Source organism: Enterococcus viikkiensis (assembly GCF_005405345.1).
Taxonomy (GTDB): Bacteria; Bacillota; Bacilli; order Lactobacillales; family Enterococcaceae; genus Enterococcus_A; species Enterococcus_A viikkiensis.
In genome coordinates, this window is the sequence record NZ_BJDW01000008.1 from 1 (window position 1) to 57,671 (window position 57,671).

The following is a 57,671-nucleotide window of genomic DNA, read 5'->3' on the forward strand; positions in this document are numbered from 1 at the left end:
GTACCAACCAGTTACTCGATACGTATGTTGATACAAATTTTTCGTTGAACTTCCGTTATTAAAATTGAAATCTTTCCAAATCGTCCAATTGTTTTTCGTAACGGTGATGTATTGATCGGTGCTGTTCCATTTTCCACCTGGGCTTGTTGTCTGTTGAATTGCTTTTGCCTCAATAATGCCAACTAACTGATTGGCGCTATTTTTAAGTAAATGAAATTTGGTTCCATTATAATGATTATAAAAGCCAACAATTTTTAAAGTTTGGTCATTTAATGCATCTGCTGTTCCCTTTTCTTGAAAGTCTGGAGTATATAATTTTGCATTGTTATATATTACATTCGCATAAGAACTGCCTTCTAAAAATAATTTACCTTTTTGGTCGTTAGTCTTTTCGGCACTCGTTGCTCTGATATATCCGAGATCCACAGCAGGCGTCGCTAAGAAATAATAATCTATTCCATCATTACCTATTACTTTTTCCGCGATAAATGTCTTTTGAAAATTCTCCTTTTGGTCATTTACGGTTGTCCCGTTCGGCTCTTTCAATAATGTATAATTTTTATCCGTGATAGAGACAAAAAATTTCTCGCTAACGGCTCTTTCTTTTACACTCGAATCCTGAGCTTCGGCAGTTGGCACTGTACTGCTTGTTGCTTGTTCCAGTGTATTTGTTGTTTCCGTTGTAGAAAAGCTGGATTCAGAATGCTCTATTGAACGGTCGATCGGCCTTTCTTTCTCACTTTCTGTCGTCGATATTGAACGCAATGCTGTCTGTGTGTCATTTGTTGTTGTTTCATTTTCAGGATATGTGAAACCAAACAGTGGGAAACATACCATCGTGACTGGCAACAACCGTATAAATATATTTCTCTTTTTCATAAATAAATATTGGATAATTTATTCTAATTATCCAATTCCTCCCAAAAAAAATGTTCTATTTTTACTATTGTAATTCTATCATATTCGCTAGATTTAAAACATGATTAGATTAATTGGACTTCTTGAGAATATGCTAGCCCTTCTCAAGCAATCACCGTGAGAACACTTCCATATTCTCGAAAAAGATCCCTTTAAGAATTCAACTAATCAATCAGGCTTTCGAATTATCCATTTTATTTATGTGGCGAAAACATCCAAAAAAATATCCACAAACTTTTTCCATTCAGGAAAAATTCAAGTTCTTGTATTGTTATTGATCAAAAACTATGAATTCGTTCTAAATAAAAATTTCTAATAGTCTAACAATAGGATTAAGTAATAAAATCAAACGGAGCATTGCTTAATTCGCCCAATCTTTATAAATTTCACGTATGTATTTATTTACCATAGGAATTCGCGTTGTACGCTAAAAAAAGGGGAGACAAATCACGGTTGCCCTCCATTATTTATGAATAAACGGTGCACCGCAGGTAGGCTCTTGGGAAATAAACTAATATTCCAGAAAAATTCAAGAAATATTGCCCGAAGATTCTTTCTTATTTCTATTGATAAAATCAATGTCAGTTAGTGAGGCCTTCACAGAGCAGTTCGCGTGTGCGACCGCTTCTTTGACATCACACCAGGAGAGTAGCTGATCGAGGAATTCAATAATAGGATAAAACTTCTGTGCAGCTTCATTCAACTAACATTTATTAAATCTTAACAAAAGATATTAATAGTCAAATTGGCGATAGTAGCGACGAATTTCTAATGGATGATAATTTAATTTCTCGACATGCGTATCCATCCGTCGAGTAGCACAAGAAATTAGTGAATGCGATAATACCTGCCCGCGATTTTTTGGAGCTGATTCCTTCAATAGAGTAATCTTTTGAATCAATAAAAGTATAGTTCCCTCAAAATCACGGCAATAAGTTTTGAACACGTTCTGCCAACGGCCGTTGCTCATCTTCTCCTAAAAAAAGAATAACTAGCGCCATTTTATTCGCGATTTCCAAAGTACTATGCAGAAATTCAGCAGCATGAATTAATTTAGAACGTAGCCAACGTTGTTCTTCCCAATAGCACATTGCGTAGGAATAAACCGCGCACCACTACTGATTGCCGGCACCAAGGAAATAATTTATATCATCATACTGGGTTTCTGCATATTATCGACCAAAATCATCCGACTGCTTTTCTACTTTCACTAAGCCTTTTAGTGCTAATCCAATTCTTAATAATAATCATATAATCTGGAAAGTCACCATTTTTTCTATTAGCCGATCTGCAACCATAAAGAACTTGATTTATTCTGTTCCCGGAGCTGAATAGGTGACCACGTAGTCGCAGCTTTTAGCCAAGTAAGTTTCAGCAGTATCGATGAAACCTTTTTTACTTCCACCAAAGATAATAAAAAAGGATAAAAAGGACCTTCAGGATTGTTTCCATGAAGGTCTTCTTGAATATTTTTTGAGTTTAAAACGACTGTTTTAAACCTCTTTATGTGCTTTTTCAGACTTCTTTCTGCAAGTATTAATTAAAAACAATTTCCCGCAATTGATTTTATTACCAAATAAATGAGAACAATCAAAAAGATCTTCCATAAAAAAAATTTTAATAATCTTTTTAAGTTAGATGAATCAAAATGATTATTTTTGACTTTCCAGCTCCACAACAGCTTGCTTACTATCTTTCGTTCGTATACTCAATGAGACAATCCCCGCTAAGACAAAAACAAGTGCGATAAAGCTGAAAGCTCCAACATAGGAACCGCTGGTTTGCACCAACCAGCCAATGATCATGGGAGCAAAAAATCCACCAGAGACGCCGATCGCGTTGATGATTGAATATTTCGTGGAGACTTCTCGTTCGGCGAATAATTTTACTGGTAAGCTCATCAATGTTGCAAATCCAATACTCGCAGCAGCGACAGCGATCGCTAAAAACAACATACTTAAAACTAATGAGTGACTCCGTGATAGTAAAAAGGCGACCACTCCGCCACTGATAGAAGCGACTAAAATCACTTGCTTTTCTCGATCTTTAAAATAGCGCCCCATCATCGAGCCGGCAAACATTGCACTAACCATCATCACTAAGCCAATCAATGCGCTCATCATTGCCATCGTATTCATCGTTAACTGAAATTCGTCCACCAAATAAGACGCAATCCAACCTGTCATGCCATAAACTGCAGCATTGATAAAAAAGGCCGCCAATACCATGATCCAAACATTCCGATCTTTGATGACTTCTGTAAACGAAATATTGGCTTGATTCGCAGTGACAAGTGGTTTGCCTTTAGACTTTGGAATTCCTTTGATCATCAGGAACCCAATCACTAAAACGATCCCACCGTAAATAAAATAGGTCATTTTCCAACCAACCAGTGTTAGAAGCGGAGCTACTAACAGCGGTCCCACGATCCCTGCAAATCCAGAAGAGGCAATCATGGAAGATTGCACCGATCCTCGTTTAGTCGGCTCCACTTCTTTTGTGACAAAGGCACTTACCGCTGAAGGGTAACCGGCATGGGCAAATGACCCCGCAGCAAAACGAATCACTAATAAATAAATCAATGAAAATCCTAACCCTAAAAAGATCATTAAGCAACCAATCAAAAGAATCGCAAAGGTCATGATCTTGCGACTACCGACCCGGTTGCCTAAGAAGCCGAAGGGAATTTGAAACAAAGTATAACCTAAGAAAAAGGCACTTAAAATCAACCCCTTCTGCCCCGCATCAATTCCTAAATCTTGCGCAATCGGAATGACGGACAAGCTGATAATGTTTTTATCTAAGTAAACACAGGTATAGCCTAAAAAAATCAAAATCAGTGAGCGATCTACTTTTTGTTTGCCCATCGGCTAATCCCTTTCTAAATAAGCAAGAGCAGTTTCAACATAGACCTTGGCCCCTAATTCCAAAATCTCTTCATCTAAGACAATTTTCGGATTATGGAGCATCAACTCTGTATCTGCTGCGGTGATGAATAGTGTCGTCGTCGGAATCTGATGACTGATTTCGCCAAAATCTTCACTTCCCATCAATGGTGGTGCCACGATTGTTTCTGATGCTTGATTCTCTGGAAAGACTTTCTCTAACCGCGCTTTGACCCTCTCTGTCACAGTCTGATCAATCTCATTGCTTCGGCAGCCATTGGTGAAATCAACTGTGACCTTCGCACCAAAAGCTTGACCGATGGATTCGGAGATTTCGACCATTCGTTTTTTGATTTGCTGACGAACTTCCTCTTTTAATGTTCGCAAGGTCCCTTTCATATAAGCGGAGTTAGGGATAACATTGGAGGAACCCGGTGTCCCACCGACAAATTCGCCAATCGTTAATACAAACCGCTCAGCCGAACTAATTTCTCGGGCCGAAAGCGTCTGCAACGCATCGTAAATTTTAGTCGCAACATTAATCGGATCAATCGAATATTCTGGCATGGAACCATGACTACCCACGCCCTCCACTTTGATCTCATACCAATCTGCACTAGCCATGAAGGTGCCAGCAGGAGCAGTAAAAATCTTCTTTGTCGGTTGATTTTTGAATGGAAAAACGTGCATCATCGCTCCAGCATCGACTTTTGGATTTTCCAATAATCCATCAGCTAGACAGTCTTTGGCTCCTTGTAAAATCTCCTCACCAGGTTGGAAAAGCAATTTGACAACACCAGTCAGTTCAGCTTCTTGCGCCTTTAACAATTTAGCAGCTCCCAGCAACATGGTTGTGTGCATATCGTGCCCACAAGCGTGCATAGCTCCATTTTCCGAGCGAAATGCCAAGTCTGTATCTTCAGTCAATGGAAGCGCATCCATATCTCCGCGTAATAAAAAGACTTTTTCACCTTGACCCACAGTGCAGGTGATTCCCATTGAACCACAGGCCTGCGGTTCATAGCCGTATTCTACTAGCTTATCCCATACAAATTTTTTTGTCGCTGGTAATTCCATGCCTACCTCAGGATTTTGGTGCAAATGCCGGCGAATTGCTACCAGCTCTTCTTGTAATGTTCTTTCTTTGATCATTTCCATTCTGATTCCTCCTTTTAAAAAAGAATAGCACAACTAGAAATATAAAGTTTTTTATTTTTCGAACTAAAAAATATAAAAATTGAAAAAATATCAAATTCATATTATTATAACATCAAAAAAGAACGAGGAATCAGCTCATATAGAGCTGATTCCTCGTTCTTCTAAAAAAATTATATTCAATGTTTCGTTATTATTTAACCTTCAAACTGGCTAATTGATCCTCGATCATTTTTTCATCTGCATCTGCTGCTAACAAGGCACAAGCGGTGTAGGCACTTTCAACAAAAGCAGTATCGAATAAAGTAACTTTCTTATCGGTCATTTCCATTGCCATCTCAAGATTCATTTTGGCACTCCCAAGATCATAAAAAGCCAAAAGTTCATCGGCAGTATTTTCTTCAATCGCTTTTGAGATACGTTCCATTGAAGTACCGATACCGCCATCTTCTAAGCCTCCTGCAGTCGTAACTGGTACGTCCTTCGCCACTTCGCTGATCAAACGTTTTAATCCTTCAGGCATTTCTTTGGTGTGTGATACTAAAATTACGCCTCTAGCCATTGACCACACCTGCCTCTAATAACGATTCAAAGAAATAAGCGGACGACATCGCACCTGGATCAATGTGTCCAATCGAGCGATCTCCGACATAAGATGCCCGGCCTTTTGTCGCTTTGATATCTTTGGTTTTTTCAACTAAAATTTCGATCGTTGTTGGATTTAATGTCCCATTATTTAAATTTTCCACCGCTGGAATCCAGAGATCCAACATCGTTTTTTCACCTTCTGTTGAATTTCCCCGCTTCTTAATCCCTTCAATCGCTGCCTTCAGCAAAATCTCAGGATCATTCGATTCTTTACTCGCTTTCATCATTTCCATCATTGCGGTACCATAAAGTGGACCTGATGCGCCACCAACTTTGCTAATTAAAGCCATTGCCGTTGCCTTGAAAATATCCGGTAAGTCTCCAGAGAGGTCTGTCGCCATTACAGCATCCATGCCACGGGCCATATTATTCCCGTGGTCGCCGTCACCAATTGGTGTATCTAATTCACTTAGATAGTCTTTCTTGTCTTGAATTTTTTGGTTAAATAGTTCTAAGGTCTTTCGTAAATTATCTGGTGTAAACATAGTGCTCCTCCTTGAATACTTTTTTGACAAACGAGTGCTTAGCAGTGAACTATTTGATCATAAAATAGTCTACCAAGCAATCGTATGAACAGGTTCGTTTAATAAACGCAACCGTTCGTCGTCTAGTTTAATCATCGTGATGGATGCTCCTGCCATTTCAAGCGAAGTCATATAGTTACCGACTTTACTGAAGGTTATTTCGACCCCTTCATCAGCTAAAATCTTTTTCGCGTCATTATAATAGATAAACAACTCCATTAATGGAGTCGCTCCCATACCGTTAACAAACAACCCGTATTTATCACCAGCTTGCCAGTTAAATTCACCTTTCAGCTTAGCGATAATTTCTTTAGCAATTTCTGCTGACGGCTTGATTTTTTCCCGACGATAACCGGGTTCACCGTGGATACCGACACCAAACTCCATTTCATCGTCTGCCAATGTAAATCCTGGTTTACCAACTTCCGGTACGGTTGCACCTGATAAAGCAATCCCCACTGTCTTGATATCTTCTACTAATGACTTGCCGTAGCTTGCCAATTCGGAAACGGATTTCCCTTCACGAGCCATACCGCCTAAAATCTTGTGGACTAAAACTGTTCCCGCTACTCCGCGGCGACCTTGCGTATAGGTACTATCTTCGACTGCGATATCGTCATCTACTAATACAGAATCCACTTCAATGTCGTCCATTGATGCCAAATCCTTCGCCATATCAAAGTTCATCACGTCACCAGAATAGTTTTTGACGATCATTAACGTTCCTTTGCCTTTGTTCGTCGCTTTGATGGCTTCGTAGATTTGATCTGGTGTTGGTGAAGTAAAGACTTGTCCGCAAACTGCTGCACTCAACATCCCATCTCCGACAAATCCTGCATGAGAAGGCTCGTGTCCGCTACCACCTCCGCTGACTAAAGCCACTTGATCATAATCATCATTTCGTGCCACTACGAGTGTTTCGGGAACTTGCTTCACATAGTCTGGGTAAGCACTGACCAATCCACTGACCATTTCTTCTACGACATTTTTTGGATCATTGATAATTTTTTTCACTTATTCTTCCTCCCACCACGTTTTTCTAAAAAATATATGAGGATAATGGAAGCCTCCATTATCCTAAAAGGTTTAGATAGGCAATACCATGAATAATAACGCTGCGATGATCCCCCCAATAATTGGACCCACTACTGGCACCCAAGAATAGCCCCAGTCGGAATCCCCTTTACCAGGGATTGGAAGGAAGGCATGAGCGATCCGTGGTCCCAAGTCCCGAGCCGGGTTGATCGCATATCCGGTTGTACCACCAAGAGACAACCCGATAACTAAAATCAAGATACCTACTGCCATTGGGTTCAAGCCATCGCCAAATTTACTCATACCGAAAGTCAATAACGCGAAAACTAATACAAAGGTTCCAATAATTTCACTGATTAAGTTAGCTCCTAAGCTACGAATTGCAGGCCCTGTAGAGAATACGCCTAGAATCGCTGCTTGATCTTTGGTTTCTTTCCAATGTGGATAATAATGAATAAAAACTAAAATTGCTCCAATGATTGCACCAATCATTTGGCCTAAAATATATGGAACTACCATGTCCCAACTAAATTTGCCAGCAATTGCCATACCGATCGTTACTGCTGGATTCAAATGAGCAAATGACATATAGCCTGCTGCATAGGCACCAATCGTTACTGCCGCGCCCCAGCCTAACGTGATTGCGATCCAGCCAGCGCCTTCTGCCTTGGTTTTCCGTAAACTAACGCCTGCAACGACCCCATCCCCTAATAGAACTAAGACCATCGTACCAATAATTTCTCCCACTACTTGAGTCATCATGCTTGTCTCCATTGACTTCTCCTCCTGTATTCTTTTTATTGTATGTCAGTAAGTACAGTAAATAACTGCTTGAGATTTACTGTACCACTGACCGTCTCTACTTTTTCTGCGCAATCATGGATAATCGTTTAAATCTAGGCGTTCACTTATTCTTTTTCTTTGGGTTGGTGTTTGTATTGCATCGTTGCTTGGACAGCTTCTTGCCAACCAGCATAAAGATCTTCAGTAGTGGCTTTATCCATTTCTGGATCGAAGCGTTGCCCATCTGCAGCGAATTTTTTGATCTCGTCAATGTCTTTCCAGTAACCGACAGCTAAACCAGCAAGATAAGCTGCACCCAGAGCAGTTGTCTCTAAGTATGGTGCTCGTTCAACCGGGGTTTGCAAAATATCCGCTTGGAATTGCATCAACAAATCATTTTTTGAAGCGCCGCCGTCTACTCTCAATAATTTGATTTCTGTGTCAGAATCTTTCACCATCGTTTTAACAACATCGGCTGTTTGATAAGCCAGGGATTCTAAGGTTGCCCGAATGAAATGTTCTTTGGTCGTTCCACGGGTCAAGCCAAAGATTGCGCCGCGTGCTTCTTGATCCCAATAAGGTGCACCTAAGCCAGTAAAGGCTGGGACCATATAAACGTTTTCGGTGCTATCGACCCGTTTTGCATAATTTTCTGAATCTGGGGCGTTTTTAAACATCCGCAACCCGTCACGTAGCCATTGAATTGCAGAACCTGCTACGAAAATACTTCCTTCTAATGCGTAAGTTACTTTTCCATCAATACCATAGCCGATCGTCGTCAATAACCCATTTTCGGAAAGAATTGGTTTTTCACCAGTATTCATCACAATAAAGGCCCCGGTTCCATAGGTATTTTTAACCATCCCTTTGTCAAAGGCTAATTGTCCGACTAATGCAGCCTGCTGGTCCCCAGCCATGCCGGCAATTGGCACATTGTTTCCATAGAAGTGATAATCTTCCGTTTTACCATAAACCTCGGAATTTGATTTTACTTCTGGTAAAATTTCTTTTGGAATATCTAATAAGTCCAGAATTTCTTGATCCCATTCCAAATCATAAATATTGAACATCATCGTCCGACTAGCGTTAGTATAATCCGTCACGTGAACCTTACCGCCAGTTAATTTCCAAACTAACCATGTATCGATCGTTCCAAATAATAGCTCACCTTTTTTAGCTTTTTCACGAGATCCTTCCACTTTATCCAAGATCCATTTCACTTTCGTCGCTGAGAAATAGGAATCAATCAGTAGACCGGTTTTTTTCTGGATCATGTCTTGATGACCTTGTTTTTTCAAGTCATTGGCAATATCGTTGGTTTGTTTCGATTGCCAGACAATCGCATTATAGATTGGGTGACCTGATTCTTTTTCCCATATGACGGTCGTTTCACGTTGATTCGTAATCCCGATCCCTTCGATTTGGCTAGGTTTCAATCCACTTTCAATCAAAGCACCTGCAATAACCGATTGAACGGAATTCCAAATTTCATTGGCATCGTGTTCGACCCAGCCTGGTTTTGGAAAGTGCTGTGTAAATTCCTTTTGCGATGAGCTGACTTCTTTGCCGGCTTTGTTAAAGATAATCGCCCTTGATGAAGTCGTTCCTTGATCGATTGACATGATGTATGATTCCATGTTTCCACTCCCTTTATTCATCTATTTTTTTTGCTGCTCTTTTAAATCCGTTAATTGGGTTTCACGAATCTGTTGATCTAATTCTTTTTGATAGTGAGCTTTTAATGAATCTTCCCAGTCTAGGAACTTCGCCATTGCTTCTACCACTGCATCTTTGATTTCCATCAAACGATGGCTGATAAACAACATGTAATTCGTCCGACGCAATAAGTAATCCACTGGCGTCAAGGTCATTTCATCTTCCATTGCATAGCGCAGTGACATAGATTCTGCTAATGACAAGCCCTCAAAGCTGCCTTGATCTTTCAAATCAAAAACTTTTTCCGCATTTGAGCCATAAAGTTCTGCAATAAAGTTTGCATCGGCTTGATTTAATCCGATCTCCTGTCCCTTTTTCGCAATTTTTTCCAATTCGCTTTCGACATTGGCTGGATCGAGCTTACCACCAGAGACGGCGTAATGTTTAGAATCTACCAGCTCTACATCACGGTCTAGCAGAGAAGCAATTTTTTTCATAGCTTCCGCCGACATCAAACGATAATCCGTCAGCTTACCACCGGATAAAATCAACAAACCATCTTCGGCCACGGTTAGATCACTACCACGAGAGACGGCAGAAGGATTGTCCTTTGGTTCTTCTTTAGCTGCCTGAGTAATGGTCTTTTCTACGGCTGGGCGTGATTGCTTGCCATTCTTATAATCATTTGCCGCCCGAATAATTTTCTCAAAGTTTTCATCGCTAATTTTTTCTTTTTTCGTTCCATTATAATCACCGGAAGCATCACTAATTAATGGACGCAAGCCTGCCCAAGAAGCTTCAATATCGTCAATCGTCAAGTCCACCTCAGGATACCGATGATTGACCACTTTCAATAAGTAGTCGACATCTGCTTGTTCTACTTTCGGATGATCAAAATCACCTTGATAATCAGTGTCGGTCGTTCCAAAGTACGTTTTACTTTCCCGTGGAATCACAAAAATCATCCGGCCATCTTGTTCACCAGTATCAAAATAAGTCGGTTGCGGAACTTTTAGTTTTTCACCATTTACTACTAAATGTACGCCTTTAGTCGGGCGCATATGCGGTTTATGGTCGATTTTTTTGTCTAATTTTTTGACGATATCCGACCACGGTCCCGCTGTATTAATGACTAATTGACTATCGATTGAAAAACTTTCTTCAGACAAAAGATCCTTTGCTCTGACGCCGGAAACGTTTCCTTGATCATCATGTAAAATCTCTTCTACTTTGATGCGGCTGACCGCCATTGCGCCATCCTCTACTGCTTGTTTGATATTTTCAATCACTAACCGCGCATCATTGTTGCGATAATCCAAATAAACTCCGCCGCCTAGTAATCCTTGTGCTGCTAATTGTGGCTCCCGCTCCAAGATTTCTTCCTTACTTAACATGTAATTCGCATACTTTCCAGTCACATTAGCTAAATGATCGTAAAGATCCATCGCCACTTTGACTGAGAACATATTAAATGTCGAACCAGGCTCATCATAAATCGGTAAGATCATCGGGTCTGCTTTGGGAATATGTGGGGCAATACCTTGAATAATTGCTCGTTCACTGACAGTATCTGACACCACTTCTACATCGAAAGTTTTCAGATAACGAATGCCGCCGTGAACCAATTTGGTTGAACGTGAGGACGTTCCTTCAGCAAAATCTTGTATTTCCAATAACGCAACGGAAAGCCCTGAAGCTGCCGCCTGTAACGCTACACCAGCCCCTGTGATTCCGCCACCGATGATTACTAAATCAAATGAATTATTGCTTAACTTTTCAATCATTTTGGATCGTTCTTTAAAAGAAAACACTTTTACGCACCTCGCTTTTTTACTTTAAAGGGTTCCTAAAACATTTAAATAAAAATTTTAAACGAACGCTTCTAATTAAAACTTCCTCCTTCTTTCTAAACTTGTGATTATTTTTAAAGAGTACAGAACAAGTGTATCACAACAAAAAACGCTTTCAAACGATTTGGATTTAAAATATAAATTACTTATTTTGACGAAATGTTTTCGTTTTACATGTGAAAAAAATTCTTAATCGCTCCATTTTTTATTCCTTCCACATTTTTTAATACAGACTAATAATTCGCTGTTTTTGAATAATCTGTTCGCCTTTCTTCTTCAATTTAACCTATCTAAGGAAGAGTTTTAATAAAGACATCACATTTGACTACACAGCTTATTCCTTAAAGCTCTCATAAAATATTACAGAGTCAACGCATACAATCGTTGACAGTAAAAGGACAACATTTTTAAATTGTTGTCCTTAGCTTAATCTTTTTTAAATTAACGATCCTTTCTCGCCCGTAACGCCGATAAAATTGAGACGGTATCAATGACTTCTTGCAGTGCGGCACCAAGTAACGCAGGAATCACTCCTGTACTGGCAATCAACATTAGAACGACACAAATCACGATACCTATCAAAACAGATTGCTGCGCAATTCGCATGGTGTCTTGTGATAAACGAACAGCCGTAGAAACTCGGCTTAGATCATCCTTTAAAATCACGGCATCGGCACTTTCACTGGCCGCCGATGACCCGTGGGCTCCCATTGCAATGCCAATATCTGCCACAGCCAACGCTGGCGCATCATTGACTCCGTCACCCACCATGATTACCGGACGATCGACTTCTTTCAGTTCATTCAAGACTTGAATTTTTTCTTCCGGCAAACATTCTCCATGGACTTCTGAGATACCCACCTCTTTGGCAATTGTATTTGCAATAGAGGCATGATCACCGGTCAGCATGATTGTTTTTTGAATTCCCAGCGTGTTCAGTTCTTTAATCGTCGCAGCTGACTCTTTCCGCACAATGTCAACGAAAGTAATCGAACCAATGTAGTGATGATCAATAGCAACATACACAGCGGTCTGTTTAGTCCCTAACTCATTGGCTGCTCCGGCAAAAGTTGCTTTACCGACACGAACATTTTTCCCATTGACCTGCGCTTCAATTCCTTGGCCAGTAACTTCTTCCAAGTTCGTCACCGGATACAACGAAAATTCTTGTTTTTTTGCATAGCTAACTAACGACCGAGCCAAAATATGACTTGATTCTTGTTCGCCACTAGCCGCATACTTAATTAGTTCTTCTTCAGAATAATGAGAAGCTATGACTTGAATTTTTTCAACGGAAAGCTTACCTTCAGTCAATGTCCCCGTCTTATCAAAGGCGATACTTTTCGCTCGTGCCAGCTTCTCAATTGTCGTGCCCGTTTTTACCACGATCCCATTCCGACTTGAACGACTCATTCCTGCAACCAATGCGACCGGAGCAGCTAAAATCAAAGGACAAGGAGACGCTACGACTAATACTTCAGCGAATCGAACGGGATCCTTTGAAACAAACCAAGCGACTCCGCCAATCACATACGCAATCGCTGTAAATGGGACTGCGTAACGATCAGCCAGCCGAACAAAATGGGCTGGTTTCGCTTCTGATTCTTTGACTAATTTCACCAATGTCTGATACTGACTGTCCTTTGCGGCTTTGATTACTTTTAGTCGCAATGCGCCATCACCATTGACAGAGCCCGACATAATCTCGTCATTACGCTTCTTTTCGATTGGTCGCGATTCTCCTGTCAGTGAGGATTCATCCACCAAAGATTCCCCAGCAATCACCCGACCATCCACCGGAACTAATTCTCCGGGTTTTACTAAAATGAGATCACCCACCTGAACCGCATCTACTTCAAGATCCTTAATCGTCTCCTGATCAATGCGGTGCGCGATTTGCGGTGAATGATCCAAAAGAGATCGTAATTCACGACTGGCTTGATGACTGGCATAATCTTCCAGACTATCTCCACCGGTTAACATGATCAAAACCATCAAGCTCGCCCAATACTCTCCCACTAACAAGGTCGCGACAATCGCTGTGATAGCTAATATATCTACTCCATATTTTCCAGAACGTAAGGTTTTTACCATTCCCACCAGCATGGTGATCGTCATGATTCCACCCACGATTGCGACTAGCCAATAAGCCAGACGATTTTGATGGAAGCCAAATTCCAAAATCAACGCCACCAACCCGATTATCATAGTTAACAAAAATTTTTTTACATTACTCATTTCAACGCCTCCATCTCGCTTCAAACTTAGCGTAGCACTGGAATTCTTTTAATGAAAATAAGAAGCTTCAAACGAGAAAGAGAATCATTAACGAAGCCATAATAAGCTATTTAGCCTCTTGAATGAATTATATAGTGAACGATTCTGCTTAATGAAAACTTTCGAGTTCTAATAAAAAGACTATAGTTGTTTTTTTAGAGAAACAAGTATAAAATCATTTAGGTAACCGGTTTCCAAATTTAATCTGACGTATCTAATTGGAGGAATCTATATGTATCAAGCAAATGAACACCGCTATGAAAAAATGAGTTATCGCAGAGTCGCCGATACTGGCTTGGTTCTCCCCGCTGTTTCTTTAGGTTTGTGGCGCGGATTTGGTGATGAACGTCCCTTAAGTAATACCCGAAAAGTTCTTTTAGATGCTTTTGATAGCGGTATCAATCATTTTGATTTAGCGAATAATTATGGTCCTAAGCCTGGTAGTGCCGAATCTTCTTTTGGAGCAGTCTTTCAATCAGATTTGAAACCTTATCGCGATGAATTGATTGTCTCTTCCAAAGCAGGCTTTGATATGTGGCAAGGCCCTTATGGTTCCATGAGTTCAAAAAAACATTTAGTCGCTAGCATGGATCAAAGTCTAAAGCGCACCGGCTTGGATTATTTCGATATTTTTTATACCCACCGTCCCGATGAACAGACCAGTTTTGAAGAAACCGCGGATACTCTTGATTTATTCGTAAAACAGGGAAAAGCGTTGTACATCGGTATCTCAAACTATTCAAAAGAACAAACAGAAAAAATGATTAGACTCTTCAAGGAACGTCATACGCCTTTTGTTATTCACCAAGTTTCTTACAACATGCTAAACCGAGAGGCTGAAGAAGGATTATTAGATGTTTTACAGGACAATAAATTAGGCGCGATCGCTTATGGCCCGCTGGCGGAAGGCCTTTTGACCGATCGTAGTAGTCAAGAAATTCCTGCTGATTTCCCTGCCCATCGGACAAACAGCAGCCTGCTTGCTCCAGAAAATCTCGCTTCAACCCAACAGAAATTACGTTCGTTAAAAAAAATCGCGGATACACGTGAACAAACACTTTCGCAACTAGCCTTAGCCTGGTTATTAAAAGACCCAACCGTTGCAAGTGTCGTCATTGGTTCAACAAATATCGATCACGTTCACGACAATTTAGCGGCATTACAGCATTTAGATTTTAGTCAAAGTGAATTAACCGAAATCAAAACCATTCTGCATAGTTAAACAGCAAAAAGGTGTACTGATAAAAAAATTTCAGTACACCTTTTTTGCTAGTCGATTATTTCGTTCGTTTCAATAATAGAATGGCTCCTAATAAGCTAATCAATCCACCCGCAATCATGAATAAGCTACTCTCACTTTCCCCGGTCTTTGGCAGGAAACTATAACTGGATTCTTTAGTTTGTGAGCGCCCATTTTTTGACGTATTTATTGAAGAAGGCGCCGGTCTTGGCTGATTTTCAGATCGTTTGGGTGTAACATCCGAAGAGCTTTTAGAATCATTTCTGAAGTGAGCATTTGAATTTTCTCCGGTATTGCTACTTGGCTCTGTACTTGGATCTGTACTTGGATCTGTACTTGGCTCTGTACTTGGCTCTGTACTTGGCTCTGTACTTGGCTCTGTACTTGGTTCTGTACTTGGTTCTGTACTTGGATCTGTACTTGGCTCTGTACTTGGCTCTGTACTTGGATCTGTACTTGGTTCTGTACTTGGTTCTGTACTTGGTTCTGTACTTGGCTCTGTACTTGGCTCTGTACTTGGCTCTGTACTTGGTTCTGTACTTGGTTCTGTACTTGGTTCTGTACTTGGTTCTGTACTTGGTTCTGTACTTGGTTCTGTACTTGGTGATTCGCCATCGTCTCCTTGAATAACGGTTTGGCGTTGACTGTACGGAGTCAAGTGATTTTGATCTGACGTATTTCCGTCAGAAACTTTTACTGTAAATAAACGTGAGGCCCCTGTTGGAATAGGCGCTACTAAAGTAATCGTGAATTTGAAGTGCGCCTGTTTTAAGTCTGGATCGAAATAAATAGTATTGTCGTAATCAATCTGAATTCCTTGATCGACATTCTCGAAGCTTACGACTGCTTGTTGAATAGCAGCAGTATCACCAGAAAACGAGATAGTACTTGATACCTCGACAGGTGTTCCTACAGTCAACTTCGCTACGCCTGAATTAAACTGCGAGAATTCATCGGTGAAGTGAATGTTGTTTACGTTCCCCCAGCTGGCTTCATTTGCAATGACAGAAGGGTGGTTGATCGCATTTGCCTCAATCATACGGTAAGAAATTGGCGTGACAGACAGCAGTAAAGAGGCGGCAAATAAATGTGATACTTTCAAAATGATTCTCCTTTTCATCCATAATCGTTTCAAGGATAACTCAAATACCCGACACTACATTATGGTTTTCTTGTGGAAAATGACTGTGTTTTAAATAATTGGGAAGCATGTTTCCTTCTCAAAATTGCTTTCCTTCCTTATACTAAACAGTGAAATAGATTGGTTAGGAGAATTTTGATGCAGACAAAGGAAGCAATCAAAACTTATTTATTAAGTCAAAAGGTTGGTAATAAGCTGGCGGTATTCCATTATTTATTGAACTATCCGGATTACCTTAATCACAGCTATTTAGTTAAAAATTGTCATATATCTGAGAATACGCTGATCCTTTATTTAAAAGAATTAAATCAAGATCTACAGCAAAAAGTTGCTCCTACGATAAGAGTTACTAGCCGGCATCAATTTGCCGCCCTTGATTTGGCTGGAATGGACAGTGCTGAATGCTATTACAAACTTTTAGGGGCTTATTGTAAAGAAGCAACGAATTATCGAATCGTGACTTCACTACTTAATCGCAAAGTGAATTCAATTATCGCACTCAGCCACGAAACCAATTACAGTGTTCCGTATCTTTATTCACGTATGAAGGAAATTGATCAATTTTTAGCACTCTTCGGGCTGGCGATTTCTTTTACTAAATCTGGGGAACGAAAGATTGTTGGAACAGAAATTCAGATTCAGTATTGTTTAATCGATGTTTACTGGCGGATTTTTGCAAATACCGAACTGCCGTTTAGAGAAAAGGACACATTGAATACTTTTCAGTTCGTTGACCACTACCTTGATTTTCATTTAGCCGATCGCTTAACCAGTGGCCAGTTAGGTAAAGTCGCCTTGGTGTTGATGCTATGTACGGATAATTTTCCTTTCACGTCCTTTGAGGCCGTAAAAAAAGATATCGCAAAATACCCAAGCAATCGTATTTTTCTTCAGCCAAAGCTTGATTTCTTAAAACCTGATTTAGACCTTTGCGACGAACAACGCATTATTTTAAATATTCTTCTGCGTTTAACTACCGCAAAAGTTGGGACTGATGAAGAAAATTATCAACATTACATCCTCTTTCAGGAGAATCACTCGCCCTTCTTTGATACCGCAAAAGCGCTAGTCGCTGCTTTAATCAAGGAATTCGATTTAGCGATTCCAGAAAACAAACAAGTCTTAGCAATTTTGAATATTTGCAGAAATCGTTTATTCAATACCTACCTACCTCCAGCCGACTCAACCAAATCTAGTTTTACCTAGTGTATCGATGCAACAAGATAATCCCGCCTTTTCCGTGTTTATGAAGCGGCTACGAAAATTCTATCAAGTATTTAACCAAGAAAACCCTCAATACTCAACCGATTTAGAAAAGGAAAATGTCGATTGGATCCTGGAAGACTTATTCCATCTTTATGACTGTTATCGTCAAGTTGAGCCCTTACGGATCGGTGTTAACTGTACTAGTAACTACTATGTCAGTGATGATATTATTGGAAAGATCAAACAAGTATTTACAGATAATCTACAGCTGCAGACAAGTCAGATGGCGAAGTGTGACATCGTCATCAGTGATTGTCCTTTGCCTGATCTTGCTCCTGAGATCAAAAAAATCTACTTCATCGATGGTCTAGCAAATCGTGATAGTTTGCCCCTGTTGATGGAAAGACTTGCTCACGAAATCTTCACTTTGAAAAATCAGCTTTCTACTGAAGCAACATAAAAAACCGTTTGAAGCACTAGGGCTTAAACGGTTTTTCTTGCATCCTCAACGATTTCATCCTGATTTTCTTTGAAAAAGATAATTGGTCTTTTTCTTTTTACAAACGAAGCTTTCAGGAAATTCAGTCAATTCTGCGTACTTCTCATAATATTTCTTCGTTGGGGAAGTGAATTCTTTACTCCAGGGCTTGATATGGCCAGAGTAGTGAATAATTTTCGGTTGTTTTCGGGTTTCAACATAGGTCCGTTCCCCTTCTGGACGAGGATTTTTGACTTCCTTTTGCATAATATAGCTTTGAGCATTCCATTTTGGATGAATCGGTAGCCATTGATCATGTAAAATCGCGTTTAACGCATCCTGATCATGGAAACGTAATTTTTCAGGGTTGTCTTGAATGAATTTCAAGACACGGTTCGTCACGTCTTGCTCCAGCCATTTGTTCACATCAATTAGCATAAAACCAGAATTGAAGTAACGATAGGATTCGGTTTTAATTTTCATTTTTTCCAAACGGTGATGGAATCCGGCATCTTCTACCGCAGCTAAAATATTTCCCTTTAAATCCAGTTGCCATAATTTAGAAACATCCGTCAAGGCAATCATGTCACAATCTAAATACAACAAACGCTCGACACCTTTACCGCGAAATAACTGCGGAATCGCAATCCGAAAATAAGCTGTTTGTGGGATTCGATCACTCTCGACAACATTTTCAAAATATTTTTTATCGATCGTCAAGAAATGCACTGAGGAATCAAAATCCTGTAGCGTCTCTCGCATCAATTTTTTATTAACCATACTAATTTCATCATCGATCACATAAAAATCGTACTGGCCTGTATGCGTTGCTCCATTTTCTAAAATCGATACAAACAGGGCTGACACGTGAGGGGCGAATCCATCATTACAGCTAGAGACGATGGTCATTTTATCTTGTTTACTCATCGTACATTCACCACTTTCTCGAAAACACTCTCTTGCAACACTTTCATATAGGCATCTTGGAAAGGATGCCCAGTCAGTGTGTTCCACGGTTTATCGTGGCCGGTAAAATGAACGATTGCCGGATTTGCTCGGCCTTCTGCGTATAATTTTTTATGATAAAGCGTTGGAGCAGGATGCTTATCGGTAATCAATGAGCTTTGCATACTCCAACGTGGATGGATTTGTGTCCAATCTTCGTATAATACGGCATTTAATGCATCTTGATCATGATAAATAATTTTATCACGATTATTTTTTAAATAATCAATGGTCTTTTCTGTAATGTTTCGCTGATTCCAACGTTTAATATCAATGACCATCACGCCGGAATTGAAATAATAATCTTTCGAGTCAATTCCTAATCGAGCCAAGGCTTTCGTTTGGCCAGGATCAATGATCGCTCCTATTGTTTTATTTTCCAAATCCGTTTGATAAAGTTTTGTGACGTCATCTAAAATAAATGTATCGGCATCAATGTAGAGGATTTTTTCATAACCGGAATTTTTGAACGTTTTCGGTAACGAAATGCGATAATAGGCGGTCGTCGTGATGTGGTCGCTCACTAAAAAGTCTTTGTAAGTTTCTTTGTTGACGGTCATGAATTCAATGGCCGCTTTAGTCGAATATAGTTGCACCGTTTGTTTCAATTTTCTTTTACTTTCCATGGATAAGTCATCATCAATGATATAAAAATGAATTGGAGTCATTCTGTTGGTGTGCTCTAGCAAGGTTCGGATCATTACGCTTAAGAAAGGAGCATAATTCTCATCAGATGCTGTCACGATTGGTAACTCTTTTTGGTTAGAAAACATACTATCTGCACTCCCTTATTTAGTTTTGTTCGTTTTCTTACTGTTTCTGAGACCAACATACGCCCCTGATTATGGATTTCCAAAGAAATTGCTTAAAGGTCTCGATATTTTTTAATAAAAATGATTAAAAAGCTTGATGTTCTTAACTTTATTTGATAAATTCCGTTTTTTTCTCTTAAACGGAAAAAATTGATACTGTCTTGTCACCTGCTTTTTCTAAGCGTATTAGTTTAAAAAGAACCTCTTTTGTTCTATGGTTAATTAGACTACTTAATAAAGGAAGGGTTTCAATGAAACTGGCAACAATTGATTTAGATGGAACATTGTTAAACGCGCAAGGAGAAATCCCAGAGGAAAATCTAGAAGCATTACGGAGATTTGACGCTCAAGGTGGAATCGTTGTATTAGCCACCGGACGTTCGATCCATTCAGCCACTGAAGCCTTTGCCAAACTCGCTATTAATGGCTACACGCTAGCCTCTAATGGCGCTTATGCCGCTCGAATCGAGCAAGGCGAGATTGCTGAAGTATTGAACGGTTTTACGATTCCTTCAGCAGTTGTCGAAACAACATTCGCCTTAGCAAAAGAAAAACAGGTTACTGTCGTTGCTAGTCGAGCAGAACAGGACGACCGGATCGTCTTTGATCCTGCGAGCGCCGAGGTCAACAGCCCTTACTATGCGCAATTCAAGCTAGCCGATACTTCTCCTAAAGAACTGATTGGACATTTGAAGAATACGGGCATCCGTTATTTCAAACTGGCTTTTAATAGTCCCGATACCACAAAGTTAGCTGCCTTACGTTCAGCTTTCAACGTCAAAAAAATCACCAGCACTTACTCCGCCAAATATTGGTTGGAAGTCATGGCTGATGACGTGAATAAAGGCACGGCATTGAACTTTTTATTAGACTATTTAAAAATCTCCCAATCTGAGAGTATCGCTTTCGGTGATCAGGAGAATGATTTGGAAATGCTGCAGTTTGCCGGTACTAGCGTCGCCATGGAAAATGCCATCCCTTTGATTAAACAAACCGCCGCACAAACCACCAGCAGCAATGATGAAGCCGGAGTGGCGGCAGTTATCAATACGTATCTTTAGTCGTGAAAACGAAAAACAGGAGTTGGGCAAAGTTTTGCCCAACTCCTGTTTTACTTAACCTAATTCTAAACCCGCTTTAGTCGAAGCTTCTTCCACGACTTTCATGACTGCCAAGCTATGATCCAGCCGTTCTGCGGCAAAAGCACGATCCTTTTCGCGGATCACCGCTTCAAATTTTTTAAACTCATCATACATCCGGTGATGTGTTGATTTTTCAGAGATGCTTTGCTCACTATCTTTATGTTGCAGCACTGTTTCAATAATGGTGCTGCTTGGGCTTTTCACAATAATCGTGCCATCTTCCCCTTGAATTGTCGCATGACTTTCTGTGAAGGAATCTTTGGCTCCAATACATGCAGCTTTGAAAGAGCCATAATCCAACATCAAGATACCGGAAGTATCGACCCCTTTTTGAATATTCCCGTAATACTCGACACCTTTTGGTAGACCGAATAGTCCTAAAACAAAATGAATATTGTAAATATTAATGTCCATCAACGCACCGCCGCCAAATTTTGGATTGAAGGCGGGTAAGATCTCACCTTTACGAAACGCATCGTATCGAGAAGAATATTGAGAATAGTTGCATTCGATCAAACGAACTTGCCCGATTTCCGATAACGCTTCTTTGATTTTTTGATAATTCGGTAAATATTGATTGGTAACAGCTTCGATCAATATTAATTGTTTTTCCTCGGCTATTTCTTTCAATTCAGCCAGTTCACGGTATTTTAAAGTAAAGGGCTTCTCACAGATCACATGTTTTCCGGCCAGTAGCGCTTGTTTGGCAAAGCCATAATGCAAATGGTTCGGCACGGCGACATAAACCGTATCGATCTCCGATTTTAAAAAGTCTTCCGCCTTTGAAAAAGTCGCGCCGATCTTGTATTCCTCTTGCAATTTTTCAGCCTTTGGCACACTTCGTTCAGTGGATAAAATCGCTGATAGCTGGATCTCCGGAAGCTCCGTGGTCATTTTTAAAAATTCATTAATGATCATGCCTGTTCCAATAATCCCTAATTTCATCATTTTCCCTCCATTATTTCGCTTCTAATGTAGCAATTCCCGTTTCTAAAATCTGCAGCTGTAAAATCGTTTCTTCGTCCTTGACGATTTTTTCCTGTCCATTGACAATGGCATCATGAACCCCTTGATAGATGCGGCTGTAATCGCCCACTTCGGATACCACTTTTTCCTCATGATAGCCCGCCTCATCGACATAGGTCAAGAGCCCATAATGCTCAGGCAAATCAATCCCGAAATCTGCATGGTTCGGTAAATAAAACAACTTCAAATGTTCTTCCTGCCGGTCTTTCGTCTGTTTCGTGAAAACACCTTTTTTGCCATACACAACAAAGCTTGGCCGTTCTTTCAGACGGAAATAGCTGGATTTCACCGAAACCTTTAGCTTGCCATAATAAAAATCTAAGTCAAAATAATCATTCATTCGATCCTCACCAAGTAATTGTCGGACATCATAACGAATCTCGTCCGGCTCACCAAAATAACTCAAGACCTGGTCAATCGTATGACACCCGTGCCCATACAAATAGCTATCTTCTTTCGAAAAATGGGTCACATTTTCTGGTACTTCTGGGCGAAAATAATCATAGTGCATTTCGATCTCGATTAAATCCCCAAGTTTGCCACTTTCGATAATTTTTTGAACAGTAAGAAAATCCGAGTCAAAGCGACGATTCTGATAACATTGTAGAAACAATCCTTTGCTTTTGGCCGATTCGAAGAGTTCGATAGCTTCTTTAGACGTTTCAGTGAAGGGCTTTTCTACTAAGACATGTTTCCCTGCTTCCAACACTTTTTTGGTATACTCATAATGAAACTTTAAAGGGGTAGTGATCACCACTAAGTCGATCGCTGGATCATCCAGGATATCAGCTAGCTCTGTTGTATATTGAACTGCTGGTAAAGGAGCCCAATTTTGCCGGCCAGATGGCGAATAGATCGTTTTAATCTTGAGCTTATCTGCCAGTTTAGTAGAAAATGGGATGTGGTAGCGATTGGTACTTTTGCCGTTGCCTAAATATGCGATAGTTAACATGAATTCGCCTGCTTTCTTTCTATTTAATAGCTTCATTATAGCGAGAAAAACTGGCGCAAATAGTTATTTCAACAATTAAAAAAATAATGTTTACAAAAAAGGCCGCTACTCTTCTTTTCGTAAACATCATGTTCAGGAGGAAGCCATGCTCATCGAAAAACTCACACAACAAGACAACTTCAGCCTCGCTGAAAAACGGATTGCCGACTATATTTTGGCGCATCTTACAACGATTCCCACGATTTTTATTCAAGAATTAGCGGAAAAAACTTTTTCCTCCCATTCTACAATTATTCGTTTATGTAAAAAAATCGGCTGCACCGGCTTCCGCGAATTCAAAGAAACGATTGCCGAAATCGTCTACACCCAGCGTCGCAGCAGCGAAGCGGTCAATGTAAATTTCCCTTTTGAATCCTCAGATACCGCCAGTGAAATTGCGCAAAAAATGGCGGACCTGACCATCAACACGATCCAAAAAGCTAGCCGCCAAATTGACGCGGACCTTTTGGATCAAGTCGCCGATCAGCTGCTACAGGCTGAACGAATTTTTCTCTTTGCCCAAGGAGACACTCAGCTTAGAGCCCGTAGTTTTCAAAACAAATTGATTAAAATCAATAAATTCGCGATCCTTGCCGAAGAATACGTCGATACCCAATGGAACGCAGTAAATCTGACAGATAAAGACTGCGCCCTTTTTATTTCCTACGGCGGTAGCAATCCCGGTTACGAAAAAATCATGCGCTATCTATCCGAAAAAAACGTGCCACTGATCCTGCTAACCGGAAATCCCAATTCTGCCCTTGTTCCTTTAGTCACCAAAACACTATTAACAATTCAAGAGGAATATGATTTCGCTAAGATTGCAACCTTTTCTTCCCAAACCGCCTTTGAATATATTTTAAACAGTCTTTTTTCCGTGATGTATACCCGTGATTACGAAAAAAACATCCGTACACTACGAGAAAATCAGATCGCTATGCAAGACGGATTGCTGGCAGACGAAGAACAATAAAAAACAATGCTCGGAATTCGAGCATTGTTTTTTTTATTGTTCTTCAATCGGATGATAAGTGACCGCCAAACCTCTTTTTACCGCTGGTCTTTCCGCGATTTTCTGCGACCAGGCCATTAAATGAGGGTACTCCTGGACACTTAAGAATTCAGCTGAACCAGGATAGCTTCTGTCCAACATGATTTGGCCATACCAAGACCAGATTGCAATATCCGCAATCGTGTAGTCGTCACCTGCGATGTAGGCACGTTTCGCTAAAGTTTGATCCAACAAATCCAATTGCCGCTTCGTTTCCATCGTATAGCGATTGATCGGATATTCCATCGGTTCCGGCGCATATTCGAAAAAGTGACCGAAGCCACCGCCCACAAATGGTGCCGCGCCCACTTGCCAGAACAACCAATTCAACGTTTCTGTCCGGGCGTGAAATTCTGTAGGGAGTAATTGCCCGAATTTTTCCGCTAAATAAAGTAAGATTGCACCGGATTCAAAAACAGTCACTTGTAGACTTTGATCCACTAGTGCTGGGATCTTCCCATTCGGATTGATGGCGGTAAAATCCGAACCGAATTGATCGCCTTGACTTATATCGATTTTGTACAGATCATAGTTTGCATCAGCTACGCCTACTTCTTTCAGCTCTTCAAACATGATTGGAATCTTGATCCCATTCGGTGTACCTAGTGAATACAGCTGAAAAGGTGCCGCTCCAACCGGTAACGTTTGTTCAAACCGGCTTCCAGCAGTGGGACGGTTGCCACTGGCTGAATCATTTTCATCCTGCCATTGCCAGATCTTTGGTAATTCATAGTTAGACATTTGTTCGCTCCTTCTAGAAAAATTCTTTCTCTTTTATTTTACCCTTTCTAATGAGTAATTCTAACTATTCGGCTTGAAGGGCATTTTTCAGTTATCTATTATTGCCGTAAAAATTATTTATCTGCGGTACTCTATTCTGTCCGATGGTCCCGAAGTCGATAACCAACACCGATTTCGGTGATTAAATACTCTGGCTTCAACGTATTGCTTTCGATTTTTTTACGGATATTCGACATATTCACTCGCAATGTCTGAGAATCGTCACTGTATGGACCCCACACTTCCGTCAGCAATGATTGATACGTCACGACCTTCCCTAACTGTTTAAACATCAACGCTAAGATACGATACTCATTTTTGGTGAGATGAATCTCATGGCCTTCTTTATATACCAGTTGCTTGTCAAAATCGATCTTCAAGTCCTTATTTTCAATCACCACTTGTTGATCAGTATTTGTGCCTTGATGACGTAACGCTGTGCGAATCCGAGCTAGCAACTCACCGGTGCCAAAGGGCTTGGTGACATAATCGTCTGCTCCAAGGTCCAAGGCCTTCACCTTCTCATTTTCATTTTTACGAGCCGAAATAATAATGATCGGCAGTTTCATTCGCTTGCGCAAAATTTTCAATAGATCGATCCCATCAATATCCGGCAGCCCTAAGTCCAGCAACGCCAGATCAAAGGAGTTGGTTTGAAAGGCATTTAACGCCGCCATTCCGCTGTCCACAATCGTTAACTGATACCGCTCCTGCTGTAAAACAACCTCCATGAAGTCAGTGATATTCGGATCATCCTCAATTAATAAAATCGTTTTTTCCATCCGTCTCCTCCACTTTTTCAATTACTTCAAATACAATTTTGCAAGCGTACGACCGTTCGTGACGAGCATTTCCATTTTTCCATTATGAGCGTGAATAATCGTTTTAACAATACTCAAGCCAATACCTAATCCATTTTTCGAGTCCACCGGTACTTCACTGGTACTGGACAAATTATTTTGAATTTTTTGGAACTGCTTTAACGGGATCTCGCCCTGATTCTCCACTTGGAAAACCGTTTGCCCTGCCTCTTGATACACGCTCAATGACACCGGCTGGTCTTGTTGACCATGACGCAACGCGTTTTCTACTAAATTAAACAGCGCCTGTTCAATCAAAATGGGATCCACTTGAATGAAAATCATCTCCTTTGGCAGCGCCACCTCAACCTGTCGATCAGGATACACCTTTTTCAAATGGTCATAGACCGCCTCTAGGATCTCTTCCACCGGTTCTGCGCTTTTATTTACCTTCATCGTATCCATATTGATTCGAGTGATCGACAATAAATTCTCTACCATCCGAATTAGCCATTGCGCTTCACTTTGGATATCTTTCAGTAATTTTTTTTGGGTGGTTTTTTTCAGATCAACAGTGTCCTCTAATGTCTCTGCAATGCCAGAGATCGCGGTCAATGGACTGCGCAGATCATGTGAGACTGCTCGCAGTAAATTACTGCGGACCTTTTCTCGTTCATTCTCCAGTTCGATCTTTTCCTTTTCACTTTTTAAGTCCGTTTGTTCCAAGATCGCCGCCATTTGGGTCAAGACCAACTTCAAATAATTCAACTGATCGTTTTCCAGCTCACGCTGCTTGCTGCGCTGAATCCCCAACACCGCTAACGTTTTCCCGCTGGCAATCACTGGCAGATAGAAGCCTTTCGCGCCAACTAATGTATCCGTCCCGTTGCCTGCCTCCGTCTGATTTTTGGCAGTCCAAAAAGCCACTGCCGCTTCTTCTTTACTGCTGAGGCAAGTGCTTTGACCAGTCGGAAAATGGACGCTTTTAACCTGTCCTTTGGAATCAAACAGCACCACCTCCCGCTCTAGCAGTCGAGCAAGATACGTAGAACTAATCTCAAAAATTTGTTGACGATTCTCGGCCAGAACATATTGCTTATTCAATTCATGGAGAATCTCCATTTGATGTTCCTTTTCCATTGCCGTCTCTGCTTGTTTTTTTAGTCGAACCATCAAATTGCTGATCATGATCGCGACGACGCACATCAGCACGAGCGTAAAGGGATAGCCCTGTTTGTAAACAGTCAAAGAATACAGTGGTTCGACGAAAAACCAGTTAAAAGACAAGACACTTAAAATCGACGCCAACGCGCTCCAAAAGTAACCTGAAGTCACGCGGGCCACCAACAAAATGAAAAAAATATACATCAGCATCAGATTTTGATCGCCGACATGTAAGTATTGCATCAATTCTGCCACAATCGTTGCTAAAAACACGCCCCCTAAAGCAATAAACAGATCCTTTCCGCCGCCTTCGATTACTTTACGGGTTCTAAACCAGCAAGATGTCTTCACTTCTTGGAAAGGAATCAGATGCAGTTCGGTATCCGCCAACCGTTTCAACAATCGATCCTCTAAGTCTTCTGCGAAAATTTTTTCATACCACGGTTGCTGTAAATTTTTTCCCATGATAATATCCGTGACACCGGTCATTTTGGCATACTCCACGATAGTTTCGAAGCTGCCATCTTCTTCAATACTGATCACCTCCGCCCCAAGCTTCTCAGCCAAAGGAATCTTCGTCATCGACGATTCTTGAGAACGAATTTGGATCACTACCCATTCCGTACCTAAGCCTTGTGCTAGTCGGGCGGTCCAACGGAGACATTTTTCCGTCATTCTAGGAAACCCATTATCTACGATCGTCAGCAGCTTACTTTGAATTCGAAGCGTCTTCCCACTGAAACGATTGATATGGTCAGAAGCTCGTTGAATCGCTAAGCCCCGCAACTGATCCAATTTTTGTGGGATGAAAAAATTCTGTAAAGCCCGCTGCGCGTTGACATCTGAATAAATTTTCCCTTGCTCTAAGCGAGAAATCAATTCATCCGGTTCGACATCAATCACTTTCAGGGTCGCCTGCTGAAAAAAAGTATCGGGAACCGTCTCTCTCACCTCGATACCGGTAACTTCTTCCACGATGTCATTCAAGCTTTCAATGTGCTGAACATTGACGGTAGTAAAAACATCGATTCCCGCATGAAGCAGCTCCTCTATGTCCTGATACCTTTTTCGATTTCGAGAGCCTTCCGCGTTCGTATGGGCCAGCTCATCAATCAAAACGATCTCAGGAGCTTGACGAATGATTTCATCGATATCGGGTTCGGTTAATACAATCTGCTTATACGGAATTTTTTTAGGCGGAATCTGAGGTAAACCTGCTAGCAACCGATTCGTCTCTGGTCGATCGTGAGGCTCGATATAGCCTACCACGACGTTTTTTCCCATTAATAAAAGCTCATGGGCTTCTACCAGCATCCCGTACGTTTTTCCTACTCCCGCTGCAAAGCCGAAAAAGACCCGCAGCTTGCCGCGAGCGCCGTCACCAGCTGGCGCGCAGTCCGCCTGTTCTGGCTGGTGTTGCTTTCCATCCATCCTGCTGATCCCCCTTTTCTTTTTTCTAGCGATATAGAACAATTCTCTAACCATTACTGACTAGAGAATCGTAGAAAGCTATTTTATTGGTATTATGCGGTCCAAAGCCAAATTCAAAGACAAGACATTCACGAAACGCCGCTGTGAAAGCCAATCCTTCTGGCTATTTTTTTCTATTATAACATGGATCTTAGCAGGATTCGTCTGACGCTCTTTGGCGACCCGATCGACTTGGAACTTCGCTGCTGCTACGCTGATATCAGGATCGACGCCACTGGCTGACGCCGTGACTAAATCATTTGGTACTTGTTTTTCAGTTGGATTTTCTTGCAATTGTTGCTTAGTCCGATTGGCAACTTTTTTCTCTTGTTCTGTGGAAAGCGGCGATAGCTGACTGACTTTTTCAGGTCTGCCAGAAAAATAACTCGGCTGATCAAAATTTTGACCAATCAGCTTTGACCCAACGGTTTGTCCTTTAACAATTACTTGACTGCCATTGGCTTGCTGAGAAAAAAATAATTGTCCTAAACCCGTAACCAATGCGGTATAAAGCCCTCCGAAAACCAATAAGCTTAACAACAGAAAACGCAAGCTACTGGCGATACTTTTTTTCATCGTCTAGTCCTCCTATAAAATAATCAGTGAAAGAAGCAGGTCGATCACTTTGATAAAGATAAAAGGTGCTACAATTCCACCTAACCCATAAATCAATAAATTGTGGCGTAAAATTTGGCTAGCGGGTTTTTCCTTATAGTCTACCCCTTTTAACGCTAAAGGAATCAATGCGACGATCACCAGCGCATTGTAGATCACGGCTGAAAGAATCGCGGTCAATGGGCTCCCTAACGCCATAATGTTCAACCGCTCTAGTTGGGGATAGATACCGTAAAACAATACTGGAATGACCGCGAAATATTTCGCGATATCATTGGCGATACTAAAGGTCGTCAACGCCCCCCGGGTCATCAACAGCTGCTTTCCGATACGAACAACTTGCAATAATTTCGTTGGACTTGAATCCAGATCAATCATATTGCCTGCTTCTTTTGCTGCTTGAGTTCCCGTATTCATTGCCATTGCTACATCAGCCTGAGCCAATGCGGGAGCATCATTGGTCCCATCACCAGTCATCGCAACCAAGTGACCCTTTTCTTGGTATTGGCGAATCAGATCCATTTTATTTTCTGGTGTCGCTTCAGCTAGAAAATCATCGACCCCCGCTTCAGCGGCGATCGCCGCAGCAGTCAGAGGATTATCCCCGGTGATCATAATTGTTTTGATGCCCATTTCTCGCATATCTGAGAATTTTTCTTTGACGCCGTTTTTCACGATATCTTTCAAATAGACCACCCCCATTACCTGCTGATTCTTAATAACCACCAAGGGAGTCCCTCCGGCACGAGCGATTTTTGCGACTATTTCGTCACACTCTGCCGGATAATTTCCGGCTTGACTGAGTACATATTTTTTAATGGTATCCGCGGCGCCTTTACGTATTTCATCGCCCCGGTAGTCGATCCCACTCATGCGGGTCTTTGCGCTAAAATCAATAAATTTAACTTCCGACTGTTGAAATTCTCGTTCCCGCAAATCAAATCGTTCCTTCGCTAAAATCACGATACTACGCCCTTCCGCCGTTTCATCTGCCAATGACGATAATTGTGCGGCATCGGCTAGTGCTTTTTCACTGACACCATTTATGGGTAAAAATTCGCTGGCTCGGCGATTCCCCAAAGTAATGGTTCCTGTTTTGTCTAGTAAAAGCACATCCACGTCGCCGGCTGCTTCGATCGCTCGGCCGCTCATGGCGATAACATTCTCCTTTGTCAAACGACTCATGCCAGCAATCCCGATAGACGAGATCAATGCTCCAATCGTTGTCGGCGCCAAACAAATCAACAGTGCGATCACGATTATCAATGACAGCGCACCGCCTTTTCCAGAAAGCTGACTGCTGAACTCGGTAAAGGCGACAAGCGTGATAGCGACCGTAAGAAAAATAATCGTCAAGGTAATCAGAAAAATCTGTAATCCAATTTCATTAGGTGTTTTCTTCCGTTGGGTTCCTTCGACCATCGCGATCATTTTATCTAAAAAGGAATGCCCATTCTCCGAAGTGACACGAATCACCAAATAGTCAGAAACAACCGTCGTTCCGCCTGTAACAGCACTGCGATCCCCTCCAGATTCTCGGATCACTGGCGCAGATTCCCCTGTAATGGCACTTTCATCCACGGAAGCTGCACCTTCAATCACGTCACCATCAGCGGGAATCTGTTCTCCAGAACGAACGTAGACTAGGTCCCCGCGCTTCAAATCTGAAGAACGCAGCTCTATGAAATTTTCCTCTTTAATGTCAGAAAGATTCATGATCTTATAGGTCATAACTTCCTTCTTCGCTTGCTTCAAACTGTCCGCCTGAGCTTTTCCTCGGCCTTCTGCCACCGCCTCCGCAAAGTTCGCAAATAACAGCGTCAGCCATAAAAAGACGGTGACCGATAGGCTGAACCATAGAGGCACGCCCGTCTGGTAAAAACATAAGATCGTTGTCACGATCGCACCTAGATAGACGATGAACATGACGGGATTTCTAATTTGTTGACGCGGATCTAATTTTCTAAACGCCTGTTTCGCTGCCCACAAATATATTTTTTTCATTTCTACTCGCTCCCTTTACTTAAATGTAAAAAATTCGGCAATTGGTCCCAACGCCATCGCTGGTAAAAAGCTCAAGGCACCGATCACTAAAATCACAATGATCAGCATCGACACAAAAGTCGGACTAACAGTCGACAAGGTACCAGAACTTAGTGCTGCTCGTTTCTTCCCACCCATATTCTCCGCCAATAATAAAATAGCAACGATGGGTACAAATCTTGAAACCCACATCATGAGACTACCGATTAGATTCAGATAAGTTGTGTCTGCCAATAAACCGCCAAAGGCACTGCCGTTATTATTTCCCAATGACGTCGCTCCATAAAGCAACTCACTAAAAGCATGAGGTCCACGATTAGTCAGCCAGCTTAAAACTTCCGGATGCAGTACCAGAGCCATTGTGCCAAATAATGTTAGCATCAAGGGCGTCAAAATAACTAAGCTCGCCATTTTGATGTCAAAGGCATCGATTTTTTTACCCAAATACTCCGGTGTCCGACCGACTAACAATCCTGCGATAAAAACGGCCAATAAAATAAATGCCAACATGCCATATAGTCCGCTACCGACTCCACCAAATATAATCTCTCCCAGCTGCATCAAAAACATTGGGATCGCTCCGCCAAAAGGTGTGAAGCTATCCAACATGGCGTTAACCGAGCCATTGGAAGCGGCAGTCGTCCCGATCGCCCACAAACTGGACCAGCCCACTCCAAAGCGGACTTCCTTTCCTTCCAAGTTCGTTGATCCCAACACATGAGCAAATTGCGGACCATAATATTCGCTAAAGGCTACTCCAATGAAAGCCAGCGACACAAAAAATACTGACACGATCAAAATTGTACGGCCTTGTTTCCACTCCTTCACCCAAAAGCCAAAAGTAAAAATTAAAGCCACCGGAATTAAGAGGATCGCTAAGTTTTCTAAAAAGTTCGTCATAAGCGTTGGATTTTCAAAAGGGTACGCCGAATTGGCACCGAAAAAGCCACCGCCATTCGTTCCTAATTGCTTGATTGCCACTTGACTAGCTACCGGACCAAGATACAGCCAGAGATTTTTTCCTTCTAAACTCTGATAGGTCTGCCCTGTTTGAAACGTCTGGACTGTCCCTTGAGAAATCAATACCAGGGCTAAAATAAGGGAAAGCGGCAATAAAATATAGACCAAGCTACGGGTTACGTCTTGCCAAAAATTTCCCAGCAAACGTTTCTTTGTTTGCACGAGTCCCCGCAGAAATGCGGATAATACCGCAATTCCTACTGCTGCGGAAACAAAATTTTGTACCGTCAGCCCAAACATTTGCGCCGTATTAGACAGTGTAGTCTCGCCGGCATAAGCCTGCCAATTCGTATTCGTCACGAAGCTCACTGCGGTATTTAATGCTAAAGGCAGTGACAAATTTTTTACTTCACTGCCGCCTGGTAGCCAATGCTGTGTCATTAAGATCACTATCAGCAGGATCAAAGAAAAAACACTCAGCAGGATCACGTTTAAAATATAGCGCCCCGCAGTCATCTCTTTTTGACTAAGTGGGCCGATTATTTTATAAAAGAACCGTTCCAGCGGCTGAAGAACACGAGCGCCTCGTGGAGGGGTGCCTTGCATTACTTTTTTGATGTACCAACCTAATGGCGCTGCCAAAATTATTAGAATTGCTAAGAAAAATAAACCTTGATAGATAACACTACTCATAAGCTTTCCCCCTAAACAAGCACCAAAAAAGATAGACCATTAATAAAAAACCAATCATCCCTAAAATAATCATCATATGACTCCTCTTCCTTTCCCAATGAAGCTCTTTCTTACAACCAAAGCATAAAAAAAAAGACCTAAAGATAGTGTGAAACTTGAAGCAATTTCTTTACACGATCTTTATAGGTCTTGAATGTTGAAAAACAACCGCCAAGCCCTGATTCATCTGCGGCTTAACGGTTGTTTTTTTTAAGGCATCTTCATCCAAACTGGCTCAAACTGATTACCGTCAGGATCCACGACTTCTAAACTAAACATTTGATCTTCTTGCATCCCCATTTCAACAGAATGATAACTGCCACCATTAGCTTTCGCAGCTTCCGCGATTTTTTTTACCACTGCTGGACTTTCTACTGAAAAAGCTGTTAGGGTTCCGCTTTGTGTCTGTGTGTCTGCGATCTTCTTCCCTTTCAAAAATAAATTATAAAAATCGTACTCTAACAACATAATCCAAAAATTATCGTCCCAAACCATGGAGCTAGAGCGCTCATTGGAAAACTCTTCGTTTTTCTTAAATCCTAGCTTTTCATAAAATTCTGTGGAGGCCTGCACATCTTTCACGGGGTAATTAACAAATACCATTGTTGTCATCTTTTTCACTCCAATCAAATTTTCGTTTAGTATGAACTGCTCCCGCAAAAAAGGCAACGAAAACGATTGCATAAAAGTGAATGGCCGATTTATGAGGCGGAAAAAAATACTTCTGCTTGGCTTAGCCCTCTTTATGGCGGGATCATTCGTCCATCGACGCACTACTGGCAAGCTGGCTTTCACTATTTTCTGCTACTTCCAAAAAATTGACGGTGCGGGACAAGCAAGTGAACCGTTTAAGTTGAAAAAAAGATGGACCCCTTTAAGGGGTCCATCTTTTTTCTTATTCTGAACCTAACTCTGCGCCGTTGGTTGCAATGACTTTTTTATACCATTCAAAACTGTCTTTTTTGCTACGATTGAAAGTTCCATTGCCTTCATCGCCTTTATCGACATAAATGAAGCCATAGCGTTTCGACATTTCTCCGGTTCCGCCAGAAACGAGATCAATACAGCCCCACGGAGTATAGCCGATTAGATCCACCCCATCTTCGATTGCTTTGCTCATTTCCTCGATGTGGCGGCGGAAGTAATCCATTCGATATTCATCATGGATCGAACCATCTGCCTCGACTTTATCGACTGCTCCCAGACCATTTTCTACAATCATCAATGGAATTTCATACCGGTCATACAATTCATTCAGCGTGAAACGCAGTCCAATTGGGTCAATTTGCCACCCCCACTCGCTCGTTTCTAAGTATTCATTTTTCACACCGCCAAATAGATTTCCGCCAACACGATCATCGCTTTCGCCAATTGTTGCGGCCACACAGCTGGTCATGTAATAAGAAAAAGTATAATAATCCACCGTTCCTTCTTGCAAAATCTCTTCATCGCCGGCTTCAAAGTCCACTTGGATACCGTGCTTTTCAAAATAATTCTTCATGTAGTAAGGGTATTTCCCTTTGACTTGGACATCCCCACAAAACCAGTTCAGCTTTTTCACCAGCTCTTGACTAGCCAAAACATCCTCTGGTTTACAGGTCAAAGGATACATTGTGATATAGGCCAGCATACAGCCAATTTGGAAATCAGGATTGATCTCATGACCGATTTTTACTGCCTTGGCACTCGCAATAAACATATGATGCAAGGCTTGATAACGGCGTTGTTCGTCATCTTCACCTAAAATCCCTAATAAATTACGCCCACCCATCGGCAAGGTTCCGAAGTTAATCTCATTAAAGGTCAGCCAGTATTTGACTTTGTCTTTGTAACGTTTAAAAAGCGTTGTCGCAAAATTAACGAAGAAATCAATTGTCTTGCGATTCGCAAAACCACCATAGTTTTCTGCCAACGCATACGGCAGTTCAAAATGACTGATCGTGACTAGCGGTTCGATGCCGTACTTTTTACATTCATCAAAGACTTTATCATAAAAGGCCAAGCCGGCTTCATTGGGCTCCGTTTCATCGCCTTTTGGGAAAATCCGTGACCACGCGATACTTAGGCGGAAAACCTTAAAGCCCATCTCTGCAAACAAGGCAATATCTTCTTTGTAGTGATGATAAAAGTCGATCCCATCATGATTAGGATAATAGCCATCCGGCTCGATCGTTGGGGTCATTACGCGTCGTTTGTGCAATCCTCCAGCCCGCATATGATCAGGAATACTCTCGCCCTTTCCATCTACGTCCCAAGCCCCTTCACATTGATTAGCCGCAGTGGCTCCGCCCCATAAAAAATCTTTTGGAAATGTCATTTACTCTTCCTCACTTATCTTAAAATTTAGCGTTTTTGCATTCTAAACGTCAAAAACCTGCCAACAAATAAACGTTCTGAACGTTCCATTTGTTACCAGGTTTAGCTTGCTAAATGCAATCACTATCCATTTTCTTTCTACAAAAATTATAGCACTTTGTCTGCAGCGAAAGCAACCGCTTTCCGCATCAAAAAAACAAACTATTCGGTGTTTCATATAGTTATTTAATTCATGCTATAGGAACCCCTATTTGTAAATCAATCGTTCCTAGTATCACCAAAAGTTCAGTCGACACTCCTCCCGTAATCAGGAGGAGTGTATTTTTTTATTTTATTAAAAAGATTTGGTTTGGACGTTTCCCGATTTTAACAGGCTATCTATAAGGCTTTTCTTTAATTAGCATTTAATCTTCCCTTTTTAAATTTTGATGCGCTTTCATTTTTTATTTGCTAGTATTGAGTTAATGAATCCACGGAGGACAAAAATGAAGAAAAAATTATTTTTAATGCGTCATGGAGAAACGTTGTTTAATCAATTAAAAAAAGTTCAAGGAGCTTGTGATTCCCCTTTAACCGAAAAAGGAATTCAGCAAGCAAGACGGGCGAAGGATTATTTCAAAGAGAACAACATCGCTTTCGATCACCTTTACTCATCTACCCAAGAACGAGCCAGCGATACTTTGGAAATCGTTTCTGACAGTCAAAATTATCAGCGGCTCAAAGCGTTGAAAGAGATGGGCTTTGGTTCTTTTGAAGGCGAGCAGCAATTCTTACAGCCACAAGGGCAGGAATATTTTGACTCTTTTTATGTACAATTTGGCGGCGAATCGATGGTTCAGGTGCAAACAAGAATGACCAAAGCCCTTCACCAAATCATGAAGCAAGACGATCATCACATAGTACTAGCGGTCTCTCATAACGGTGCTTGTATTAGCTTCTTACAGACGATTTGGCAAAAGGAGAAGCCTAAATTAATCCGCTCATTTCCTAATTGTACGATTTTCACTTTGACTTACGAAGATCAGCAATTTCAACTGGAAGATATCATTGATCCAGCGACAAATTTAAGTATTCTATAGAAAAAGCAGTGCTCGTACCCCTTCGATACTAACGATCATTTTCGTTTTTACCTGTTGGTTTCCTGACGCCTTATGGGTAGCCTTCAAATTAAAATGAATGCCAAATAAAGCAATCAATGTCATTGAAAATGAAACTATTTTTCCCAATGCTGCCAAGTGTTTCTTAGAGCATCTATTGGCAACGCCTCAATAAGAAATTCCTTCTAGTCCATTGACCACTGGCTGGAAAGGGGTTTCACTTCCAAGACAAATTCTTCGTACTTTTGATTGCTTCGCTGTACAATAAATGTATTACATTCAAAGGAGTGTCACCTATGACAAGTTATGAAAAACGAACCGATGATCATTTACTTTCTCCAGAGAATACCGTATTGACGGTAATTGATTATCAACCCACCCAAATCAATTCCATCAATTCCATGAACCGTTCTGAGTTGATCCGCAACACCGAGATCGTGATTGAGTTAGCCAAACTCTACAATATCCCGATTGTGCTTTCTACAGTAAATGTCGAAAAAGGTTGGAACACCGATACGATCCCCGTCTTAAAAAAAGCAGTCGGCGAAGATGCACCCTCGTATGACCGCAGCTCCATCAACGCTTGGGAAGATAAAGAATACAACGAAGCGATTAAAGCCACTGGACGGAAGAAAATTTTGATCCTAGCTTTATGGACCGAAGCCTGCTTAACCTTCCCAACCTTAGATGCATTAAAAGAAGGTTACGAAGTTTATCCCATCGTCGATGCTGTTGGTGGTACATCAACGATTGCTCACGAAACTGCCTTACGTCGAGTCGAACAAGCCGGCGCGCAATTAACGTCAATCGCCCAACTCGCTTGCGAATTACAACGCGATTGGAACCGCGAAGAAACGGTCCCAGGCTTTGACGAACTGTTAACGAAGTTTGGTGCATTTTCAAATTTGAGATAATTAAAAACTCATCTTACTGAACCGATCCCCAAAAGTTAGACCAAAATCTGAGCTTTGGAGGTCGGTATTTTTATGACGAAATGTAACTTTGAACCAAAGCTGAAAATCATTTGTGAGTATTTAGAAGACAAGTGGGTTGCCAATACCTGGCAAAAAACTATTTTGTTAAAAGCAAGAAACAAGTGGGCGATCGGATCAATACCCATCAATCATTCGGTTTCGCAATGTCATATCAGATACTGACAAGTTATCCATAATATCACTTACACGAATGGTTCCATTTATTTCTAACAAAGACATGATTGCTTAAAATCGCTCGTTTTTAACATTCAATATCCTCTATTCTCTTTATGGTATCCATTTTTGTTGAAATGTTCTAGCTTTAGTTTCGTTATTTGATCATTATTAAACAAAAAAAACTTGAGCAAGAAAATCCTACGAGATCTTCTTGCTCAAGTAATTTAGCTAACTTTAATCACCGCCAGCAAAAATTTCTTCCCGATTGTAGATTGGTGTATGATCTTTCAAATCTTCGATCGTGCCAATTTGTTTTCCTTTTGAATAGTAGCCGTCTAATAGACCTAATGATTGAAAAATCGTTTGCTTATAGGCAATTTCTGCATTCCACTCTGTTGTATCAAGAATCTGCAATGCCTTGTGAATCGCTTCGATTCCTGTTTCACCAGGAGCACTGATTAAAACGCCATGACTATTTAATAGTAACATGTTTGGAATTGCTAACTGCTCTTTTTCCATATAAGTAGAAACCAATTCAGCTAATTCCGTCGAACAGTTTGGTTCAAAATCAAGCACTGGCACATAGCCAATTTTTTGAGTCGCTTCCGTTAAGTTGGGCATATCCAATCCGGAAGTTGCCCAAAACATCGCGTTTGGGGCATGGGCATGTAGTACCGCTTTAATTTCTGGGTTTGTATCATAGACCGCTTCGTGCAAATTAATTTCCCGTGTTAATTGTCCTACTCCGTCGATCACTTTGCGAGTGTGTGGTTCTACTACTAAAATCTGAGCTGGCGAAACCTCACCTAAATAAGCCTCTGACATCATTGTAGGGGTCATAATAATATATTCTTTTCCATAATCATCTGTTGTTTTGAAAGAAAAATTTCCTCCCGCAACATTCGTATTCTTTCGTGCGAAGATCAACTTCACAATCCGTGCTAAATCTTCTCTTTCTCTCTCAAAAATCATCCGTCCGTCTGACATAGTCGAGACCACCTTTTCTATTTTTTGAAAAATTTTTTACTAGTAATCGCAGTTTGAGCCGCTTTTCTGACTTCCATCGCTTCTTTGTACTTTTGCTTTCTGCGGCCATCGTATTCTTTAAATAAGATCGGATTGCCATACTTGTATACACAGATTGCCAAAATAATGGCGATAAAATTAAAGATCAGCTGCTGGGTCATGAAGGCTAAGAGAAAACTAATAATCGCAAGAAAGAGAACTACTAACCATTTCGCTTTTTCTTTATTTTCTTTATTGTTTGTCATTCGATTTTCCTACCCTTCAATGGTTTGAATTAACCAGCGACTTTCACGCCACTAACTTTTTTATCTACTGTTGCTTCGTACCTTTGGCTTGGAACCTTGACTTTATTCATGTATTTGTACAACCAAACAAACATGGCAATAAAGACGATCGCACCAACGATTCCTAAAATATTTCCTTTAAAAGCTTCAGCAAATAAAATTCGAAACTCTGGCCCTTCAATTGATGACCACGTGATCTGCTGACCTTTTTTAATTCCGTCTACCGCTCCGGTTTTATCTGCTAAACCAGTTAAAATCGGAGTTAAATAAGTTGCTGCGTATAGATAGATTGGCATTGAAATAACACCCATGATCAGCATTCTGACAAGATTCCCACCAGTTAATAGCAACCCGCCGACTGCGATAGAATAGTTAATAATCCCAGCTAGGGGTAAAACTGCGTTGCCTGGCAAAATAATTGCGTAGCCAATAAAGACCGGTACTAAAAGAATCGCTGTTACCCAAATTTCTGAACGACCAGCCAATACAGGCCAGTCCAAACCAATATAGACTTCGCGATCTTTGAAACGTTTCTTCATCATTTCAGACATCGCATCTGCTAATGGAGAAAGTGATTGCATGAACATTTTAGAGATCATTGGGAACAATGCCATCGCTGTAGCGATTTGGATAGCCAAGTTCAATGAACCTGATACACCGTATGCCGCAGCTAATCCTAGGCCCAATCCGATGATGAAGCCCATTACTGAGTTTTCTGAGAAAATCCCGATTTTTTTCTTTAAAGCTTTAGTATCTGCCTGTTTGTTAAAGAAAGGAATTTTATCCATAATAATATTGATTGGCAACAAAAGTACCGCTGAAATATTCATTAAGTGAGTAACCGTTACCAATGGAATGCCTGTTAAATCTTCGATATGGCGTTGGAACATATCCCCCATCTTCAATTCTAAAATTACTTGCGCGATTGCTGTAGCAAAACCAGCTAATAAACTGCCGCTGATAAAATACACTAGATATGCCGTCAACGCTTTGCCCCAAACGTTCCACATATCAACGTTGAGTGTCTTCGTCCAATTCAAAACCAACATGACAAAGTTAACTCCTAAGACAACTGCGAAAAAGACAAATGCGTAAGACCATGACCAAGTAATACTCGCAGCTCCAGTCCATCCCAAGTCCAGGGCCGGAAGATTTAAACCGGTATTTTTAGCTAATGCTTCTGAAGCCGGGCTAACTGCGTTGGACATAAAACCGATTACCATCGACATTCCGGTAAAAGCGATCCCTAAAGTAATCGCTGACATAAATGCTTTCTTTAATTTCATTCCGGCAACTAATCCTAAAATCAAGATGATCAATGGAACAAAAATCGCCGAACCCAATCCTAAGATATAATTAATAATGTCTTGAAATATTTGCACTTTTCCCACTTCTTTCTATAGTAAGTTTTTTTATTCGACTAACGCTTTGATATCATCATAAATCTGCTCTGAGCCCATCCCCGTCAAGAAAGGAATTCCTGGGAAAACCTTAACACCAAGTTCATCAGCTTTTTCTAAGACTTCATCATCTGGCTGCGCAACGTATACATAAATACCAGTTGAGGGTAATTCGGTTTGAATCGATTTATAATCAACCGCATCAACCGGGAAATCAATTCCGTCATCTTCTAACAAACTAGCGATCTTACTCGCGATTGTTTGGCTTGTTGCTACGCCACTTCCACATGCTACAATCAGTCTTCTTTTCATCATAAATTCCTCCTAAACTTCTCTATTAAATATTGTTAGTAAACAATTGATAGGTTTTATTGATATCTTTTTCGTTAATAAATTCAGTGACAAACTCTTCTTTCATGAATAATTCCATAAAAGCTTGCAGTAAACCAACTTGACTTTTCGGATCTTTAATACCCAAGAAAAATAAATTTTTCACCTTCATTTCTTGGCTATCACCCATTTGTTTGACTTTTACCTCATCTTTAAGGCGAGCAATGTACACAAATGGCCTCTCAATATACTCTGGATCAGAATGCGGTAGTGCAATATTGACATGCTGGGTAATCAATCCGGTAGGAAATTTTTCTTCCCTAGCGATGATCCCGTTTAAGTAACCCTCGTTTACGAATCCGAGCTCCTTTAAGTGTTCCGCAACCTGCCGAAAAACTTCGACCTCATTTTCTCCCTTCAACTCAAGGCTAATCAGTTCTTGATCGAACATCTCCTTGTAATTCATCATTTCGCTCCTTTCTGATAAACGTTGAAACGTTTTGTTAATATTTGTTAAATTTTGTTTTACAATGTAAATATAAACCGCTGGTTTTCATTTGTCAACGCTTTCTTTATTTTTTTTAATCAAAAAAGCACATTTATTTTCAAAAATATTCTGATTTATTTAACAAACATTAACACAACTTAACAGTTTTTGCTTGCATTTTTCCTTTTCTAATGCTATTAATTGTATATAAGAATTCTAGCTTGACTGACTATTTTGTAAGAGCTTACTTATTAAGGAGTGTTTTCTATGTTGAAAAAGGAGCGGCAAGAAAAAATTTTAACTTTGCTGCATAAGAACGATTACTTATCAATTCCAGAAATATCGACAAACTTAAATGTTTCAGATATGACGATCAGAAGAGATATCAATGAACTGGCAGATCAATCGCTATTAGTAAAAATTTATGGTGGGGCTCAAAAGCTAGAGAAGATTGAGCAAGAATTATCGACCCAAGAAAAAATCGATACGAATGTGACCGAAAAACAATTTATCGGTAAAGTAATGAATAGTATTATTTCAGATAATGATACGATTTATATTGGAGCAGGAACAACTATGCTCCACGCCTTGCCCGAAATCAAAAAAGCAAACTTATTTGTCATCACAAATAGTTTGCTGGCCTTTAATTATTTAATTCATAACACGGATTATCGAGTCTTGCTGACCGGCGGAGAGTTTTCTCGAACAACGGAGGAATTTTATGGTGAAATCGCTGAAAAAAGCTTCGATAACATCAACATTGATCGAGCGTTTGCTGCTACTAATGGTGTTTTTGACAATAATGTAACCACTGCTAATCCTGTTGAAGGTTCAATTCAACGTGTTGCTTTTAAACACGCTAGAAAGAAATATGTCGTGGCTGATAGTTCAAAATTCAATCGGTCTGATGTCTATACCTTCTATTCGTTGTCAGATATCGATTGTTTGATTACAGATGATAAGTTAACCAATACAACTCGTGATTACTATAATACCTTTACTAAGATTTTGAAGGAGGAGCATGCATGATTTTGACAATTACCCTAAACCCATCGATGGATTATAATTACTTAGTTCCTTCGCTTACGCTAGATCAAGTCAATCGTGTAGAAAACCCTCATACTTCCATTGGCGGTAAAGGGATTAATGCGGGTCGAGTCATTGCACAGTCAGGTGGGAAGGTCATCTTAACTGGCATCCTTGGCGGCCCAGTTGGTCAAAATATCCTAGATACCTTAATAGGAGAAGATCGATATCAACTAGAGTTTTTGACCGTCGACGGCAATTCTCGTAATGCAATCACTATCATGCACGATGATGATATTCATACAGAGTTAGTAGAGCGTGGTCTTTATTTATCAAAAAAAGATGAAGCAAGGTTCTTCCAACATCTTGCTCTGCTCTTAAATAGATACCCCATCAAGGTGATTTGTGTTTCCGGTTCCGTCAATTCCGACGATCCCAATTTTCACGGCAAACTATTGCAGTTTCTACGGGAACGTTTAGGCAATGAATTCCCGATATTGATGGATATCTCCGGTGAGCAATTGGAACATTGTTTAGCAAATCCTGCTATTCGGCCTAGCTTTATTAAACCTAATACGCACGAATTAAGTGAATTGATTGGAAAAGAGATCGATTCATTAGAAGAAATCATCACCATCTTAGAAACAAAACTTTTTGCCGAGATTGAGACGATCATGATTTCCTGCGGCGGTAACGGCGCCATCGTCAAGCATAATGAAACGATTTACAACGTTCGGATTCCCCAGGTTTCAATCGTTAATACAACAGGTTGCGGAGATTCTACGGTTGGCGGTATGGCTTATGCCATTAGTCAGAATTTTTCAATTGAAGATGCCATTAAATATGCTATGGCCTGTGGCATCTCCAACGCTCAATTCGAAACAAACGGTACGATTGATAAGGTACAATTAAAGACTTTTATTCCGGATATTCATTTGGAAAAAATTGCGGCTGTAAGTTCAAAAAGTTAAATTCGACCAGCATAAAAAGACTAGGCAGATTCTTGAGTCTTAGAATCTGCCTAGTCTTTTAATTATTTGTCTTTTGATGCATTTACAACCTATGCTCCGTCCGCTCAATAATATCATCTTGTGTCGCCTTCGATAAGACATTGAAGAACGCCGAATAACCAGCCACACGAACAATTAAATCACGATGCTTTTCTGGGTGTTCTTGCGCATCAATCAAGGTTTCTCTTGAGACCACATTGTATTGGATATGATACCCATGCAGCTTATTGAAGAAAGCCCGCAGCAACATGATCAATTTTTGTTTATCTTCTTCTTTGGCAAGTGTTTGAGGATTGACCTTTTGATTCAGTAAAACACCACCAAGAATAGCTTCGGTCCGCAACTTCGACACAGATTTCAATACAGCTGTCGGTCCGTTTTTATCCATGTTATGAGAAGGGGAGCAGCCTTCTGCCAGCGGTACCCACGCATTTCGGCCGTCCGGTGTCGCCATGGTTGCTTTTCCTTGGCCCACATTCGCTGAGATCGATGACGTTCCTGAATAGCGGATTCCGCCGATTGGTCCTCTTCCATAGCGCATATTGGGGTATTTGGCAATTTCATCGATGTAGCTGTCATAGGCTGCTGTAATTAATTGATCGACACGATCGTCATCGTTTCCGTATTTTGGTACATCATTTAAGATCATTTGCTGGATTTCTTGGCTACGTTCACTTGCATAATCCGTCATCAAAGCTTCCCACAACTCTTTGGGTGTGACCTTTTCTTCATCAAAAACCAGCTGCTTGATGGCTGCTAATGAATCCGCCATATTAGCGATCCCGACTTGCAATCCAGAAATAAAATCATAGACCGCACCGCCTTCTTTTAAGGTCTTGCCGCGGCCGATACAATCTTCAGTTAATGCTGAGCATAAAATATCAGGCACATCCCGTTCTAATCCTAAATCAATCGCATTTTCTACAATCACACTCATGCGGGTCAGCTCACGCACCGTTTTGTCCCAAGCCATTTGAAGCTCCTCATAGGAATGCATCTCTTTGAAATGTCCATAGCCTTGAACAAAGCGTTTTCCTGAAACAGGGTCAATCCCATCATTCATAGCAATCATCAAAATTTTCGGGAAATTCATATAGCTCATACCGGTACAGCGATAACCCCATTTTCCCGGAACCGCCGTTTCCACACAACCGATCGCACTATAATCATAGGCATCCTCTTCCGTCACTCCTACCTTCATGAAGGAGGGAATAATGATCTCATCATTGTTGAACGCCGGCATGCCAAAACCTAGTTTCATCACTTCGATACACTCACTCATGAAACGATTGTCTAACCCCGCATGATAACGTACTGTCAAATTCGGTTGCGGCAATTTGGTTTGGGCAACACTACGTAAAACTAAGTACGATAACTGATTAACTGCATCTTTTTTATCGCGGGTTTGTCCGCCGATCGTGACATTTTGATAAAGCGGGCTACCTGCACTACTGAACGTATGGGCTTGGCTACGGACCTTATTGACTGTTAAGGTTTTGATCCAAAGATTCGTCAAAAGTTCCACCGCTTGATCTTCCGTAATCGTCCCTTTGTCCAAATCCGTTTTTAAATAAGGATAAATGTATTGGTCAAAACGTCCATAAGACAAGGAATGACCATTTGATTCAATTTGTAAAAGTAATTGAATGAACCATGTCGCTTGAACCGCTTCTTGAAACGTTTCAGCTGGTTCATAAGGAACCTTTCCACAGATCCGGCTAATTTCTAATAATTCCTCCCGCCGTTTAGGATTCGCTGTTTCCGCTTTTTCTTTAGCCAGCGCTGAGAAGCGTTCCGCAAAAGTCTTTACCGCGTCAATCATAATTAAGACTGCTTTGTAAAACTGATACTTATCCAAGCTTTCTGGAATCGTCAAATCTAGTGCGGCTTTTTCCTTTTTCGTTCGTTCTTCATACCCCTTCAACCCCACTCGCAGCATTTGTCCATAATCTACCGCCAAATGAGCGTCGCCAGAATTCAGCTTGCCTTCCATTCCGAAAAAACCGGTCTCCATAAAAACACTGACTTCATCTGGCAATAGTGCCCAGCCTTTGGCCCGTAAATTATTATTTTCCCAAAATGGTGCGATGGAGCGTAGCTCTTCTTTGGTTTTATCCGTGATATAGAACACATCCCCATCACGTTTTTCAAACAAATCCAATTCATTCAGAACAAATTCCATCGTGTATTCCGGAAAAATTGGTGCATCTCGATTAGAAGAAGCTTGATTGCCTACGATCAGCGTCTCTTCTTCAATAAAAATCGTCATCTTTTCTAAAATATTCTGCAGCATCAGCGCCCGTTTCACTGTACTCGGTTGATTTTGATGCTGTTGATAGGCCTCCGTCGCAAGCAACGCCCGTTCTGCATCAATATACGGTTTTTTCGTCAAAACAGACTCACGAAAACGATTCATTCGATCCGATAATTGCCCAAAATACGGTGCCTTCAGTTCTTTTGTTTGGATACTCATGATTAGCCCTCCGTTTTTCATTCGTAACTTATTATATCTTCTTTCGTAAATATAGTAGCATGTGAATAGAAATACAGTCAAGCGGATTTAAAACGGTTCCAAAATGAAAAAAGATATTGCACAAATGTGCAATATCTTAAAAAGGCTGACAACAATCAGGTACATATTACGTTTTCTAACAAGCAATACGAGTAGGTAATCGAACATTTATTAGTACAGAAGTCTGTTCTCGATTTTATACTGTAAATACCTCAATCCCCTGCTTTTTCAAAAATCTCAATGCTTCTTGATCCATTTGCTGATCAGTGAACACCTTACTGATCTCACTGAAAGCAAACTCAGAAACGACACCCTTTTGAGAAAATTTGCTAGAATCGGTCAAAACAATCGTTTGATTGGCAGCCGTCGCTAACGTGCGAGTGGTATCGCAACGTGTAATGTCACTACCGGTAAACCCGCGGCGTTGGTCAAATCCGTCAATCCCGACAAATAATTTATCGACATAAAATTCACTGATCACTTGCTTGACTAATGGTCCCACGTTGACTTGCGATTCTTTTTGATATTCCCCACCGATCAAAATCACTTTGACGGATTCGGCCTTTCGAATATAAGACGCGATAAAGCAGGAATTCGTAATGATGGTGATGTCGTTACGATTAAAGGCTAATTGTTCTGCTAAAAGTGCGCAAGTCGAGCCAGACTCGATCATGATCACCTCACCATCATTGACGATTTTACTAGCTTCCAACGCGATTTTGTGTTTTAAATCATAGTTTTGTGCCAAGCGGTAATTGATGTCGTCCATATTGTTTAACAATGCGTAGCCATGCTGGCGATGTAAAAGTCCCCGAGCTTCTAATTTGTCTAAGTCTTTACGGATCGTTACTTTCGAAACATTCAATAATTCCGAAAGCTCGTTTACTTCGATTTTCTTTTTTTGACTGACGATCGCCAAAATCTCTTCTTCTCTTGACATACGTACTTCTCCATTCACTTCTATCATTGGCTTTAGCCTATCACAATTTTCTCTTTCTAACAACTTTACGTACGTTTTGTATTTCGAACGTAATATATAATATTTACGTTAATAATTATTTGTGATACACTCAACTTGACAAAAGGAGGGCTTCTTATGATTGATCAGGCATGTATTTTCAATATCCAAAAATTTAGTATTCACGACGGACCTGGTATTCGGACCGTAGTCTTTTTCAAGGGCTGCCCTTTACGTTGCTACTGGTGTTCCAATCCCGAGTCCCAAGCCGGAAAGCCAGAAAAAATGTGGGACGCTCAAAAGAAGGCGCCGACGATGGTGGGTGAGTACAAAACAATCGACGAGATCATCGAAGAAGTCATGAAAGATGACGTCTTTTACGAAGAATCTGGAGGTGGCGTCACTCTTTCCGGAGGTGAAGTCTTATATCAAGCGGCATTCGCCACCGAATTGCTGCGGCAATTAAAAGCAAAAGGTATTCATACTGCCAGTGAAACCACCGGCTTTGCTAAAGCAGAAGTGTTCAAAAACTATCTCGAGCAAGTGGATCTCCTTTATTTTGATGTGAAACATCACGATGAAGAGCAGCACAAAGTTGGAACCGGTGTCTCACTACAGCCGATCCTGAAAAATCTTGCCTTAGCCCTTGAGAAACAGCAGCAGTTAATCGTCCGGATTCCAGTAATCCCTAACTTCAATGATGGGCCAGAGAATGCCACTGCTTTTGTGAACTTATTCAACCAAATGAACATCACAGCCGTCGAACTCCTGCCTTTTCATCAGTTTGGTGAAAAAAAGTATACCTTGCTAGAACGTGACTATCCCTTGCACGATGTCCCGCAGCTCCATTCTGAAGAGCTAGATTATTTTAAGGAGATATTAGAAGCCCATCAGATTCAGTGTCTTATTCAATAATAAAAAGCTGAACCCATTCGTGAATGGGTTCAGCTTTTTATCCTCATATTTCTTCTAATTAGCGAAGCAAGTCAATACCGGGATTTTTTAATACCGTGAGAACCTGTTCTTTGGTCGTCAAAGGAACATCGCCGTGAATCGTGTGAGCTAAAACGGCATTCATTGTTGCAAACTCGACCGTCTCGACTAATGACCAACCTTCTGCATAGCCAGCTAAAATACCCGCAGCATACGCATCGCCAGCGCCAATCCGATCTAAGATAGTTAGTTCATGTCTCTGACTGACCACCTGTTCCCTACGATTATAAAGAAAGCCTTGCAGTTGTTTTTGATTCTTTTCATGGGTTTCATTCTATCGCTGTCGGTTATGAAATAGGGTTACCTGAAAAAAAAGTAGTTAACGATCCGTTCTTCGTTAACTACTCGTTTTTTATAATTCTTCAATCGGCAAGTTCATGCCTTTCCATCCTTCCATCGCACCGGCCAATTCATAGGCTTCAAAACCAGCTGATAATAGAATCAACAGAGCTTCTTTTCCTAACGTTGTCCCGCCAGTCCAGTCGTAGACAATATAGGTCTTAGTTTTATCCAATTCTGCCAAATGGTCTGCTAAATCTTTAGCAGGCATCGCAATTGCCCCTTTGATTTGATCTTTTTTTACTTGTGCTGGCGCGTTACGGACATCTAAAACGACATAAGGAGAATCTTCCTTATCCATATTTTCTAAAACAACAAAGTGGTTGATGTATAGGCTCAAGTAGGTTTTTAATAGCTCAATTTTCTTTTCGTTCATTTTTATTACTCCATTTCTTTCGTTAATTTGGTGGTGCCTTGTTTAATTTTATTTAATAGGTAGAAAAACTGGTCGATCTCTTTTTCAGACAATTCCTCCATCAGCGTATTAACAAATTCAAAATTATCCGGCAAAAAAGCCTCCAGAGCTTTTTTCCCTTCATCAGTCATTTGAATCTGAACCGCCCGTTTATCTATTAGCGACGGGATCTTTTTGATTCGCTGTTCTTTTTCCATACTGTTTAACAGCTTGGTAATGGTAGCTCGTGAAGCCCCGAGTTTTTCTGCCAATTCAGATGGTAGCAGCCTGTTTTCTTTCGCTGAATTCAGAAACATCAAAATAATAAACTTTGATTCAGACAAACCATACTGCGCTAAGACCTGATCGTAAGCCTTCTGCATCTCACGATAGGTCCACTGCAGTTCTAAAAACAATAGTGACCGTTCTGAATTTGAAGATTTCGCATATTGATCAATAGTCAACTTCATCCGTTGATTGTTGGGGCGATCTTTGAACGTAAATCTTTCCATGAGTCTCTCCTTCGAATTTGATTAGCCGGCTAACTAAATTCAGTATAAACCTATTTTGATAAAAGTCAACTTGTGCGGCTCAGATCTTTTCAGTCAAAAAAGGTGAAGGCTCCCATCCATACGCACGTCAAGAGCCTTCACTTTATTATTTTTCTAATAAATAATAATCCAACTGAAATTTTCGATTTCCCTTCACAAGTAAATTCCGTTGCTGAGGCGTTGGATAATAACCCACTTTGATCGCTTTGGCACTTTACAGGTGTTAGGATGGACATTTTGATCAGACAATCATTTCTGTTCTAGCCCTTGAGGACACAGTAAAAAGCAGGACCTGATCCTCAATAACTACTCGATTCGAACTTTCACCCATAAAATCAAATACTTGTGGAGTGACGCGTCTTCCTAGACGGTTTTATTTCTTCAAATCATACCTTTTGAAAGCAAGGATTACTCCTGTTTTCCCGACCGTTTGTGCGTTCAGGATGATTAGATACATTTTTTCTATTTTATGAAAAAAGCAAATCAAGCAATTTCGCTTGATTCGCTACCTATTTCTATGAATTAAATTACCCTTCATAATCAACTGTCGCTAGTGTCTCTTCTTTCGTCAACTGTTTGATCCCCATGTAATACCAAATGCCCGTCAATACTGCCGAAACTCCATCAGCAAATGGTGCCGCATGTAGTAAACCGTCCATTCCCCATTGTCGCGAGAAAATCAAAATAGCTGGGATCAATAAAATGATTTGCCGCGTCAAGGTCAAGAAGATCGCAGAACGAGTCCGTCCAGTGGCTTGGAAAAAGTTTGACGCGACGATTTGAAAGCCAATCACTGGTAAAAATAAAAACCAAGACCGTAAAGCTTTGCTGCCAAAAGCAACCAACTCTGGTTCACGGTTGAACAGACTGACTAACAGCTCTGGCGCCACTCTGGTGAGGATCCAACCAACGACGACAATCGTCGTAGCGGTTAAGATCGCTAACTTCTGTGCTTCTTTGACCCGCTGATATTTTTTAGCCCCAAAGTTGAAACTAACGATTGGCTGCGCCCCTTGAACCAATCCAGTAATGGGCATCAAGAGTATTGTTTGCACACTATTGACGATCCCCATTCCAGAGACAGCGATATCTCCGCCATAGACTAATAAATTCATGTTCAGTACCACATTCAGCAGACTATTTCCTAGCTGCAATAAGAAATTAGGTAACCCTAGCGCCGTAATCCGCGTCGCCGTGTGGAGGCGAATTCGCATATTTTTCAGCTGAATCTGATGGTGGCTACGCCGACTAAAGAAATACGCCAGAATCCACACCATTGAAATAAATTGAGACAAAATCGTCGCAGCCGCCGCCCCTGACATACCCATTTTTAAAACATAAATAAAGATCGGATCGAGAATAATATTGACACCGGCACCCATAAACATCGTGATCATCGCCAATTTTGGTTGACCGTCTGCCCGTAAAAAATTATTCAAACCTAAACTAACGATTTGAAAAACCGCACCAAAGAAAATGATACGCATATATTCTGTCGCAAAAGGCAACACTGTTTCACTGGCACCAAACAACTGTAAAACCGGTCCCAAAAAAAGCTGCCCTAAAATCATAAACAGCACTCCACTGAAAAGCAGCAAGGAAAAGGCATTTCCTAGAGCTAGTTCTGCCTCTTGCGGCTTCTTCTCTCCAAGCTTCATGGAAAAAAGTGTCGCACCTCCGACACCAAATAATAATCCGATGGAAAGCAGAATGATCATAATAGGAAACCCTATGGTGATGCCTGCTAGTCCATTCGCGCCTAAATCAGGTGCATTGCCGATATAAATGCGGTCCACCACATTGTACAAGGCATTGACCATCATGCCGATAATTGCTGGAATCGAAAACTTGATTAATAAATTTGAAACCTTCTCAGTTCCTAAAGGATTTGTTTCTTCCATCTTATTCTCCTCACTTGTGTTCATACTTCTTATTCACTGCCTAGCTAAACCTTTTACCGATCCATCGTTGCGGAGGTTTCCCTATTTTTTTCAAACGCATCCACTTTATCTACCAACTCTTCTAAGATGGAAAAGATAGCTTGTTGTTTTTCTTCATCAAAGTCCCCTAACAAAATCTTATTCCATTCCATCAAACTGTTTTTGATGCCTTCTCTGATGGTTACTCCCTTATCTGTCAAAAAGACGCGGTTACAGCGTTTGTCTACTTGATCTTTTTCTTTTCTTACAAACCCTTTTTGCACCAAAGCTTGGATTGTTCGAGTCATTAAGGCCTTGTCCACTTGCAAATAATGAGCGATCTCTTCTTGAGTCACTCCCGGATGTTCATAGAGGAACATCAAGACCGGCTGCTCCGCTGATGTGACGTGATAGGGTTTCAACGCGGTATTTAAATAGATCTGATTCTTACGATACAAAATCGAGATCAATCTTCCTGGAACTTTATCCATAGCTACCTCCCACTAGTAATTGACTTGTCAACTATTATTTTAAGTACAGCTCGTTGATAAGTCAACTATTATTTTGCAAGAAAAAAGGATCCAACGAATTCGTTAGATCCCGTTACTTCTCGCTGTTTAAAAGGTTCATCAACTCAAACCCGGTATTGACCTTTGAATAGATTGAGCAAACCACAAAAAGAGTTTTTCCGCCAAAGACAACTTTTGCGAAGCGGCGGGAAGAAGCTGGGATATGATGGTGTCCATGAATCACACCGAGAATATTATATTCCGCAAAAAGTTCTTCGATTCCCGGTTCTTGGCAAACATTTTCCTTATTATACGCTTCGCTCGTTGGTGACAGTAGGCTCAGCTCATTAAACAATGGGGCATGAGAGACGATCACCGTTGGTATTTCTCGATCCTCTCCCAGCAACTCTTTCAATATTTTCAAAAGAAATCGTTGAACGGCTGCCTTTCTTTGAACTAACGCCACGGGGATCGTTAATCCAATATACCGAACACCTTCATGGATTAAACCTTCATTGTTCAATACGTGCATTTTCGCAAAACGTTGCGTCAACTCACCTTTCACTACTTCATAAAAAGGGGCATCGCCGATTGGTAACAAATATGAAGCTTCCTCTGGATCAGTTGTTAGAGCTTTGAACCATTCATAGTGGAAAAATGATTGCCATTTTTTCCAATCATTCGTCGTGGTATCCGCACTTTCTGGCAGCACATCTAGTAATTCGTGCATTCCTATAACATAGATTCCAGCAATCTCCTGATTCTCTACCTTAGAATCTGAAACATCTCCAGCCAAGATATTAAAGTTTCGATTGACGAAAGGCAACTGCCCCTCAGTCGCATGAATATCTGAAAGTACATTGATCAAGTTCCGGTTTTCGGCGGAATGGACATTTTCAAAGGATTGGGCTAATTCATCTGGATGAACGCTATGGGCAATATAATTCTCACGTAAATGAGTGAGCTCTTTGCCATATTCTGAGCGCAATAATGGCTGAGTATTGATCAGCGGCTGGTTTGTTAGCTGCAACGCATTTTCGATACCCTGTTTGACTTCCTGTGGCAATAAAGCCAAGGCAGTTTCGATATTCGAATGAATCGACAAATTATTTTCTAATAATAGAGGATCTGGTTCAGTCGAATCCAACAGCCGCACATTTCCTCCGTCGATCATCAAAGGCAGTGCATTGGTCGCCTGTATAACAAAATTCAAATATTCCGAAAGATAACCGGAGATACCGGTTTTAAGATTCTCACTAAATAAAAACTTTCCGGCTAAATTGGCTGACAGTGGACCCGTCTCGTCGTGCTGCATCAGACGCCCGGTTACTTGGATCTCTAGTAACGGATTTTGCAGAATCGCGTTGTAAGCCTGCTTCACGTCAAAAGAATTTTCGCTTACCTTTTGGCCTGAGACTTGAAAAATACTTTTGACTAAATAGTTTTCAATCGTTGATTGGTGCAATTCGATATATTGTCGAACTCCTTCTGGCCGAATCAAGTATTGGATTCCCGCTCGTTGGATATAGTTCCGCGCGGTATCATAAGGGATCGCCGAATAAACCAAATCCCCCTTTGTTGAGATACTTAGGGAGTGATCTCGCGTATTATACGTCAATTGAAAATACTCATTTTTAAAGACCGTCTTATTGACGGGGCGGCGCTTATTTTCCGGAAACAACTCGATGCGCGAGGCTAAAGCCAATGGCAAGTGGATTTTATCGGTCTGAGGTAAAAAGCCTTTTCGTCTACTGAGTTTATTTTCATCGTCAGCCATTCAAGCACCTCCTTCTTCACAGGTTCTATTTGCGAAAATTATACCGCAAAAATTGATCAGCGAGACATTTCTGATAAAAAATTTTGTGCGTTAAGCTTTCTCTAAGCTTTGCCTTGTAGACTGCACTTATGGCTGAGTAAGGCAGGAACAAAAGACCGAATCAAACAAATCTAGCAAATGCTTGAGTCAATGATCCCCTAAAAACAAGAAACAGCCCAAAGAACTTCGATTAGGTTCTTGGGGCCGTTTCTTCAATCTTATTTTTCGGTCTCTACCTTCGTATTGGCAGTTCCACGTTTTTCTTTATGGTACTCTATCAATGCTCGATTGAAATTTGCAATCAAGGCGGTAAGAATTCCTACACCAATCAGCACATAGACGATGGTAAATACTTTCCCCAGCGCTGTGTGGGGAATAAAATCGCCATACCCCACCGTCGCAAGAGTCATCACCGCAAAATACAGCGCATCAAGATAGGCCATGCCCTCAATATTATGATAAAAAACGGTCCCAATCACTAGAATAAATACTACCGCTAGTATAACGGCCTTTTGTTCCTCTTGTTTAAATAAAATTTTTAGAATACGCCAGAGGCTTCTGAATAATAAAATAAATGAGATCATCGACGGTCTCCTTTAATTTGTTACCTCTATCGTAGCATTACTTGCTAGAATCACAAAATTATTCTAGGTTTGATTACAAAAAATTTGACGTATTTCCTCATTCAAGTCGCTTCTACCAGTATAAACGAGCTTAAATCCAGCCAAATTTCACACAAGCATTATAAATACCGTCCTCAACATTGCGATCCGTTACATAATCCGCCCGCGCTTTCAGCTTCTCGGCTCCATTCCCCATCGCAATACTCGTCCAACTAGGATCGAACATGACCAAGTCATTCAAATCGTCGCCAAAAACAACTACCTCTTTTTGCGGTAAGGTTAAATAATCCAGCACATCGAGAATCCCTTGTTTTTTATTATCGTGCTGACACATGATATATTCTGGCACGAAACGCAGTTTGGTAAATTTTTCCGGCTCTGGGATCAACGGATCTTGTTCTTTTGACAACGCTAAATAAAATTTAAAAATTTCTGGGGCTTCATCTACCTTGAAGTTTGGATCAATCACATAGTTTGTCGGTTCTTGTCGTGGGCCAACTTGCTCGCGAAATAGATCATTGGCAGCATAGACTTTTTCCGAATCATCTAAAACAATCAGCACGCCAATCCCTAGCCGCTCGGCCTGATGGATCACGGCTAACGCTTCCGCCCGATCTAACGGCGTATTTTTCACCAACTGATTATGGAGAACTAACCCCATCCCACCGGAGCAAACCATATTTTCTAAACCAAGCGACTCCAATAATCCGCGGCATTTATAGTGAGCCCGGCCTGTCGCGATAGAAACGAAATGACCGTTTTTTTCTAGCAACTCCAGCGCCCGTTTCGCACTTGGAACGACTGTTCCGGTCTTCCGATCCGTCAAGGTTCCATCAATATCAAAGAAAAACACCTTCTTTTCCATACTCTCCCCACTTTCATTTTTTTCTTGCTACGCCCTGTCTTTAATGCTTTCTCATTGTATCACAGCGCCACCAGGTAAAAGCCTAAAAAAGTGAACAGCCAATTTGGCTATTCACTTTTTTAATCGATTCAATTGTTTTGAAGCTCTTAGAAGTCATTCCAATCGTCTTCGGCGCGTTTGCGTTGCGCTTTTGTTGCTCGTTTAGGGCGTTGCTCCCGTTGTCTATCACGTTGTTGTCCAGCTTCTTTTGGCATCAACAACATAAATAAGATATATAACAAGATCGGTCCGCCATTAAGCACGATCGTTGCAAAAACAAAGATTACCCGAACAATCGTTGGATCGATGCCAAAATATTCGGCAACACCGGCTAATGTACCGGTCAACATTTTATTATTTTGTGATTTAGTCATTTTTTTACTCATCACTGATGCTCCTTTAACTATTAGAATCCTTTAAAAAAATATTTCCAGTCTTGGAAGAAACGGTGATTTTCGCAGTTTCAGTCGCGAATCGTTGAAAATGCAGCGTTTTTTGATTTCCTTCGTTTCTTTCTTGAATCGTCTCGCAATTCGCGAAGCGGTAATTGATCGTTCCTTGATCCGTTTTCCCCGTTCCTTTTAAGCCTAGCCCTCTAGGTAACGCGACTTTCACATCCCCGTCGACAGCACTAGCTTTGATTTTTTTCAAGGTTTCATTTCCAGCAGTAATCTTGATGTCGCCATTGATCGTAGCATAGTCACCACTAATGATCGCCGCTTTGGAAATAATCGTGCCATTGACCGTCTCAATCGTTGACTCGAAAACATCGCCAGCTCGCAGTTCGATCTGATTATTAGTCCCTTGGATCTCTAAGCTCGTCGCGTCGATATCGTCAATCCTAATAATACCTGCAGTGGACTTAATCAATACTTCTTTAGCTGCCAATTCTTCAACCCGCAGATCACTAGTCAAGAGCTGCAACTTTGCCTGTTGATAGTGGCGCCTTGGCAAGTAGAAGGTCACGGTCGCTTCCACTCGTTTATTCGGTACATGAAACAGAATCTGATCATCGTCAATCTCGATCTGGCTGCGTTCCAAGAAAGCCTCCAACGGGTCCGCGTCCTCAATGGCAGCGAATAACGTGACTTCAGCATCGACTTTCACGTCATTAACCGTTTCATCGGTCCACGCCTTGAGAATAACTTTGCCCTTGGCAAGCTTGATATCCAGTAAGGTTGCATCGATCGACTCAAATAAGAATTGATGGCTAAAATGTACATTTCTACGCTGCGGCATCTGCTTGTCTATGTCCTTGAAAGCCCCACTCCCACTAACTGTTTCAGAAACTGTCTGAACAGTTTTACTCATTAATCGTTCTAATCGTCCCACAAAATTTTGCGGCTCTTCCGTTGATCGATTCAGTGGTGGATAATGCTGCTGGTCAAAATCATCGGGGATTCCGAAAAAGTTTGGTGTTTCTTCTGAGGCTGTATAATACTCCGTCTCTGGGGTTTCACGTGCTTGCTTTAGTTGTTGAATCTCTGACTCTAGCTGTTCTATTTCTTCTTTTAATTGCTGATAGCGTGACTGATTTTCTACTGAAATGATGCCTAACTCTGCTTCCAGATTCAGTTCACGGTATTCTTCCTGATTGTCTCGCAGCTGCTTGCTTTTTATTTGCAACGTTTGATCGAGCTCAGCAATTTTTTCCGTTACTGAGTCCTGTTGGTTAGTGGATTCAGTTGTGTCCATATGTTCCCATTCATTGAGTAAGCTAGTTACGCTATCGGTAGGTTGCGACGCAGGTTTGATTTCCAGTTCGGCTTTTTCAGCTACTTTTGACGCACTAACCGTTGACGAGTCTGACTTAGATCCGGCTTCGATAACTACGGTTTCGGTTTTCTCTTGAGGGAATTCTGGTTCTGCTTCCATAGTTGGTTTACTTTCCTCTGGTTTTTCAGTCCCCAATTCAGCTGGCAACGGCATATCTGCTATCACTGCTTCTGCTGATTGATCCACTGCAGCGGGCTTTTTTTCAAGATGTTCTAATAAATCTAACCCTTCTTCAGATGACAAGATTCCTTTTTTAATTGCTGCCAAGATTTGTTCCCGTTCATTCATATGGCTCTCTCCTTGTCGCTTTTTGCTATAAACCTATTATGCAAGAACTTTAGCCCTTCGTCATGGGTCGAAAGGACTATTTTTTCCTTAAAAAGACTGCCTTTCTGATGGCTAGAATAATTGACAGTCCAGCAGCAAGAGACTAAACTCATACATACCGTTGATCCATGACCCGCGAACTGAAAAGGGACACTACAATCGTCTAGCAAACCCCGATACCCTATTTACGTTATTTTTTGAAAGAAGGACTGTCTATATGCAAATTCGTGAAATGATTCCTCAAGATAGAAAACGTCTGCGGGAACTTTATTTAGAGAGCCGCCGCCAGACGTTTTACTGGAATGATCCGCTACTGATGCACGAAGAAGATTTCGACCGGGATACGCAAGATGAGCAGATTTTCGTGGCGATCGAACAACAGCAGATCGTGGGCTTTATTTCTATTTATCTACCAGAAAACTTTATCCATTGCTTGTTCATTCAGCACGAGTTTCAAGGTCTGGGCATCGGGCATTTGCTGATGCAGCAAGCCAAAAAAGTTACCCAGCGACCGATTCGGTTAAAATGTTTGTCTCGCAACCTTGGGGCACTCGCCTTTTATGAAAAAGAAGGCTGGCAAAAAGTCCATGAAGTGAAGCTTCACGATCCTTATTGGGAAATGATTTTTCAAGACTAAAAAGCTGGCTTTTCTTATTAAGAATCCTTTGATTTTCCAACGGGATTTACAAACGAAACCGTTTACATCACTTCTAGCCAATAGTAGACTTAATTTATACTCGAATTAGGACGTGATGACATGGATATCAAAGCGATCGTACTGGACATCGACGGTACATTATTAACTTCAAAAAAAAGGATCTCTCCAAAAACGAAGCAGGCCTTGCTCGATGCCCAAGAAAAAGGGATCAAAGTGATCTTAGCTTCCGGTCGCCCTACGACAGGAATGTTTGAACTGGCTGAGCAACTAGAAATGGCGAAATATGAAGGTTATCTCGTTTCCTATAACGGTTCTCGCGTGACTGATTGCAAGACCAAGAAAGTCTTGTTCAATCAAGCCATGAGTGTTGAAACCGGACAAGCGATCTTGGAACACTTAAAAAAATTCGATGTGATGCCGATGATTGACAAAGAAGACTATATGTATGTAAATGACGTTTACAACAATAACTTGGAGTTGCCGGAGGGCGATTTCAATATCATTCGATATGAATCCCGCGGCGGCAATTTCAAGCTATGCGAAATTGATGATCTCGCGGCCTTCGCCACTTTTCCAATCAATAAAATTTTGATCGCGGCCCAATCAGAATACTTGCAGGAAAATGTTGAAGCGATTCACGCACCTTTTGATGAAGTTGTGACTGCCGCTTTTTCGGCCCCTTTCTATTTTGAATTTACGGATAAAGGGATTGATAAAGCGAAGGCTTTAAACACCGTTTTTCCTGCTTTGGGAATTCATTCTTACAATATGATTGCTTTTGGCGATGGTCAAAATGATCGTACTATTATCGAATACGCCGGTATCGGTGTCGCAATGGGCAATGCTGTTGAGGAACTAAAAGCGGTGGCTGATGACGT

At 41.0% G+C, this 57,671-nt stretch carries 53 protein-coding genes and 1 pseudogene (1 of these 54 running past the window's edge); 12 read left to right on the forward strand and 42 right to left on the reverse strand.

Translation table 11 applies throughout. From position 1 onward, the window contains the following. The 11 genes and pseudogenes from FFM67_RS05570 to FFM67_RS05620 form a co-directional block, all read right to left on the reverse strand. On the reverse strand, positions 1-879 hold an 879-nt coding region (locus FFM67_RS05570; RefSeq protein ID WP_137613593.1), incomplete at its 3' end, for a hypothetical protein. 772 nt (positions 880-1,651) lie between these two features. Then, a pseudogene (locus tag FFM67_RS12380) lies at positions 1,652-2,324 on the reverse strand (SIS domain-containing protein); the annotation flags it as partial. Between the two features lie 246 nt (positions 2,325-2,570). Beyond that, on the reverse strand, positions 2,571-3,785 hold the full coding sequence (locus tag FFM67_RS05580; protein ID WP_137613594.1) for an MFS transporter: 1,215 nt from the start codon (positions 3,783-3,785) through the stop codon (positions 2,571-2,573). Positions 3,786-3,788: 3 nt separating this feature from the next. Then, positions 3,789-4,961, reverse strand: a complete 1,173-nt coding sequence (locus tag FFM67_RS05585) for a M20 metallopeptidase family protein (protein ID WP_137613595.1) — start codon at positions 4,959-4,961, stop codon at positions 3,789-3,791. A gap of 190 nt (positions 4,962-5,151) precedes the next feature. Then, positions 5,152-5,520 (reverse strand): dihydroxyacetone kinase phosphoryl donor subunit DhaM, encoded by a 369-nt coding sequence (dhaM, locus tag FFM67_RS05590; protein ID WP_137613596.1) that lies wholly within the window; start codon positions 5,518-5,520, stop codon positions 5,152-5,154. Then, positions 5,513-6,091, reverse strand: a complete 579-nt coding sequence (gene dhaL, locus FFM67_RS05595) for a dihydroxyacetone kinase subunit DhaL (protein WP_137613597.1) — start codon at positions 6,089-6,091, stop codon at positions 5,513-5,515. Before dhaL ends, dhaM begins: the two co-directional genes overlap by 8 nt. Before the next feature lie 69 nt (positions 6,092-6,160). Continuing rightward, entirely contained in the window at positions 6,161-7,144 is a 984-nt protein-coding gene (dhaK, locus tag FFM67_RS05600) for a dihydroxyacetone kinase subunit DhaK (protein ID WP_137613598.1), read from the reverse strand. A 72-nt stretch (positions 7,145-7,216) separates the two neighbouring features. After that, entirely contained in the window at positions 7,217-7,939 is a 723-nt protein-coding gene (locus tag FFM67_RS05605) for an MIP/aquaporin family protein (RefSeq protein WP_137613599.1), read from the reverse strand. Between the two features lie 134 nt (positions 7,940-8,073). Beyond that, the gene (glpK, locus tag FFM67_RS05610) at positions 8,074-9,585 is read right to left on the reverse strand and encodes a glycerol kinase GlpK (RefSeq protein WP_137613600.1); all 1,512 of its coding nucleotides are present in this window, start codon (positions 9,583-9,585) and stop codon (positions 8,074-8,076) included. 21 nt (positions 9,586-9,606) lie between these two features. Beyond that, positions 9,607-11,415 (reverse strand): type 1 glycerol-3-phosphate oxidase, encoded by a 1,809-nt coding sequence (gene glpO / locus FFM67_RS05615; protein WP_137613601.1) that lies wholly within the window; start codon positions 11,413-11,415, stop codon positions 9,607-9,609. A 480-nt stretch (positions 11,416-11,895) separates the two neighbouring features. Next, positions 11,896-13,692, reverse strand: coding sequence for a heavy metal translocating P-type ATPase (locus FFM67_RS05620; protein ID WP_137613602.1), 1,797 nt, complete (start codon positions 13,690-13,692; stop codon positions 11,896-11,898). Positions 13,693-13,963: 271 nt separating this feature from the next. On the opposite strand from FFM67_RS05620, the gene FFM67_RS05625 reads away from it, so the two are divergent. Beyond that, positions 13,964-14,953, forward strand: coding sequence for an aldo/keto reductase (locus tag FFM67_RS05625; RefSeq protein WP_137613603.1), 990 nt, complete (start codon positions 13,964-13,966; stop codon positions 14,951-14,953). Between the two features lie 55 nt (positions 14,954-15,008). Here FFM67_RS05625 and FFM67_RS05630 read toward each other — a convergent pair whose 3' ends face one another. Then, complete coding sequence (locus FFM67_RS05630; protein WP_137613604.1) at positions 15,009-16,073, reverse strand: LPXTG cell wall anchor domain-containing protein; 1,065 nt, start codon at positions 16,071-16,073, stop codon at positions 15,009-15,011. 177 nt (positions 16,074-16,250) lie between these two features. Between FFM67_RS05630 and FFM67_RS05635 the strand changes: the two genes are divergently transcribed. Further along, positions 16,251-17,318 carry a helix-turn-helix domain-containing protein gene (locus FFM67_RS05635; RefSeq protein WP_137613605.1) on the forward strand — a complete coding sequence of 356 codons (1,068 nt, stop codon included), beginning with the start codon at positions 16,251-16,253 and terminating at the stop codon, positions 17,316-17,318. Positions 17,319-17,325: 7 nt separating this feature from the next. Then, positions 17,326-17,778, forward strand: coding sequence for a hypothetical protein (locus FFM67_RS05640; RefSeq protein WP_137613606.1), 453 nt, complete (start codon positions 17,326-17,328; stop codon positions 17,776-17,778). A 54-nt stretch (positions 17,779-17,832) separates the two neighbouring features. On the opposite strand, the gene FFM67_RS05645 is transcribed toward FFM67_RS05640, so the two are convergent. Both FFM67_RS05645 and FFM67_RS05650 read right to left on the reverse strand, forming a co-directional pair. Further along, positions 17,833-18,723, reverse strand: coding sequence for a glycosyltransferase family 8 protein (locus tag FFM67_RS05645; RefSeq protein ID WP_137613607.1), 891 nt, complete (start codon positions 18,721-18,723; stop codon positions 17,833-17,835). Beyond that, on the reverse strand, positions 18,720-19,574 hold the full coding sequence (locus FFM67_RS05650; RefSeq protein ID WP_137613608.1) for a glycosyltransferase family 8 protein: 855 nt from the start codon (positions 19,572-19,574) through the stop codon (positions 18,720-18,722). The genes FFM67_RS05645 and FFM67_RS05650 overlap by 4 nt, the downstream gene beginning before the upstream one ends. A gap of 290 nt (positions 19,575-19,864) precedes the next feature. Between FFM67_RS05650 and FFM67_RS05655 the strand changes: the two genes are divergently transcribed. Then, positions 19,865-20,674, forward strand: coding sequence for an HAD family hydrolase (locus FFM67_RS05655; protein ID WP_137613609.1), 810 nt, complete (start codon positions 19,865-19,867; stop codon positions 20,672-20,674). 54 nt (positions 20,675-20,728) lie between these two features. Here the strand turns inward: FFM67_RS05655 and FFM67_RS05660 are convergent, their stop codons facing one another. After that, a complete protein-coding gene (locus FFM67_RS05660; RefSeq protein ID WP_137613610.1) occupies positions 20,729-21,700 on the reverse strand; it encodes a Gfo/Idh/MocA family protein in 972 nt (323 codons plus the stop codon). Between the two features lie 13 nt (positions 21,701-21,713). Next, on the reverse strand, positions 21,714-22,733 hold the full coding sequence (locus FFM67_RS05665; protein WP_137613611.1) for a Gfo/Idh/MocA family oxidoreductase: 1,020 nt from the start codon (positions 22,731-22,733) through the stop codon (positions 21,714-21,716). Positions 22,734-22,878: 145 nt separating this feature from the next. On the opposite strand from FFM67_RS05665, the gene FFM67_RS05670 reads away from it, so the two are divergent. Further along, a complete protein-coding gene (locus tag FFM67_RS05670; RefSeq protein WP_137613612.1) occupies positions 22,879-23,745 on the forward strand; it encodes a MurR/RpiR family transcriptional regulator in 867 nt (288 codons plus the stop codon). Positions 23,746-23,778: 33 nt separating this feature from the next. Here the strand turns inward: FFM67_RS05670 and yghU are convergent, their stop codons facing one another. From yghU to FFM67_RS05710, 8 genes are all read right to left on the reverse strand, one after another. Further along, positions 23,779-24,564 (reverse strand): glutathione-dependent disulfide-bond oxidoreductase, encoded by a 786-nt coding sequence (gene yghU, locus FFM67_RS05675; RefSeq protein ID WP_137613613.1) that lies wholly within the window; start codon positions 24,562-24,564, stop codon positions 23,779-23,781. A gap of 131 nt (positions 24,565-24,695) precedes the next feature. Continuing rightward, on the reverse strand, positions 24,696-25,385 hold the full coding sequence (locus FFM67_RS05680; RefSeq protein WP_137613614.1) for a response regulator transcription factor: 690 nt from the start codon (positions 25,383-25,385) through the stop codon (positions 24,696-24,698). Positions 25,386-25,406: 21 nt separating this feature from the next. Further along, complete coding sequence (locus FFM67_RS05685) at positions 25,407-27,998, reverse strand: DUF4118 domain-containing protein (protein ID WP_137613615.1); 2,592 nt, start codon at positions 27,996-27,998, stop codon at positions 25,407-25,409. A 78-nt stretch (positions 27,999-28,076) separates the two neighbouring features. After that, a complete protein-coding gene (locus FFM67_RS05690) occupies positions 28,077-28,613 on the reverse strand; it encodes a potassium-transporting ATPase subunit C (protein ID WP_137613616.1) in 537 nt (178 codons plus the stop codon). A gap of 12 nt (positions 28,614-28,625) precedes the next feature. After that, positions 28,626-30,656 carry a potassium-transporting ATPase subunit KdpB gene (kdpB, locus tag FFM67_RS05695; RefSeq protein ID WP_137613617.1) on the reverse strand — a complete coding sequence of 677 codons (2,031 nt, stop codon included), beginning with the start codon at positions 30,654-30,656 and terminating at the stop codon, positions 28,626-28,628. Positions 30,657-30,671: 15 nt separating this feature from the next. Continuing rightward, positions 30,672-32,348, reverse strand: coding sequence for a potassium-transporting ATPase subunit KdpA (gene kdpA / locus FFM67_RS05700; RefSeq protein WP_137613618.1), 1,677 nt, complete (start codon positions 32,346-32,348; stop codon positions 30,672-30,674). A gap of 249 nt (positions 32,349-32,597) precedes the next feature. Continuing rightward, on the reverse strand, positions 32,598-32,999 hold the full coding sequence (locus FFM67_RS05705; protein WP_137613619.1) for a VOC family protein: 402 nt from the start codon (positions 32,997-32,999) through the stop codon (positions 32,598-32,600). Positions 33,000-33,282: 283 nt separating this feature from the next. After that, on the reverse strand, positions 33,283-34,704 hold the full coding sequence (locus FFM67_RS05710; protein ID WP_137613620.1) for a glycoside hydrolase family 1 protein: 1,422 nt from the start codon (positions 34,702-34,704) through the stop codon (positions 33,283-33,285). 484 nt (positions 34,705-35,188) lie between these two features. Between FFM67_RS05710 and FFM67_RS05715 the strand changes: the two genes are divergently transcribed. Both FFM67_RS05715 and FFM67_RS05720 read left to right on the forward strand, forming a co-directional pair. Then, positions 35,189-35,782 carry a histidine phosphatase family protein gene (locus FFM67_RS05715; protein WP_137613621.1) on the forward strand — a complete coding sequence of 198 codons (594 nt, stop codon included), beginning with the start codon at positions 35,189-35,191 and terminating at the stop codon, positions 35,780-35,782. Positions 35,783-36,096: 314 nt separating this feature from the next. Next, positions 36,097-36,714, forward strand: coding sequence for a hydrolase (locus tag FFM67_RS05720; RefSeq protein WP_071862470.1), 618 nt, complete (start codon positions 36,097-36,099; stop codon positions 36,712-36,714). A 195-nt stretch (positions 36,715-36,909) separates the two neighbouring features. On the opposite strand, the gene FFM67_RS12505 is transcribed toward FFM67_RS05720, so the two are convergent. From FFM67_RS12505 to FFM67_RS05750, 6 genes are all read right to left on the reverse strand, one after another. Then, positions 36,910-37,014, reverse strand: a complete 105-nt coding sequence (locus FFM67_RS12505; protein WP_137613622.1) for a DeoR family transcriptional regulator — start codon at positions 37,012-37,014, stop codon at positions 36,910-36,912. A 171-nt stretch (positions 37,015-37,185) separates the two neighbouring features. After that, entirely contained in the window at positions 37,186-37,938 is a 753-nt protein-coding gene (locus FFM67_RS05730; protein WP_137613623.1) for a class II aldolase/adducin family protein, read from the reverse strand. Positions 37,939-37,955: 17 nt separating this feature from the next. Then, the gene (locus tag FFM67_RS05735; protein WP_137613624.1) at positions 37,956-38,222 is read right to left on the reverse strand and encodes a hypothetical protein; all 267 of its coding nucleotides are present in this window, start codon (positions 38,220-38,222) and stop codon (positions 37,956-37,958) included. Positions 38,223-38,251: 29 nt separating this feature from the next. Beyond that, on the reverse strand, positions 38,252-39,643 hold the full coding sequence (locus tag FFM67_RS05740) for a PTS galactitol transporter subunit IIC (protein WP_137613625.1): 1,392 nt from the start codon (positions 39,641-39,643) through the stop codon (positions 38,252-38,254). Positions 39,644-39,673: 30 nt separating this feature from the next. Then, entirely contained in the window at positions 39,674-39,973 is a 300-nt protein-coding gene (locus FFM67_RS05745; protein WP_071862458.1) for a PTS sugar transporter subunit IIB, read from the reverse strand. 25 nt (positions 39,974-39,998) lie between these two features. Continuing rightward, positions 39,999-40,457, reverse strand: a complete 459-nt coding sequence (locus FFM67_RS05750) for a PTS sugar transporter subunit IIA (protein ID WP_137613626.1) — start codon at positions 40,455-40,457, stop codon at positions 39,999-40,001. A 288-nt stretch (positions 40,458-40,745) separates the two neighbouring features. Here FFM67_RS05750 and FFM67_RS05755 point away from each other — a divergent pair, with 288 nt between their 5' ends. Together FFM67_RS05755 and FFM67_RS05760 are read left to right on the forward strand one after the other, a co-directional pair. Then, positions 40,746-41,507, forward strand: coding sequence for a DeoR/GlpR family DNA-binding transcription regulator (locus FFM67_RS05755; RefSeq protein WP_137613627.1), 762 nt, complete (start codon positions 40,746-40,748; stop codon positions 41,505-41,507). Next, positions 41,504-42,475, forward strand: coding sequence for a 1-phosphofructokinase family hexose kinase (locus tag FFM67_RS05760; RefSeq protein WP_137613628.1), 972 nt, complete (start codon positions 41,504-41,506; stop codon positions 42,473-42,475). Before FFM67_RS05755 ends, FFM67_RS05760 begins: the two co-directional genes overlap by 4 nt. Before the next feature lie 82 nt (positions 42,476-42,557). On the opposite strand, the gene FFM67_RS05765 is transcribed toward FFM67_RS05760, so the two are convergent. Together FFM67_RS05765 and FFM67_RS05770 are read right to left on the reverse strand one after the other, a co-directional pair. Next, on the reverse strand, positions 42,558-44,987 hold the full coding sequence (locus FFM67_RS05765; RefSeq protein WP_137613629.1) for a glycyl radical protein: 2,430 nt from the start codon (positions 44,985-44,987) through the stop codon (positions 42,558-42,560). A 235-nt stretch (positions 44,988-45,222) separates the two neighbouring features. Continuing rightward, positions 45,223-45,966, reverse strand: coding sequence for a DeoR/GlpR family DNA-binding transcription regulator (locus FFM67_RS05770; RefSeq protein ID WP_137613630.1), 744 nt, complete (start codon positions 45,964-45,966; stop codon positions 45,223-45,225). 156 nt (positions 45,967-46,122) lie between these two features. On the opposite strand from FFM67_RS05770, the gene FFM67_RS05775 reads away from it, so the two are divergent. Next, positions 46,123-46,899 (forward strand): glycyl-radical enzyme activating protein, encoded by a 777-nt coding sequence (locus FFM67_RS05775; protein WP_137613631.1) that lies wholly within the window; start codon positions 46,123-46,125, stop codon positions 46,897-46,899. A gap of 58 nt (positions 46,900-46,957) precedes the next feature. Here the strand turns inward: FFM67_RS05775 and FFM67_RS05780 are convergent, their stop codons facing one another. From FFM67_RS05780 to liaX, 10 genes are all read right to left on the reverse strand, one after another. Next, complete coding sequence (locus FFM67_RS05780) at positions 46,958-47,188, reverse strand: PfkB family carbohydrate kinase (protein WP_246042943.1); 231 nt, start codon at positions 47,186-47,188, stop codon at positions 46,958-46,960. Between the two features lie 141 nt (positions 47,189-47,329). Continuing rightward, complete coding sequence (locus FFM67_RS05785) at positions 47,330-47,692, reverse strand: rhodanese-like domain-containing protein (RefSeq protein ID WP_137613632.1); 363 nt, start codon at positions 47,690-47,692, stop codon at positions 47,330-47,332. Between the two features lie 5 nt (positions 47,693-47,697). Continuing rightward, positions 47,698-48,222, reverse strand: a complete 525-nt coding sequence (locus FFM67_RS05790; protein WP_137613633.1) for a MarR family winged helix-turn-helix transcriptional regulator — start codon at positions 48,220-48,222, stop codon at positions 47,698-47,700. A gap of 566 nt (positions 48,223-48,788) precedes the next feature. Then, a complete protein-coding gene (locus tag FFM67_RS05795; protein WP_137613634.1) occupies positions 48,789-50,162 on the reverse strand; it encodes an MATE family efflux transporter in 1,374 nt (457 codons plus the stop codon). Between the two features lie 53 nt (positions 50,163-50,215). Continuing rightward, complete coding sequence (locus tag FFM67_RS05800) at positions 50,216-50,671, reverse strand: MarR family winged helix-turn-helix transcriptional regulator (RefSeq protein ID WP_137613635.1); 456 nt, start codon at positions 50,669-50,671, stop codon at positions 50,216-50,218. A 112-nt stretch (positions 50,672-50,783) separates the two neighbouring features. Continuing rightward, positions 50,784-52,466, reverse strand: coding sequence for a metallophosphoesterase (locus FFM67_RS05805; protein ID WP_137613636.1), 1,683 nt, complete (start codon positions 52,464-52,466; stop codon positions 50,784-50,786). A gap of 257 nt (positions 52,467-52,723) precedes the next feature. After that, the gene (locus tag FFM67_RS05810) at positions 52,724-53,089 is read right to left on the reverse strand and encodes a potassium channel family protein (RefSeq protein WP_137613637.1); all 366 of its coding nucleotides are present in this window, start codon (positions 53,087-53,089) and stop codon (positions 52,724-52,726) included. Positions 53,090-53,219: 130 nt separating this feature from the next. Beyond that, complete coding sequence (locus tag FFM67_RS05815) at positions 53,220-53,993, reverse strand: HAD hydrolase family protein (protein WP_137613638.1); 774 nt, start codon at positions 53,991-53,993, stop codon at positions 53,220-53,222. 146 nt (positions 53,994-54,139) lie between these two features. Next, positions 54,140-54,418, reverse strand: coding sequence for a PspC domain-containing protein (locus FFM67_RS05820; RefSeq protein WP_137613639.1), 279 nt, complete (start codon positions 54,416-54,418; stop codon positions 54,140-54,142). 13 nt (positions 54,419-54,431) lie between these two features. Beyond that, positions 54,432-56,096, reverse strand: coding sequence for a daptomycin-sensing surface protein LiaX (gene liaX, locus FFM67_RS05825; protein WP_137613640.1), 1,665 nt, complete (start codon positions 56,094-56,096; stop codon positions 54,432-54,434). A 256-nt stretch (positions 56,097-56,352) separates the two neighbouring features. Here liaX and FFM67_RS05830 point away from each other — a divergent pair, with 256 nt between their 5' ends. Together FFM67_RS05830 and FFM67_RS05835 are read left to right on the forward strand one after the other, a co-directional pair. Further along, positions 56,353-56,772 (forward strand): GNAT family N-acetyltransferase, encoded by a 420-nt coding sequence (locus FFM67_RS05830; RefSeq protein ID WP_137613641.1) that lies wholly within the window; start codon positions 56,353-56,355, stop codon positions 56,770-56,772. Between the two features lie 120 nt (positions 56,773-56,892). Continuing rightward, positions 56,893-57,671 carry the 5' portion of a Cof-type HAD-IIB family hydrolase gene (locus FFM67_RS05835; RefSeq protein ID WP_137613642.1) on the forward strand. Its footprint extends 55 nt past the window's final position, so only the first 779 of its 834 coding nucleotides appear in the window; the start codon lies at positions 56,893-56,895; the stop codon falls past the right edge of the window.

What these genes read in the sequence shown, in the direction of transcription:
- FFM67_RS05580 (WP_137613594.1), bottom strand. Translation starts at nt 3,785, where the DNA reads ATGGGCAAACAAAAAGTAGATCGCTCACTGATTTTGATTTTTTTAGGC.
- FFM67_RS05585 (WP_137613595.1), bottom strand. Translation starts at nt 4,961, where the DNA reads ATGGAAATGATCAAAGAAAGAACATTACAAGAAGAGCTGGTAGCAATT.
- dhaM (WP_137613596.1), bottom strand. Translation starts at nt 5,520, where the DNA reads ATGGCTAGAGGCGTAATTTTAGTATCACACACCAAAGAAATGCCTGAA.
- dhaL (WP_137613597.1), bottom strand. Translation starts at nt 6,091, where the DNA reads ATGTTTACACCAGATAATTTACGAAAGACCTTAGAACTATTTAACCAA.
- FFM67_RS05605 (WP_137613599.1), bottom strand. Translation starts at nt 7,939, where the DNA reads ATGGAGACAAGCATGATGACTCAAGTAGTGGGAGAAATTATTGGTACG.
- glpK (WP_137613600.1), bottom strand. Translation starts at nt 9,585, where the DNA reads ATGGAATCATACATCATGTCAATCGATCAAGGAACGACTTCATCAAGG.
- FFM67_RS05620 (WP_137613602.1), bottom strand. Translation starts at nt 13,692, where the DNA reads ATGAGTAATGTAAAAAAATTTTTGTTAACTATGATAATCGGGTTGGTG.
- FFM67_RS05625 (WP_137613603.1), top strand. Translation starts at nt 13,964, where the DNA reads ATGTATCAAGCAAATGAACACCGCTATGAAAAAATGAGTTATCGCAGA.
- FFM67_RS05635 (WP_137613605.1), top strand. Translation starts at nt 16,251, where the DNA reads ATGCAGACAAAGGAAGCAATCAAAACTTATTTATTAAGTCAAAAGGTT.
- FFM67_RS05640 (WP_137613606.1), top strand. Translation starts at nt 17,326, where the DNA reads ATGCAACAAGATAATCCCGCCTTTTCCGTGTTTATGAAGCGGCTACGA.
- FFM67_RS05645 (WP_137613607.1), bottom strand. Translation starts at nt 18,723, where the DNA reads ATGAGTAAACAAGATAAAATGACCATCGTCTCTAGCTGTAATGATGGA.
- FFM67_RS05650 (WP_137613608.1), bottom strand. Translation starts at nt 19,574, where the DNA reads ATGTTTTCTAACCAAAAAGAGTTACCAATCGTGACAGCATCTGATGAG.
- FFM67_RS05655 (WP_137613609.1), top strand. Translation starts at nt 19,865, where the DNA reads ATGAAACTGGCAACAATTGATTTAGATGGAACATTGTTAAACGCGCAA.
- FFM67_RS05660 (WP_137613610.1), bottom strand. Translation starts at nt 21,700, where the DNA reads ATGAAATTAGGGATTATTGGAACAGGCATGATCATTAATGAATTTTTA.
- FFM67_RS05665 (WP_137613611.1), bottom strand. Translation starts at nt 22,733, where the DNA reads ATGTTAACTATCGCATATTTAGGCAACGGCAAAAGTACCAATCGCTAC.
- FFM67_RS05670 (WP_137613612.1), top strand. Translation starts at nt 22,879, where the DNA reads ATGCTCATCGAAAAACTCACACAACAAGACAACTTCAGCCTCGCTGAA.
- yghU (WP_137613613.1), bottom strand. Translation starts at nt 24,564, where the DNA reads ATGTCTAACTATGAATTACCAAAGATCTGGCAATGGCAGGATGAAAAT.
- FFM67_RS05680 (WP_137613614.1), bottom strand. Translation starts at nt 25,385, where the DNA reads ATGGAAAAAACGATTTTATTAATTGAGGATGATCCGAATATCACTGAC.
- FFM67_RS05685 (WP_137613615.1), bottom strand. Translation starts at nt 27,998, where the DNA reads ATGGATGGAAAGCAACACCAGCCAGAACAGGCGGACTGCGCGCCAGCT.
- FFM67_RS05690 (WP_137613616.1), bottom strand. Translation starts at nt 28,613, where the DNA reads ATGAAAAAAAGTATCGCCAGTAGCTTGCGTTTTCTGTTGTTAAGCTTA.
- kdpB (WP_137613617.1), bottom strand. Translation starts at nt 30,656, where the DNA reads ATGAAAAAAATATATTTGTGGGCAGCGAAACAGGCGTTTAGAAAATTA.
- kdpA (WP_137613618.1), bottom strand. Translation starts at nt 32,348, where the DNA reads ATGAGTAGTGTTATCTATCAAGGTTTATTTTTCTTAGCAATTCTAATA.
- FFM67_RS05705 (WP_137613619.1), bottom strand. Translation starts at nt 32,999, where the DNA reads ATGACAACAATGGTATTTGTTAATTACCCCGTGAAAGATGTGCAGGCC.
- FFM67_RS05710 (WP_137613620.1), bottom strand. Translation starts at nt 34,704, where the DNA reads ATGACATTTCCAAAAGATTTTTTATGGGGCGGAGCCACTGCGGCTAAT.
- FFM67_RS05715 (WP_137613621.1), top strand. Translation starts at nt 35,189, where the DNA reads ATGAAGAAAAAATTATTTTTAATGCGTCATGGAGAAACGTTGTTTAAT.
- FFM67_RS05720 (WP_071862470.1), top strand. Translation starts at nt 36,097, where the DNA reads ATGACAAGTTATGAAAAACGAACCGATGATCATTTACTTTCTCCAGAG.
- FFM67_RS12505 (WP_137613622.1), bottom strand. Translation starts at nt 37,014, where the DNA reads ATGTCTTTGTTAGAAATAAATGGAACCATTCGTGTAAGTGATATTATG.
- FFM67_RS05730 (WP_137613623.1), bottom strand. Translation starts at nt 37,938, where the DNA reads ATGTCAGACGGACGGATGATTTTTGAGAGAGAAAGAGAAGATTTAGCA.
- FFM67_RS05735 (WP_137613624.1), bottom strand. Translation starts at nt 38,222, where the DNA reads ATGACAAACAATAAAGAAAATAAAGAAAAAGCGAAATGGTTAGTAGTT.
- FFM67_RS05745 (WP_071862458.1), bottom strand. Translation starts at nt 39,973, where the DNA reads ATGAAAAGAAGACTGATTGTAGCATGTGGAAGTGGCGTAGCAACAAGC.
- FFM67_RS05750 (WP_137613626.1), bottom strand. Translation starts at nt 40,457, where the DNA reads ATGAATTACAAGGAGATGTTCGATCAAGAACTGATTAGCCTTGAGTTG.
- FFM67_RS05755 (WP_137613627.1), top strand. Translation starts at nt 40,746, where the DNA reads ATGTTGAAAAAGGAGCGGCAAGAAAAAATTTTAACTTTGCTGCATAAG.
- FFM67_RS05760 (WP_137613628.1), top strand. Translation starts at nt 41,504, where the DNA reads ATGATTTTGACAATTACCCTAAACCCATCGATGGATTATAATTACTTA.
- FFM67_RS05765 (WP_137613629.1), bottom strand. Translation starts at nt 44,987, where the DNA reads ATGAGTATCCAAACAAAAGAACTGAAGGCACCGTATTTTGGGCAATTA.
- FFM67_RS05770 (WP_137613630.1), bottom strand. Translation starts at nt 45,966, where the DNA reads ATGTCAAGAGAAGAAGAGATTTTGGCGATCGTCAGTCAAAAAAAGAAA.
- FFM67_RS05775 (WP_137613631.1), top strand. Translation starts at nt 46,123, where the DNA reads ATGATTGATCAGGCATGTATTTTCAATATCCAAAAATTTAGTATTCAC.
- FFM67_RS05785 (WP_137613632.1), bottom strand. Translation starts at nt 47,692, where the DNA reads ATGAACGAAAAGAAAATTGAGCTATTAAAAACCTACTTGAGCCTATAC.
- FFM67_RS05790 (WP_137613633.1), bottom strand. Translation starts at nt 48,222, where the DNA reads ATGGAAAGATTTACGTTCAAAGATCGCCCCAACAATCAACGGATGAAG.
- FFM67_RS05795 (WP_137613634.1), bottom strand. Translation starts at nt 50,162, where the DNA reads ATGGAAGAAACAAATCCTTTAGGAACTGAGAAGGTTTCAAATTTATTA.
- FFM67_RS05800 (WP_137613635.1), bottom strand. Translation starts at nt 50,671, where the DNA reads ATGGATAAAGTTCCAGGAAGATTGATCTCGATTTTGTATCGTAAGAAT.
- FFM67_RS05805 (WP_137613636.1), bottom strand. Translation starts at nt 52,466, where the DNA reads ATGGCTGACGATGAAAATAAACTCAGTAGACGAAAAGGCTTTTTACCT.
- FFM67_RS05810 (WP_137613637.1), bottom strand. Translation starts at nt 53,089, where the DNA reads ATGATCTCATTTATTTTATTATTCAGAAGCCTCTGGCGTATTCTAAAA.
- FFM67_RS05815 (WP_137613638.1), bottom strand. Translation starts at nt 53,993, where the DNA reads ATGGAAAAGAAGGTGTTTTTCTTTGATATTGATGGAACCTTGACGGAT.
- FFM67_RS05820 (WP_137613639.1), bottom strand. Translation starts at nt 54,418, where the DNA reads ATGAGTAAAAAAATGACTAAATCACAAAATAATAAAATGTTGACCGGT.
- liaX (WP_137613640.1), bottom strand. Translation starts at nt 56,096, where the DNA reads ATGAATGAACGGGAACAAATCTTGGCAGCAATTAAAAAAGGAATCTTG.
- FFM67_RS05830 (WP_137613641.1), top strand. Translation starts at nt 56,353, where the DNA reads ATGCAAATTCGTGAAATGATTCCTCAAGATAGAAAACGTCTGCGGGAA.